General features: G+C 38.4%; 59 protein-coding genes, 9 tRNA genes and 3 pseudogenes. 13 read left to right on the top strand and 58 right to left on the bottom strand.

Annotated elements, in window-relative coordinates; translation table 11 throughout:
• Window positions 1-67: 67 nt before the first annotated feature.
• From JCM9152_RS15795 to JCM9152_RS15770, 6 genes are all read right to left on the bottom strand, one after another.
• Window positions 68-1,705 (bottom strand): RICIN domain-containing protein, encoded by a 1,638-nt coding sequence (locus tag JCM9152_RS15795; protein ID WP_035346213.1) that lies wholly within the window; start codon window positions 1,703-1,705, stop codon window positions 68-70.
• Window positions 1,706-1,972: 267 nt separating this feature from the next.
• Window positions 1,973-2,383: a VOC family protein gene (locus tag JCM9152_RS15790; protein WP_035346211.1), complete on the bottom strand. Its 411-nt coding sequence runs from the start codon at window positions 2,381-2,383 to the stop codon at window positions 1,973-1,975.
• Between the two features lie 222 nt (window positions 2,384-2,605).
• Window positions 2,606-2,947, bottom strand: a complete 342-nt coding sequence (locus tag JCM9152_RS15785) for a winged helix-turn-helix transcriptional regulator (RefSeq protein ID WP_148296528.1) — start codon at window positions 2,945-2,947, stop codon at window positions 2,606-2,608.
• Window positions 2,948-2,970: 23 nt separating this feature from the next.
• Entirely contained in the window at window positions 2,971-3,510 is a 540-nt protein-coding gene (locus tag JCM9152_RS15780) for an NAD(P)H-dependent oxidoreductase (protein WP_035346209.1), read from the bottom strand.
• Window positions 3,511-3,731: 221 nt separating this feature from the next.
• Window positions 3,732-4,586, bottom strand: a complete 855-nt coding sequence (locus JCM9152_RS15775; RefSeq protein WP_081728078.1) for a metallophosphoesterase — start codon at window positions 4,584-4,586, stop codon at window positions 3,732-3,734.
• A 62-nt stretch (window positions 4,587-4,648) separates the two neighbouring features.
• Window positions 4,649-5,239 (bottom strand): CGNR zinc finger domain-containing protein, encoded by a 591-nt coding sequence (locus tag JCM9152_RS15770; protein ID WP_035346207.1) that lies wholly within the window; start codon window positions 5,237-5,239, stop codon window positions 4,649-4,651.
• A gap of 166 nt (window positions 5,240-5,405) precedes the next feature.
• On the opposite strand from JCM9152_RS15770, the gene JCM9152_RS15765 reads away from it, so the two are divergent.
• Together JCM9152_RS15765 and JCM9152_RS15760 are read left to right on the top strand one after the other, a co-directional pair.
• Window positions 5,406-6,314 carry a pyridoxamine 5'-phosphate oxidase family protein gene (locus JCM9152_RS15765; protein WP_035346205.1) on the top strand — a complete coding sequence of 303 codons (909 nt, stop codon included), beginning with the start codon at window positions 5,406-5,408 and terminating at the stop codon, window positions 6,312-6,314.
• Window positions 6,315-6,328: 14 nt separating this feature from the next.
• Window positions 6,329-6,646, top strand: a complete 318-nt coding sequence (locus JCM9152_RS15760; protein ID WP_158318450.1) for an iron-sulfur cluster biosynthesis family protein — start codon at window positions 6,329-6,331, stop codon at window positions 6,644-6,646.
• Window positions 6,647-6,685: 39 nt separating this feature from the next.
• On the opposite strand, the pseudogene JCM9152_RS15755 reads toward JCM9152_RS15760, so the two are convergent.
• Together JCM9152_RS15755 and JCM9152_RS15750 are read right to left on the bottom strand one after the other, a co-directional pair.
• A pseudogene (locus JCM9152_RS15755) lies at window positions 6,686-6,902 on the bottom strand (hypothetical protein); the annotation flags it as partial.
• Between the two features lie 24 nt (window positions 6,903-6,926).
• Window positions 6,927-7,835 carry a helix-turn-helix transcriptional regulator gene (locus tag JCM9152_RS15750; protein ID WP_035346201.1) on the bottom strand — a complete coding sequence of 303 codons (909 nt, stop codon included), beginning with the start codon at window positions 7,833-7,835 and terminating at the stop codon, window positions 6,927-6,929.
• A gap of 76 nt (window positions 7,836-7,911) precedes the next feature.
• On the opposite strand from JCM9152_RS15750, the gene JCM9152_RS15745 reads away from it, so the two are divergent.
• On the top strand, window positions 7,912-8,367 hold the full coding sequence (locus JCM9152_RS15745) for a VOC family protein (protein ID WP_035346199.1): 456 nt from the start codon (window positions 7,912-7,914) through the stop codon (window positions 8,365-8,367).
• Window positions 8,368-8,696: 329 nt separating this feature from the next.
• On the opposite strand, the gene JCM9152_RS15740 is transcribed toward JCM9152_RS15745, so the two are convergent.
• The 3 genes from JCM9152_RS15740 to JCM9152_RS15730 all read right to left on the bottom strand — a co-directional run bounded on the left by JCM9152_RS15740 (window position 8,697) and on the right by JCM9152_RS15730 (window position 10,754).
• Window positions 8,697-9,050, bottom strand: coding sequence for a DUF4260 domain-containing protein (locus JCM9152_RS15740; protein WP_035346197.1), 354 nt, complete (start codon window positions 9,048-9,050; stop codon window positions 8,697-8,699).
• Window positions 9,051-9,101: 51 nt separating this feature from the next.
• The gene (locus JCM9152_RS15735) at window positions 9,102-9,674 is read right to left on the bottom strand and encodes a TetR/AcrR family transcriptional regulator (RefSeq protein WP_035346196.1); all 573 of its coding nucleotides are present in this window, start codon (window positions 9,672-9,674) and stop codon (window positions 9,102-9,104) included.
• Window positions 9,675-9,941: 267 nt separating this feature from the next.
• Window positions 9,942-10,754 (bottom strand): DUF899 domain-containing protein, encoded by an 813-nt coding sequence (locus tag JCM9152_RS15730; RefSeq protein WP_035346194.1) that lies wholly within the window; start codon window positions 10,752-10,754, stop codon window positions 9,942-9,944.
• On the opposite strand from JCM9152_RS15730, the gene JCM9152_RS15725 reads away from it, so the two are divergent.
• On the top strand, window positions 10,734-11,255 hold the full coding sequence (locus JCM9152_RS15725; RefSeq protein WP_148296526.1) for an NAD(P)/FAD-dependent oxidoreductase: 522 nt from the start codon (window positions 10,734-10,736) through the stop codon (window positions 11,253-11,255). The two genes, JCM9152_RS15730 and JCM9152_RS15725, sit on opposite strands and share 21 nt — an antisense overlap.
• 173 nt (window positions 11,256-11,428) lie before the next feature.
• Here the strand turns inward: JCM9152_RS15725 and lpdA are convergent, their stop codons facing one another.
• The 6 genes from lpdA to JCM9152_RS15695 form a co-directional block, all read right to left on the bottom strand.
• Entirely contained in the window at window positions 11,429-12,820 is a 1,392-nt protein-coding gene (lpdA, locus tag JCM9152_RS15720) for a dihydrolipoyl dehydrogenase (RefSeq protein ID WP_035346192.1), read from the bottom strand.
• Window positions 12,807-13,679 carry an alpha/beta hydrolase gene (locus JCM9152_RS21485; RefSeq protein ID WP_052016010.1) on the bottom strand — a complete coding sequence of 291 codons (873 nt, stop codon included), beginning with the start codon at window positions 13,677-13,679 and terminating at the stop codon, window positions 12,807-12,809. Before JCM9152_RS21485 ends, lpdA begins: the two co-directional genes overlap by 14 nt.
• Window positions 13,680-13,747: 68 nt before the next feature.
• Window positions 13,748-14,341: a TetR/AcrR family transcriptional regulator gene (locus JCM9152_RS15710; RefSeq protein WP_035346190.1), complete on the bottom strand. Its 594-nt coding sequence runs from the start codon at window positions 14,339-14,341 to the stop codon at window positions 13,748-13,750.
• Window positions 14,342-14,931: 590 nt separating this feature from the next.
• Window positions 14,932-15,906 carry a tetratricopeptide repeat protein gene (locus JCM9152_RS15705; RefSeq protein ID WP_035346188.1) on the bottom strand — a complete coding sequence of 325 codons (975 nt, stop codon included), beginning with the start codon at window positions 15,904-15,906 and terminating at the stop codon, window positions 14,932-14,934.
• 344 nt (window positions 15,907-16,250) lie between these two features.
• Entirely contained in the window at window positions 16,251-16,634 is a 384-nt protein-coding gene (gene blaI, locus JCM9152_RS15700; protein ID WP_035346186.1) for a penicillinase repressor BlaI, read from the bottom strand.
• A 25-nt stretch (window positions 16,635-16,659) separates the two neighbouring features.
• On the bottom strand, window positions 16,660-18,426 hold the full coding sequence (locus JCM9152_RS15695; protein WP_035346184.1) for a BlaR1 family beta-lactam sensor/signal transducer: 1,767 nt from the start codon (window positions 18,424-18,426) through the stop codon (window positions 16,660-16,662).
• Between the two features lie 219 nt (window positions 18,427-18,645).
• Between JCM9152_RS15695 and bla the strand changes: the two genes are divergently transcribed.
• Complete coding sequence (gene bla, locus JCM9152_RS15690; RefSeq protein WP_035346182.1) at window positions 18,646-19,557, top strand: class A beta-lactamase; 912 nt, start codon at window positions 18,646-18,648, stop codon at window positions 19,555-19,557.
• Between the two features lie 87 nt (window positions 19,558-19,644).
• Here the strand turns inward: bla and JCM9152_RS15685 are convergent, their stop codons facing one another.
• The gene (locus JCM9152_RS15685) at window positions 19,645-20,682 is read right to left on the bottom strand and encodes an oxidoreductase (protein WP_035346180.1); all 1,038 of its coding nucleotides are present in this window, start codon (window positions 20,680-20,682) and stop codon (window positions 19,645-19,647) included.
• Window positions 20,683-20,827: 145 nt separating this feature from the next.
• Here JCM9152_RS15685 and JCM9152_RS15680 point away from each other — a divergent pair, with 145 nt between their 5' ends.
• Window positions 20,828-21,268 (top strand): Lrp/AsnC family transcriptional regulator, encoded by a 441-nt coding sequence (locus JCM9152_RS15680; protein WP_035346178.1) that lies wholly within the window; start codon window positions 20,828-20,830, stop codon window positions 21,266-21,268.
• A gap of 351 nt (window positions 21,269-21,619) precedes the next feature.
• On the opposite strand, the gene JCM9152_RS15675 is transcribed toward JCM9152_RS15680, so the two are convergent.
• From JCM9152_RS15675 to JCM9152_RS15660, 4 genes are all read right to left on the bottom strand, one after another.
• Window positions 21,620-23,470: an FtsX-like permease family protein gene (locus tag JCM9152_RS15675; RefSeq protein WP_035346176.1), complete on the bottom strand. Its 1,851-nt coding sequence runs from the start codon at window positions 23,468-23,470 to the stop codon at window positions 21,620-21,622.
• Window positions 23,460-24,221, bottom strand: coding sequence for an ABC transporter ATP-binding protein (locus JCM9152_RS15670; RefSeq protein ID WP_035346174.1), 762 nt, complete (start codon window positions 24,219-24,221; stop codon window positions 23,460-23,462). The genes JCM9152_RS15675 and JCM9152_RS15670 overlap by 11 nt, the downstream gene beginning before the upstream one ends.
• 115 nt (window positions 24,222-24,336) lie before the next feature.
• On the bottom strand, window positions 24,337-25,332 hold the full coding sequence (locus JCM9152_RS15665; RefSeq protein WP_035346172.1) for a sensor histidine kinase: 996 nt from the start codon (window positions 25,330-25,332) through the stop codon (window positions 24,337-24,339).
• The gene (locus tag JCM9152_RS15660; RefSeq protein WP_035346232.1) at window positions 25,329-26,021 is read right to left on the bottom strand and encodes a response regulator transcription factor; all 693 of its coding nucleotides are present in this window, start codon (window positions 26,019-26,021) and stop codon (window positions 25,329-25,331) included. The genes JCM9152_RS15665 and JCM9152_RS15660 overlap by 4 nt, the downstream gene beginning before the upstream one ends.
• A 456-nt stretch (window positions 26,022-26,477) precedes the next feature.
• Between JCM9152_RS15660 and JCM9152_RS15655 the strand changes: the two genes are divergently transcribed.
• Both JCM9152_RS15655 and JCM9152_RS15650 read left to right on the top strand, forming a co-directional pair.
• The gene (locus tag JCM9152_RS15655; RefSeq protein ID WP_035346170.1) at window positions 26,478-27,053 is read left to right on the top strand and encodes a TetR/AcrR family transcriptional regulator; all 576 of its coding nucleotides are present in this window, start codon (window positions 26,478-26,480) and stop codon (window positions 27,051-27,053) included.
• A 161-nt stretch (window positions 27,054-27,214) separates the two neighbouring features.
• Complete coding sequence (locus JCM9152_RS15650) at window positions 27,215-28,129, top strand: NmrA/HSCARG family protein (RefSeq protein WP_035346168.1); 915 nt, start codon at window positions 27,215-27,217, stop codon at window positions 28,127-28,129.
• A 628-nt stretch (window positions 28,130-28,757) separates the two neighbouring features.
• On the opposite strand, the gene JCM9152_RS22695 is transcribed toward JCM9152_RS15650, so the two are convergent.
• A complete protein-coding gene (locus tag JCM9152_RS22695) occupies window positions 28,758-28,919 on the bottom strand; it encodes a hypothetical protein (RefSeq protein WP_156315002.1) in 162 nt (53 codons plus the stop codon).
• 1,265 nt (window positions 28,920-30,184) lie between these two features.
• On the opposite strand from JCM9152_RS22695, the gene JCM9152_RS15640 reads away from it, so the two are divergent.
• Window positions 30,185-30,463 (top strand): hypothetical protein, encoded by a 279-nt coding sequence (locus JCM9152_RS15640; RefSeq protein ID WP_035346164.1) that lies wholly within the window; start codon window positions 30,185-30,187, stop codon window positions 30,461-30,463.
• A 163-nt stretch (window positions 30,464-30,626) separates the two neighbouring features.
• Here the strand turns inward: JCM9152_RS15640 and JCM9152_RS21480 are convergent.
• The 33 genes and pseudogenes from JCM9152_RS21480 to JCM9152_RS15485 form a co-directional block, all read right to left on the bottom strand.
• Window positions 30,627-30,773: pseudogene (locus JCM9152_RS21480) on the bottom strand (heteromeric transposase endonuclease subunit TnsA); the annotation flags it as partial.
• Between the two features lie 111 nt (window positions 30,774-30,884).
• Window positions 30,885-32,684 (bottom strand): glutamine--fructose-6-phosphate transaminase (isomerizing), encoded by a 1,800-nt coding sequence (gene glmS / locus JCM9152_RS15635; RefSeq protein ID WP_035346162.1) that lies wholly within the window; start codon window positions 32,682-32,684, stop codon window positions 30,885-30,887.
• A 410-nt stretch (window positions 32,685-33,094) separates the two neighbouring features.
• Entirely contained in the window at window positions 33,095-34,441 is a 1,347-nt protein-coding gene (glmM, locus tag JCM9152_RS15630; protein ID WP_035346160.1) for a phosphoglucosamine mutase, read from the bottom strand.
• Window positions 34,442-34,467: 26 nt separating this feature from the next.
• Window positions 34,468-35,703, bottom strand: a complete 1,236-nt coding sequence (locus tag JCM9152_RS15625) for a CdaR family protein (protein ID WP_035346158.1) — start codon at window positions 35,701-35,703, stop codon at window positions 34,468-34,470.
• Window positions 35,696-36,541 carry a diadenylate cyclase CdaA gene (gene cdaA / locus JCM9152_RS15620; protein ID WP_035346156.1) on the bottom strand — a complete coding sequence of 282 codons (846 nt, stop codon included), beginning with the start codon at window positions 36,539-36,541 and terminating at the stop codon, window positions 35,696-35,698. Before cdaA ends, JCM9152_RS15625 begins: the two co-directional genes overlap by 8 nt.
• A 165-nt stretch (window positions 36,542-36,706) precedes the next feature.
• A complete protein-coding gene (locus JCM9152_RS15615) occupies window positions 36,707-37,333 on the bottom strand; it encodes an anti-sigma factor family protein (protein ID WP_035346154.1) in 627 nt (208 codons plus the stop codon).
• Between the two features lie 16 nt (window positions 37,334-37,349).
• Window positions 37,350-37,913, bottom strand: a complete 564-nt coding sequence (gene sigW / locus JCM9152_RS15610; RefSeq protein ID WP_035346152.1) for an RNA polymerase sigma factor SigW — start codon at window positions 37,911-37,913, stop codon at window positions 37,350-37,352.
• A 651-nt stretch (window positions 37,914-38,564) separates the two neighbouring features.
• Window positions 38,565-38,637 (bottom strand) — tRNA-Ala (locus JCM9152_RS15605).
• 11 nt (window positions 38,638-38,648) lie between these two features.
• A tRNA-Gly gene (locus JCM9152_RS15600) sits at window positions 38,649-38,720 on the bottom strand.
• An 11-nt stretch (window positions 38,721-38,731) separates the two neighbouring features.
• Window positions 38,732-38,804: transfer RNA gene (locus JCM9152_RS15595), tRNA-Lys, on the bottom strand.
• A 32-nt stretch (window positions 38,805-38,836) separates the two neighbouring features.
• A tRNA-Gln gene (locus tag JCM9152_RS15590) sits at window positions 38,837-38,911 on the bottom strand.
• A gap of 10 nt (window positions 38,912-38,921) precedes the next feature.
• A tRNA-Tyr gene (locus tag JCM9152_RS15585) sits at window positions 38,922-39,006 on the bottom strand.
• 23 nt (window positions 39,007-39,029) lie between these two features.
• Window positions 39,030-39,105 (bottom strand) — tRNA-Val (locus JCM9152_RS15580).
• A gap of 8 nt (window positions 39,106-39,113) precedes the next feature.
• Window positions 39,114-39,188 (bottom strand) — tRNA-Glu (locus tag JCM9152_RS15575).
• Window positions 39,189-39,429: 241 nt separating this feature from the next.
• Window positions 39,430-40,578 (bottom strand): peptidoglycan-binding protein, encoded by a 1,149-nt coding sequence (locus JCM9152_RS21475; protein ID WP_052016008.1) that lies wholly within the window; start codon window positions 40,576-40,578, stop codon window positions 39,430-39,432.
• A complete protein-coding gene (locus JCM9152_RS22405) occupies window positions 40,578-40,700 on the bottom strand; it encodes a phage holin (protein ID WP_158318448.1) in 123 nt (40 codons plus the stop codon). The genes JCM9152_RS21475 and JCM9152_RS22405 overlap by 1 nt, the downstream gene beginning before the upstream one ends.
• 97 nt (window positions 40,701-40,797) lie before the next feature.
• Window positions 40,798-41,079, bottom strand: coding sequence for a hypothetical protein (locus tag JCM9152_RS15560; RefSeq protein WP_035346150.1), 282 nt, complete (start codon window positions 41,077-41,079; stop codon window positions 40,798-40,800).
• A 179-nt stretch (window positions 41,080-41,258) separates the two neighbouring features.
• Window positions 41,259-41,504 (bottom strand): hypothetical protein, encoded by a 246-nt coding sequence (locus JCM9152_RS15555; RefSeq protein ID WP_035346148.1) that lies wholly within the window; start codon window positions 41,502-41,504, stop codon window positions 41,259-41,261.
• Entirely contained in the window at window positions 41,504-41,938 is a 435-nt protein-coding gene (locus tag JCM9152_RS15550; protein WP_035346146.1) for a hypothetical protein, read from the bottom strand. The genes JCM9152_RS15555 and JCM9152_RS15550 overlap by 1 nt, the downstream gene beginning before the upstream one ends.
• The gene (locus tag JCM9152_RS15545; protein ID WP_148296524.1) at window positions 41,935-43,389 is read right to left on the bottom strand and encodes a gp58-like family protein; all 1,455 of its coding nucleotides are present in this window, start codon (window positions 43,387-43,389) and stop codon (window positions 41,935-41,937) included. The genes JCM9152_RS15550 and JCM9152_RS15545 overlap by 4 nt, the downstream gene beginning before the upstream one ends.
• The gene (locus JCM9152_RS15540) at window positions 43,310-44,998 is read right to left on the bottom strand and encodes a hypothetical protein (RefSeq protein WP_035346142.1); all 1,689 of its coding nucleotides are present in this window, start codon (window positions 44,996-44,998) and stop codon (window positions 43,310-43,312) included. The genes JCM9152_RS15545 and JCM9152_RS15540 overlap by 80 nt, the downstream gene beginning before the upstream one ends.
• Window positions 44,995-47,289 carry a phage tail protein gene (locus tag JCM9152_RS15535; protein ID WP_052016006.1) on the bottom strand — a complete coding sequence of 765 codons (2,295 nt, stop codon included), beginning with the start codon at window positions 47,287-47,289 and terminating at the stop codon, window positions 44,995-44,997. Before JCM9152_RS15535 ends, JCM9152_RS15540 begins: the two co-directional genes overlap by 4 nt.
• A 74-nt stretch (window positions 47,290-47,363) precedes the next feature.
• A complete protein-coding gene (locus JCM9152_RS23430; protein ID WP_156315001.1) occupies window positions 47,364-47,525 on the bottom strand; it encodes a hypothetical protein in 162 nt (53 codons plus the stop codon).
• 34 nt (window positions 47,526-47,559) lie between these two features.
• Entirely contained in the window at window positions 47,560-48,255 is a 696-nt protein-coding gene (locus tag JCM9152_RS15530) for a distal tail protein Dit (protein WP_035346141.1), read from the bottom strand.
• Window positions 48,252-50,669, bottom strand: a complete 2,418-nt coding sequence (locus tag JCM9152_RS15525; RefSeq protein ID WP_035346139.1) for a phage tail protein — start codon at window positions 50,667-50,669, stop codon at window positions 48,252-48,254. Before JCM9152_RS15525 ends, JCM9152_RS15530 begins: the two co-directional genes overlap by 4 nt.
• A gap of 72 nt (window positions 50,670-50,741) precedes the next feature.
• Entirely contained in the window at window positions 50,742-51,278 is a 537-nt protein-coding gene (locus tag JCM9152_RS23425) for an SHOCT domain-containing protein (protein ID WP_035346138.1), read from the bottom strand.
• Between the two features lie 65 nt (window positions 51,279-51,343).
• Window positions 51,344-51,901, bottom strand: coding sequence for a Gp15 family bacteriophage protein (locus JCM9152_RS15515; RefSeq protein WP_035346136.1), 558 nt, complete (start codon window positions 51,899-51,901; stop codon window positions 51,344-51,346).
• Window positions 51,902-51,907: 6 nt separating this feature from the next.
• Window positions 51,908-52,288, bottom strand: a complete 381-nt coding sequence (locus JCM9152_RS15510) for a hypothetical protein (protein WP_035346134.1) — start codon at window positions 52,286-52,288, stop codon at window positions 51,908-51,910.
• 162 nt (window positions 52,289-52,450) lie between these two features.
• Window positions 52,451-52,888 carry a phage tail tube protein gene (locus tag JCM9152_RS15505; protein WP_035346132.1) on the bottom strand — a complete coding sequence of 146 codons (438 nt, stop codon included), beginning with the start codon at window positions 52,886-52,888 and terminating at the stop codon, window positions 52,451-52,453.
• Window positions 52,881-53,273: a hypothetical protein gene (locus JCM9152_RS15500; RefSeq protein ID WP_035346130.1), complete on the bottom strand. Its 393-nt coding sequence runs from the start codon at window positions 53,271-53,273 to the stop codon at window positions 52,881-52,883. The genes JCM9152_RS15505 and JCM9152_RS15500 overlap by 8 nt, the downstream gene beginning before the upstream one ends.
• 1 nt (window position 53,274) lies before the next feature.
• The gene (locus JCM9152_RS15495) at window positions 53,275-53,811 is read right to left on the bottom strand and encodes a DUF4355 domain-containing protein (protein ID WP_035346128.1); all 537 of its coding nucleotides are present in this window, start codon (window positions 53,809-53,811) and stop codon (window positions 53,275-53,277) included.
• Between the two features lie 144 nt (window positions 53,812-53,955).
• Window positions 53,956-54,369 carry an ArpU family phage packaging/lysis transcriptional regulator gene (locus JCM9152_RS15490; protein WP_035346126.1) on the bottom strand — a complete coding sequence of 138 codons (414 nt, stop codon included), beginning with the start codon at window positions 54,367-54,369 and terminating at the stop codon, window positions 53,956-53,958.
• Window positions 54,370-54,678: 309 nt separating this feature from the next.
• Entirely contained in the window at window positions 54,679-54,879 is a 201-nt protein-coding gene (locus JCM9152_RS15485) for an XtrA/YqaO family protein (RefSeq protein WP_035346124.1), read from the bottom strand.
• A 166-nt stretch (window positions 54,880-55,045) separates the two neighbouring features.
• Between JCM9152_RS15485 and JCM9152_RS15480 the strand changes: the two genes are divergently transcribed.
• From JCM9152_RS15480 to JCM9152_RS24165, 4 genes and pseudogenes are all read left to right on the top strand, one after another.
• A complete protein-coding gene (locus tag JCM9152_RS15480; protein ID WP_035346121.1) occupies window positions 55,046-55,399 on the top strand; it encodes a helix-turn-helix domain-containing protein in 354 nt (117 codons plus the stop codon).
• Window positions 55,400-55,554: 155 nt separating this feature from the next.
• Window positions 55,555-56,169, top strand: a complete 615-nt coding sequence (locus tag JCM9152_RS15475) for an ImmA/IrrE family metallo-endopeptidase (RefSeq protein ID WP_035346119.1) — start codon at window positions 55,555-55,557, stop codon at window positions 56,167-56,169.
• Entirely contained in the window at window positions 56,147-56,497 is a 351-nt protein-coding gene (locus tag JCM9152_RS15470; RefSeq protein ID WP_035346117.1) for a hypothetical protein, read from the top strand. The genes JCM9152_RS15475 and JCM9152_RS15470 overlap by 23 nt, the downstream gene beginning before the upstream one ends.
• A 241-nt stretch (window positions 56,498-56,738) precedes the next feature.
• Window positions 56,739-56,867, top strand: a pseudogene (locus JCM9152_RS24165) (hypothetical protein); the annotation flags it as partial.
• A gap of 351 nt (window positions 56,868-57,218) precedes the next feature.
• Here the strand turns inward: JCM9152_RS24165 and JCM9152_RS15460 are convergent.
• Together JCM9152_RS15460 and JCM9152_RS15455 are read right to left on the bottom strand one after the other, a co-directional pair.
• Window positions 57,219-57,294: transfer RNA gene (locus JCM9152_RS15460), tRNA-Thr, on the bottom strand.
• A gap of 6 nt (window positions 57,295-57,300) precedes the next feature.
• Window positions 57,301-57,375: transfer RNA gene (locus tag JCM9152_RS15455), tRNA-Asn, on the bottom strand.
• Between the last annotated feature and the right edge of the window lie 17 nt (window positions 57,376-57,392).

The raw sequence follows: 57,392 nt of genomic DNA, 5'->3' as shown, positions 1-57,392 counted from the left end.
AACCTAGTCCCATGTTGACAAAAAAATAGTATAAAGAAGCAGGTCAGATCGACCTGCTTCTTTATGTTTAATCCACTTTTATGATATTCCATTGTTGATTGAAATCATTATTCAAATCCCATTGAACAATGTTGCCGCCATTAAGTAAAGATCGGTTGTAAGCATCTAAGGCTTTCCCACTATAGCGGTTGACTAGCGTATAATAGCCATCACTCGTTCGTTCAATTGTCCATTGTTGATTATATCCACCCAAGTGAGTCCATTGCACAACATTCCCCCCATTTGATGACGACCAGTCAAATACCTCCAATGCCTGATTGCTATTACGATTGATAATCTCATAATAGCCCTCACTATTTTGAATAATTATCCACCGTTGACAAGGATGAAAATTACGCTCCCATTGTTGAACATTATCCCCTGGGTTCGTCCCCGCGTTTACAACCTCTAATAGCTTGCCACTATTTCGGTTAACAAGCTCATAACTCACCTGTGCATCAAATTGAACAGGGTTTGTTACTCTTGTATTATTCGTGTTTGTATTACCACTGCCCCCTTCAATACTAACAGCCGTCCCAGACGTATCTATTGTATTGCCACTGATCGTATTTTGATTGGATGAACCAGTCAATCGAATACCAGGGTTACTAAAACTTGAAAATGTCTCTATTTTATTCCCTACTATTTGGTTTTGGCTACCGGGTGCTAGACGAATAACCGATTCGATATTTAAGCTTGGGTCTAATTGCTGTATCACATTATCACTTAGAATATTGTGATCCGATTGAATTAATACGCCGTGTATATGTGAGTTAATAACGGTATTGCTCGCAATTGTATTATGATGAGCACCGCTTAAAACAAAAATGCCTCTTGGATAATTCTCTATCACATTATGCTCAACTGTATTATATGCACCGTCATTTGGAATTCTTATCCCTCCATAGCTATCCCCTTGCTGCACATCATTGATCACTTGATTATAAGTGACTGTTGTATATGTCGCACGTGATAAATTAATGCCACTACCACCAATGGAATTTGTAATCTTATTATGTGTAATGAGATTACTGTGAACATCGCCCACAGCGTGGCTTTCACTACCAAAGGCTATCCCATGCCCACTTGATCGATCAATAATACTGTCTCGAATAGTTGAATTTTTCAATCGTCTTAAGAGTAAGCCAATGGTCACGTCGCGAACTTCAACGTTCTCAATTGTTAAATGACTGACATCCGCATCAATATTCATCCCGCCAATTTGCCCTAGACCTTGATTCGCACGATTTTCGCGATCACCATCGATCGTTAAATGAGAAACAGTGACATTAAGCTGATTACCACTTCTCATGATCGGATTACCGACAACATAATTATTCCTAGTACCAGCCTTCTTTAAAACGGTTTCCCCCATACCCTCACCAATCAAATTCACTCCTTGATGGAACCTAACAGCTTCATCTACAGCATACGTCCCAGCTGGAATATAAACCGTTCCTTCCACCCCTCTATCATAAAAATAACGCATAGCTGCATGCAGTGCCTCCGTTTGCGATGTCTCAACACCAGGTGTCATACCAAAATCCCTCGCATTGACCACCTCTTCTGCATAGCTATCTTCTTGAGCTAAGATCATAAAGAAACATGAAAATAATAATGAAGAAAGCAACACCCTTCTAACTAACTGAGCCTGTTTTGAAATCATTTTTATACCTCCTTTTGTTAACGCTTACAATATGGTTTTCAACTTTATAATGGAGATTCCTGCATGAATTTCATTTTTTATGAAAGTGATTAATCCATCCTTTTTTTCCAAAGCGAATGAGAATGAAACACTACCTCGAAACTTTACAGCACACTAAAGGAATGTAACCCTTACCTTTATTGAATACCTTAGAGGTTACATTCCCTTACTTATTTAAGATACTAGCAACAATAGCACGTACGTTTGATATAGAAACATGGTTAACCGTTAGCTATTTGCAAGATTTAATTGCCACGATACACCATACTTATCATCAACCCATCCAAATTTTTCACTAAATCCATAATTAGATAATGGCATGTGAACAACACCACCCTGTGATAACTTATCAAAGAGTCGATCAATTTCTTGTTCAGTTTTACATGCTACAAACAATGATACTCCGGGAGTAAATGTCCATTCATGCTTAACACTACTGTCTATACACATAAACTCTTGTCCATTTATTGAAAATGTAGCATGCTGTACGCTTCCCTCTTTGCCAACTTCATTCGCCCCGTATCGAACAATACTAGTGATTTCTGAATCGTCAAACAACGAAACGTACAAATTCATTGCTTCTTCAGCACTTCCTTCAAAAGTTAAAAATGTCGTTATTTTTTGATTTGCATTTCCCATGATAAACCCACACCCTCCATAAAGATAATTTTCCTCTTCAAATATATCATAGCCCTCTTTGTATCATTTCTTTTCGATTGCTGTTTCAGTAACTTTGATGATTCACTGCACAAAAACACCCCTTCAGACAATTAACCAAGGAGTAAAACGATCAAACGTTATTTCAATGTTTCCTGTGGATATTAAGGTGTGTTGGTTCTTGCCCCAATTCCCGCAGCAGGATCAATTTTCCGTCCTCAGGAATTTCTGCTGTTCGTGTTGCGCTCCCCACTTGCACATCTCATTCAGAATTGTCTCTAGTGATTTCCCATATGAGGTTAGAGAGTACTCCACTTTCGGCGGAACCTCTTTATATATCTCACGATGAATGATCCCATCTTGTTCCAACTCTCGAAGCTGGTTGGTTAGCATCCCCTGTGTAATACCAGCCAGTTGTTTTCTCAGCTCACCAAACCGCTTTGTTCCCTCATCCGAAAGGATAAATAAAATTAAAGGCTTCCATTTTCCACCGATGGTACCAAGTGTTACTTCAATCGGGTATTTTCGACTTTTGATGACCAGCAACTCCTTACTTTTTTCTTTCAGAATTACATAATAAGGTCTTTTTGTAAACTAGAAATATGATCAATATATTGACTTGCTTGGGCAACCAAGTAGTCGTCTGTACCTGCATCTGTGTTGTACGTAATAAACGCTGGTAAATACGTTCCTTTACAACGAAGAATGGTTGCTTGGATGGGACGTAAATATTCACTGATCGTAAACCAATCATCACCACCGGAACGGTAGGCATTCTCGGACCCGCCTGCTGTAATAGCCGCAATAAACTCTTTACCCTTTAGCTGGTTGCCTTCAGTTCCAAATGCCCATCCGTAAGTGAGGACATCGTCAAACCATTTTTTCAATAAGGGTGGGCAGCTGTACCAATAGAACGGAAACTGAAAAACAATGCGGTCATACTGCACCAATAATTCATGCTCTTGTTCAATATCAATTTCCCAGTTCGGATAACTTTGATATAGATCTCTTACTGTAATAGTCTCATGCTTCCTCAGCTGATCAATAAAGGCACGGTTCCCTCTTGATTTTTCCAAATCTGGGTGGGCAACTATAACAAGTATTTTCATCTTCATCATCCTTTTGTATGTTTTATTAATACAGCGATTATTTCATGAATAATCATGACAAAAAAGTACTTATTTTTTTCGTACATAGTACTGTTTATCGTACGAATGCGAGTCAATGGTACTCATTCGTTAAAAAATGTTCATTTCGAGCTATTCAGTGGAATTGGATTTTTGCTTTTCAATGAGAGTATTGCTCGTCCATGCTTAAATGATCCATACCTTTAATCGTGAACTGGGTCAATTTCAATTAAGCTTATTTGACTTTGATTAAGCAATCGCATTGGAGCGCCCGTCGTTCCTAAACCACTATCAATATATAAATACCTGTCATCACCTAATGGGAATATCCCTTTGTCTAATGTAGGGAACAATCCATCATCAGGTGCAATTAACGCTCCGATGAATGGGAAGCGAACCTGTCCCCCGTGTGTATGACCACTGAGGACCAAATCAGCTGAAACGTTGGGGGACCTTTTTGTCACAACTGGGCTATGAGAAAGGAATATCGTATAAAGGTTCTCATCAATGCTCTCGAATGCCGTTACTAGATTTTCATGGTTTGTCGAGGCATCGTCAATTCCTACGATTTGAATATCGACTCCTCGAACAGTGAGTACAGCATGCTCATTATGCAAAATGACCACACCTCGCTCTGCCAAGTCATCCATAAAATGACTGAACAAAGCGTTCTCCCATTCATGATTACCGGTTACATAATAGACATGATCATGGATAGCTTTCATTTGATCGACGAGTCTTAAGGCATTACTCGTGTCTACGGTCTTTCGGTCAATCCAATCTCCTGTAATTACTATGAAATCTGCCTCAGCTTGTTGAATCGCTTCCAATAGCTTTTGATTTCGGTTTGGAAATTCTTTATTATGCAAGTCTGTTAGCTGTACAACATTGAGTTGAAATCCTTCAGGAAGCTTATTACTCCGGAACCGCACTTTATTGACCTTAATGGTATTCGTTTCGAAATAGACTCTTAACGATAAGGACGCGATAAGAGTCAAACCTAGACCCACTCGAAACCAAGTCCTTTTGTAAAAAGGTTTGTTTTGTTTATCTGTCATCTTATTTCTTTCCTTCTTTTTCTTATTTCACTTTTCACTAAATTAAGGTAAGAATGCCACAGCTAATACTGCTGCTCCCGTTCTTTACGGCGTAAATGACGCGTTACTTTTTTCCGATTTCCGCAAATTTTCATTGAACACCATTTACGTCTTCCACTCTTGTCGATGAATAAAAGAGTACAATCCTTATTCGCACATCGATGAATATGACTTAGTTCATTAGTGACAAAAAGATTCATTGCATTAAAAGCTACCAATGCTATAAGGGCATCTGCTGACTTCCCACTCGGCACAGCTAGCAATACTCCATCGACTAAACGATAAGTAAAAGGGGCTTTTTCGATTAAAAGCTCAAGATCGTTCATCCAATCACAAGGAAGTGATTGATTATCAGCCAATTGTTCATACCCTTGTCGAAGATGTAAACGGAGTTTCTTTAAAAGCGGTAATACTTCATCAGCCCATTCATACACTTCTCCCGAGAACTGTCTATCATGTAGAGCTTGTTTCTTTTGCAAAGCAACCACCCACGCAAACACATCCTCTCCAGAAGTAAGCAGATCATGTTTCTTTCCATATCGAATCACTTCCGTATTAACTAAATCTAACGAAATTTCCCCTGTTATAAGCGGGAATTTGTTATCATTACACACATTTATACCCCTTCCACGTTAACAAAATTAATATTAACCCATTATATCACTATTGACAGGTTAATACTAATTGACATATATCATTAACCATAAAACATTTAATATAACGGTTAAAAATTGTGCAGAAACAAATTTCATTAACTATAGGTTTGGAGTGTTACAACATATGGAAGTATTTCATTCAGGAGAACGTAAAGTGCAAGCTAAGCTTGGCGTCATTAATAAAGCAAATTTAGTCGGACAAATGATTCAGCCATTTATTGACGAGCCTTATCAATTTTTTATCGAATCACAATCCTTCATTATCATTGGGTCTACTGATGCAAAGGGAGAGTTATGGAGTTCATTCATTTGTGGTGACCGCGGATTCATTCGAGTAATCAACGATCGAACGATACAGATTCATATGACAGAAAAAAACAATGATGTATTGCTAACAAACCTAAAATCTAATCTTAATGTTGGAATGATTGTCATTGAATTTTCAACAAGGATTCGTATTAGAATCAACGGTGTTGCTTCAATTCTTGATGAAGAAACGATAGAAGTAAAAACAGAGCAGGTATATGGTAACTGTCCTAAATACATCCAATCTAGACATATAAAATTAAATCTTATAAATGAAACAAAACAATTGGAGACATTACACAGTATGCATTTAAATCAAGACCAACGACCATGGATAGAACGGTCAGATACATTTTTTGTCTCAAGTTCAAATTCGTTAGGAAAAACAGATGTTTCTCATAGAGGCGGCCAAGCAGGCTTTATAGAAGTCATTGATGAAACGACACTAATCTACCCTGATTACGTTGGTAATATGATGTTTAACACACTAGGTAATATGATTGAGAATGCCAAAACCGGGTTATTATTTATAAATTTTCAGGAAGGGCATACGTTACAGCTAACTGGGAGCTCGAAAATCATTTGGAATCTAAATGAGGATGACAAACGAAAATACCCTGGAGCAAAAAGGTTAGTAGAATATGTCATATCCAGTGTAATCGAAAAAAAGCATGCTCTAAAGTATCAGTGGGAGTTTTTAGAGTACTCTCCATTCAACCCAAAATGAAAGAGGATGATAAAATGGACATTCAATTTACAGAACAAGCTATTCATAACTTATTAGAAAAATCATACTCGAATTATATATGTATTATGTATGAAGTTGGCGGATGTGGCAGCCCACTTGATGGCACGATTCACTTACAGTTGACTAAGACTATACCCCCTAGCTATGTTACCATATTAACGAATTGGGTTCCTATTTATACAGAACGATCAACTTTAATGTTCTTAGAAGATAAACTAACCATTGATTATCAACCAAGTGGGTATTTAGTTAGAGGTAATAATCAACTATATGGTTATTCATCAAGTATTGAAAATAAACATGATAGCTGAAAAAATGTGTGATTGTCAATTCCACGTCATACAAGGCTTTCAAGACATGAACAGGAAGACCATCTCCAAAATTCGAATTCGTTTGAGGTTGACCACAAATATCGTAGTTGCTCCTTGAATTTCCATTCCAAATAGACCCGAGGAATTGGATTTCCAAGTGTTCACTGGATTTAATCGATACCGAGTAGGTTTTGGATTTGGCTCCTTCTTTGTAACACCCTTCTTTAAAAGGACAGACTTTGCACTTTTCCACATCTTCCTAGAACCACCTATGAACACTTTATTTGTAAAGTTTCACTGCTCCCTCCAAAAAGTTTACATATTTCGCAACAAAACCTTTTGGCTTTATAATCTTAACTTTATTACCAAATCCGGCTAGAAATTGATAGGCATATTGATTCTCAGGCAATTCAATTGTGGCAAGGTAACTTCTAGCAGTTTCTTTTATAACGGCATCTTTCCCGTATCTTTCGATAAATTGATCCCTTACAGCAACATCTATCGATAGATGTACATTAACTAACTTTTTTTGTTCATTGTATTGTTTTTCATGTTGAAATTCCTGATTAGTCCTTGGAACAAAAAAACCGTCTTTTTGGATATTTAATATCCTCGTCACCTTAAATGTTCGATAGTCTTTCCGTTCTAAACTATAACCAAAAAGATACCAATGCATCTCCCTAAAATGTACCTTATAGGGTTCGACGAGTCTATACGTTTTGTTTCCTATTTGATCCACATATTCAAATTTTAATAACCAATTGTTCTCAATTGCTTGCCTGATAAATAAAATTTCTTCGCTGATTTGGCTTCTTCCCGGCCAATCATAGAAAGTTAAATCAAGTATTGGAGAAATATCTGCGCTAGTCATTCCCTTGATTTTTTGAATAGTCGTTTGAATCTCTTGATTGGTAATCAATCCCTCAAAGCCACCTAAAGCTATAAGTATATTTTCAATATCGTTGTGATTTAGTAATCGTTTATCGAATTTATACTCTTCAATTAGCGCATATCCCCCTTCAGCACCATATTCCGCATAAATAGGGATGTTTGCATAACTTAATGTTTCTATATCACGTTGAATCGTTCGCTTCGTCACATGAAAAAGTCGGCTGAATTCTGTTGCCGAAACTACTTCTTTTTGTAACAAAATCATCACTATCGAGATAAGTCGCTCAATTTTTTTCATATTTCCCTCCAATATACGACATACATATGTCGCCTATGCCCTATTATACTTCAAATATGAAAAGGAGGAATAAAATATGAAAGTAATAACTTATCTACAATTTGATGGAAGAGCAGAAGAAGCGTTGGCCTTTTATGAAAAGGCATTATCCGCAACTAGTGTGAAAATGGTGAGATTTGGTGATTTTGGCCAAGATCCAAATGCCCCATTAACGGAAAAGGAACAAAACATGATTATGGAATCTCGTATTGAATTTTCAGGGAATATTTTAATGATCTCTGATGTTCCGCCTTTTATGCAAGCTACGACAGGCGAAATCACAAATGGGAATACCGTCCTGATCAGTATTATTGATACTGATCCAGAAATAAGTAAACAATGTTTTGAAAGGCTTTCAGAAGGTGGTACTGTGATCATGCCGATATCTTCTACGCCATGGTCAGCAAGTTTTGGAATGTTAGTCGATAAATTCGGGATAATGTGGAAGTTTAATAGTGAAGCAAGTAAATTTCTAGATGGCTATGTAGAATAATCTTATATTACATTTTGACGTAACACCCGGACTAAAACAGAATAGACCTATCAAACTCTGAGATTCCTATATCATTGGGGAATTTCAGAGCTTGTTTTATAAGTACGATTGAACCTTGTTCTTTTTAGACTTGTAACGTGATGCTTTGTTCTGTTTTTGGAAAAGTCGATTGCTTCGAAAAATCCACTCATATCAATCTTTTCAAAACAGGCAACGGTTTCGCTCATTGCTTAAAGGGCACCAAAATTTTTCAGTGCCCTTTCAAAAGACTGGTGGGAGACTCCCTTTATGATACTTAGATGACAAGAGAGTCTATTTAATCTACAAGCTCAGATACGGTTCAAATGTGTATCTTGAAACTTTGTCGGATACTTCAATCCATAGCCAAACATTCTATCCATTCCAATATGAGCAACCCAAATCAAGCTTATCATTAATAAAATATGACTATTCATCAGTACACTACAGATTATGATTAACATTGGTATACTATAGGTATGGAATAGGTTGTACCACACCGATCCAACCTTGTTATTTTTTAAATAACCAATCATTGATAAATCAGGTGCTAACAAAAAGATAACAAACACAATCCAACTAAATTGTAGAATGAAAAAGTAAAAATAAACACTCAACACTAGAGCCATAATCCCTTCAATTCGTAAAATTATCGCAGTTTTCATTTTCATATCCTCCCCTTTATTGAACAACGGTCAATTAATAGATAAAAAAAATTACAGTAGCCCTTTCATCAAAAACCTGACATGCGACGCTGCCATTCCTTTCACATCATCATATGTTTGTTCAGGTTGTCCACAGTAATGTACAACAAAACCGTGTAAAGACAAGAACAATGACCAAATAATCATCGGGGTCACTTTACTTCCACACAGTGTGTGAAGGGCCGACGCAAATTTTTCATAAGTCACGTTTGGCTCTTGTTGAAGTTCAGTTTGTAAGTCATCATCTTGTAAAAGGAACATAATTCGATAATGGTTTGGATGTTTGATACCAAATTCAATATAGCCTAACAAAATCCTTTTCAGTTTGGTTTCAACATCCGTATCCTCTTTTATAAATGTATCCAACGTTTCATTAAGAATACCAAAATCTTTCTCAACCAAGCTGTAAAACAATTCAGCTTTATTCTTAAAATGATAATACAATGAACCATGACTGTATCCAAGTAATTGTGCAATATGTCTCATCGTGACATGTTGATATCCTTTTGACACAAATAAATCACGTGCCGTTTCCAAAATCTTCTCCCTTGTTAATTCTTGATCCACCGCTTTTCTCGCTGCCAAATCATTCACTCCAATTTAATTGACCTACGTTCAATTAAAAGTATAAATCCACCTCTTCCGATTGTCAACACTTACTGACGAAACCCATTAAGATCACTAAGAAATTACATTTGTACGTCATCTCCATAGCACAATCTCTGAATAAAAATACCAAACACCCCTTTAGACAAGCCTATCTAAAGGGAAAAAAATGGTTTATTCCTTTAAAGTACCCATTCTAAAATATCGATTTAACTAGTATTCATTCATATTGTTAAACAAACCTGATTACATGCTATCCTTTCCTGAACTGCAACAGGAATCCGAATCTATAGCTTGTTCATATTCATCATGACGACGGAGCCATGTTTTGCCGTTGCCGTCACTGCGTCCAGGTGGCTGCTCCCAATCCTCTTGCCTGCCTAAAGCTGTTAAATCGAGGTAGTTGAAGGTACCAATGATTAGATCAGTTCCACGGGCGTACGTCGTATACGTGTGGTAAATCGTTTGGCCATCACGCAGAAATGTACTCACACCAGGCACTTCCATTGACTGTCCAGAATCTATGGGTACGCCCTTCTGAATAAGCTCGTCCTTGGTCAAGTAGTTGTATTCGATAGGAGCAGCCGATTCGTCCAGCGTAACATGAAAGTCATAGTTAAAGTCGCTTTCGAAGGATGAGTACCAAGGGATGTCCCAACCCATCCGTTCCTTGTAACGTTGGAGCTTCGGAAATGGAGCTCGAGATATGAGTGCCAGTGACGTGTTTCGTGCATACAGATGAGCAAGATGACCGATGTTATCCGCTGCTAATGAACACGCCGGACAACCGGCTTCCCACTCAGGATCAAACATGAAATGATGCACGATAAGCTGAGGACGTCCTTCAAACAAATCAAGTAGACCGGTCTTACCGTTCGGACCTTCTAAGACATAGTTCTTAGTAAGCTCAACCATTGGCATTCTACGGCGCTCGGCATTCAACGCATCTCGTGCTCTAGTGAATTCCTTCTCTTTGTCCAGCAATTCCTTACGAGCCACAAGCCATTCGTCTCGTGATGCGACATTTGGAAATTGAAGATGATTTTGCGTTTGTTTCATATCATCTTCTCCCTTCTTATATTTTCTTTAGCGTATCACACACAAGAGCTAGCGACTTCTTCTCAATTGCTAAAAACATTTCCTTTCATTCTGTTGTATGCAGGCAAAGATACGCTGAAAGGGAAATGGTTCCAAAAACAAAAAGACCCCATTTTCGGAAATGAACTAAAGAATCTTATTAAAAATAATAAAGTTGATGTAAAGCCTAAAGTTACCCAAGTCATTGATCATGAAGTTCAATTTAAAGATAACACTCGGAGGACATTCACTAGTATTATTTGGGCTACTGGCTTCGTTCCTTATTACGATTGGATGGCTATAGAAGGTGTTACTTCTGATGATGAAAAACCCATACACAACAGGGGTATAACGAATATTAAAGGTCTTTATTTCATAGGTTTACCTTGGCAATATCAACGAGGATCAGCTTTGATATGTGGAGTGAGCTTGGATGCGAACTATCTTATCCCGGTCATTATTTCAAATATCTCTAAAGCTTAATAATTTGAAAACTAGTGTGATAGGTTTCACCATACCCTAAACAAAACGCCTTTTAGAAAAAATCCTCAAAGGCGTTTTTACGTTATTTCTCTATTCTCTGTTGGTGACACTGCCACCTCAGGATTTACGAACCCCTTTTTATGGATATTCCTATTACTAAAAAAATAGCTTAATCACTTCACCACATGAATCGGTCTCCCTATCATGACCTCAGCAGCACCCATTGTCATCTCACCTAAAGTTGGATGAGCGTGAATGGTTAGTGCGATATCTTCTGCAGTCATCCCCGCTTCAATTGCAAGGGTCATTTCAGCGATCATATCTGATGAGCCAACACCTACGATTTGCGCACCAATTAATCGGCCATCCTCTTTACGTGCAATAAGTTTCATAAATCCTTCTGTTGCATTTAAAGCTACGGCACGACCGTTTGCTGCGAATGGGAATTGCGTTGCTTTCACTTCGATACCTTCTGCTTTTGCTTGCTCTTCATTGTAGCCAACCGTTGCAAGCTCTGGATCTGTGAAACACACAGCTGGAATTGCTGAATAATCAATGATTGATTTTTCGCCTGCAATTGCTTCAGCAGCTACTTTACCTTCATAAGATGCTTTATGTGCAAGTTGCGGACCAGATACGATATCACCTATTGCATAAATGTTTGGTATTGACGTACGGCATTGTTTGTCTACTTTTAGTAACCCGTGTTCTGCAAATTCAATGCCTACTGCTTCAAGACCCATTTCATCTGTATTTGGACGACGACCTACCGTTACTAATACATAGTTAGCTTCAACTTTTTTTTCTTCCCCACCAGCTTCATACGATACAACTACACCTTTTCCTCTTTCTTCCACTCCCTTAGCTGATGCATCAACAATCACTTCTACGCCTTTTTTCTTTAAACCTTTTTTCACTATTTGTGTCATTGACGTTTCGAAACCAGCTAAGATGTCTTTGTCGCCCTCAATGATTGTTACGTGAGAACCCAAGTTAGCGTAGGCAGATCCTAGCTCAATACCGATGTAACCACCACCGATAACCACTAACTTTCCTGGTATTTCTTGTAGAGAAAGGGCGTCATTTGAGTTGATGACGCGTTCAGTAAATGGAAATGTTGGAATTTCAACCGGACGAGAACCCATTGCAAGGATGGCATTTTTGAATGTGTACGTTTGTATGTTGGAGCCGTCGATTACACGTACAGTGTTTGCATCTATGAAGGATGCATCACCATTCACAATATTTATTTTGTTACTTTTTAATAGACTTTCAACACCTTTTACTAGCTTAGACACAACGCCTTTTTTAAATTGTTGTACCTTTGACCAATTCAGTCGTACTTCTTGCGCAACAACACCCATATCATCTGAGTGCTTCGCTTGCTCAAAACGATGACCTACTGAAATTATTACTTTCGATGGAATACAACCGACATTTGAGCAAACTCCTCCTAAATATTCTCTCTCTACAATCATTACGTTTTGCCCCATTTGAGCAGCGCGAATCGCCGCCACATATCCTCCTGGACCAGCACCAATCACAAGCGTATCAATAAGTTTCATCTACTTCATCTCCCTCATTGCTTGCTATAAAATGAAAAACATAATCCCAAAAATCATTAGCCTTTACACAATTGTGATGACCTTTTGCTTCCACTTTAACGACTTGTTTAAAATTGCTATCATTTAATAGAACATCAACATTTGAAATCGGCACTTTTTGATCGTGAATAGAATGTATGGCAAGAGCAGGCGACTGTTGGTTTTTCATTATTTTTTCTAGACTCCATTCTCTTCTAGCTTTTAAAAAAACACCTCCTCGTAATAAAAACCAACTGATCAATAGCCAACCAAAGGGAATATAAGGTAGTGTTACTTTTCCAGCCATTGATTTGCTAATATTCTCTAATGATGTAGGCATTGAATCGGTAATGAGTGCTTGTATCCTTAAATCAGTGGCATTCACAATACTTGCAGCTACCCCACCCATTGAATGCCCTAAAACATAGATTGCATGACTATTCATATCTGACCTCTCCGACACATAATCAATCATTGATGTGATACTTTGGACAAACGATTCAATACTCACTTGCTTTTGTATTGAATCACTTTGCCCATGACCAAGAACATCAACAATTATTACGTCATAACCGCTAGCTAATAGGGGATCGACATATCGTAACATGTCTGATTTATTAGAGCCCCATCCGTGTACAAGTAGAAAACAACCTCTTGCTCTCTCACTTTTAATAATCCATCCTCGAATTTTCCCAATACCCCGCTCAATTTCAATGTTTTCATAAGCCGCATTTGGGTACTTTTTATCCTCTTTCTGTTTCGGTGTGAAAATATTACGAATGATATAGCTCCTCAAAAGTAAAACAACGACTACGAAAGAAATGAATAATACATATTTCATCATAACCCCTCCAAAAAAGATACCAATCAGTCTCTTTTCAACTATAAAAAAGACGGCTTTAATGCCGCTCAGGTAGCAATCATTGAAATATATTGCTTCAAATTATTTATTATGATCTTCGTTATTTGCCCATCTTGCTTTAATCGGTCTAATACGAGCCCACCTTCAAGTGTTGACACAATATATATCGCAGTGTCATATGGCTGTATGGACTGCTTCAACTCTTGATGCCTAATACCATCCTCTATCATTTTCACCAACCATGTTACCATCATATCCACTGCTTCATTAATCGATGGTAGCAACCCACTTCCTTCTAAATCATCCATTTCGATCGCTGCGTTAAAAATAGGACAACCACCAACTATCGGCTCTCCTTCACTTAATTGTAAAAAAGCCTCTACAAATGCGATTAATTTGTCCGATGCATTGTCGTGTTGTGAAACACTCGTCATTAAATGATTTCGCATGATTTCGATAGAAAAGTGAAAAGACTCAACCATTAGCTGCTCTTTATCCTTAAAATGTCGATAAATCCCCCCTTTTTGAATATTCGTTTCCTGAATAATGTCACTCATTGATGTTGTCATATAACCTTTTTGGTTAAAAACTAGAGCAGATTTCCGAATAATTTTACGCCTTGTTAATTCACCTTTTTTCATTTACACCTCCAAAAGATACCATTCAGTCTCTTTTAATATAAAGGAAGTCAGATGCAAATTCAAGAGCTAATAAATAATAAATAAAAAATTTTGTCAAACCCATTTGATTCAATTCTTCTAGAAGCGTTATACATTTGCAGGTATATCACTCACATATTATCTGCATTTGACTAATACATTCACAGCTTCTTGAATCATTGCTTCTGTTTCCCTTCCTTTTCAATTTGCTCGCGTACACATTGCTCTAAGTTCGAGTTACAGCTATAACAATCGTGTGATCCATTGCATTTCTTGCAATTGATATCTGAACGGCAAGATCCTTGCATATGGCCACTACTGTCTGATTTTTCAAGGGAAGCTTGGTTTGATCACTTACTTATGGAATATTGGCTTTCAACCATTAAAAAGCAGGCTCGAGATAACGAGTAAGCTTTTTTGATATCAAAACCTCCCTCCTCCAAAAGGAACATCAATACCACGGTACCTTTAATCTCTCAAACTCTCACTAGATCATATTGATTAACAAATCATCTTCTGAAAAATCTCTTATCAAGTTTATAGACTTATGATAAATGGGAAAACCTCTTTAATTAATACCCTGTCAACTCAATAAATGTCTCGTTATCATAAATAGTGGATAGAAGTGGGTCATTGAATGCTGTATCCTTTAATGTATCTATTAATTCTATCGCTCTAGCTAACTCTTCCAACCCTTGGTCTATCTCACCCTGTTGTACAAGTGCTACAGATTTTCCGTAATAGCCAATTCCTTCATTTGGATATTGCTCAATAATATAGTTATAGATTTCTTCAGCTTCTTTAAAATGACCCGCATATGTAAGCATGAAGCCTTTATAATCTAAAGCATTTAATTGATGTTCTTCCTCAAATTCAATAATTTTGTTTAAATAAGGAAGAGTATCACTATATTCACCTAATGCTTCATGAACATAGACAAGATACCATAATCCGTCGATATCGTCAGGATATACTTTTATATAATGCTCTAAATAAGGAACAGCTTTTTCATCTTCATATAAGAAATAAAGCGAAACCCCTTTTCCATATAATGCATAGGGCGCATGATCATCAATCGCTAAAGCATGATTATAATATTCGAGAGCTTTCTCATACCTTTCAAGCAAGAAATGAGCATTTCCCATGTTGATAAATTGTTCTGGTTCCTTATCACTAATATCAATCGCTTGTTGTGCAGCAACAATAGCTTGTTCATATTCACCTAATTTATTTAATGACATAGCCTTGTTATTCAATGCACTATCCATTAAATTATCTAGTTCAATTGCTTTGTTTAGTGATTGTAAAGCTTCTTCATATCGACCTAAAACATGTAAAACATACCCTTTCTCATTATGTAGCATCGGATCTTCAGGGAACTTTTCCAATCGTTGTTTCACATCTTCTAGTGCCAATTCATACTGTTCATTTTCATACCACTTTTCATATTTCTCTCTAGAAAATTCAGGGTCTAAATCACTTAGCAGGTAACAACCTGTAAGCATCATTAATGAAAATATGAATAAAGACCACATTATTTTATTCATTCCACCACATCCTTTTTTTTTCGTAAAAAATAACCCTTTGGCTAAATATTAACCAAAGGGCTAGAGCTTCGCAACGTTATTTTAAATGCACAAACTCAAATAATTTTAAAAACGAAATATCTCTATTTCAATTTCGTCTACGAATACTGTCTTGAAGCTGGGCAAACTTAAACTTAGCCACTTTTGAGGTTCGAAGTGTCAAGTGAGTCTGTCACTTTAACTGAATAAGGAGGCAGCATTTTAATGCATTCCAAAATAAAATCAGGGCAATAACGGGATGTGCAGCACCGAGTATATTAATATCAAATGAAAGCGCGGTGTAAGGATTTATTTGCAGCAGTAATTTATTTCTCTTTTCGTTTACGCTCTAAAATGGACCGCAGTTCGTCCAGTTCTTCTTTTGTCAAAGATTCTTCTTCGATAAATTGAACCAGCATCGGTTTGAACGTCCCACCATAGATTCTTTTAATGAAAGACTGTGTCTCTGCACGTTTGCATTCATCTTCCGAGTATAAAGGGAAAAAGATATACACTTTTTGTTCTTTGTTAACCCCTACAACCTGTTTTTTCATTAATCGATCAAGAAGCGTTCGAATTGTTTTTGGTTTCCAATCCGTTTGTTTTTGTATAGCTTGGATCACTTGATGCGCTGTCTGAGACCCATTTTTCCAAAGGACTTTCATGATCTCCCACTCGGCTTCTGAAATACTAGGTAGTCGATTAGACATCTCCTTCCCTCCTTCTGTTCAGTTATTAAAAGATCCCTTTGCTACTTAAGATAGCTCGCGTAATTTCAGCAGCTTTACTTCCATACGCATGATCTTGATGTTGGATATTCGTTGCAAAGAAATACGTATCCGTTTCGGTTTCAAGGAATCCTATAAACCACCCGTTTACAGCTCGCTCATTCACAACCCCTGTACCGGTCTTTCCAAAAAGCGTGCCTTCTTGATTTTCTTCTAACTTTATGACCTCTTTTACTAATTGTACATTTTTTTCTTTAAAATGATATTCATTAAAATAAAATGCTTGAAGGAGCTTTACCTGTTCAATAGGTGAAATCTTTAAAGACGATTCTAACCAATACTCGTCTAACCCCCCCGAAAGATCTTTATTACCATAATCAAACATGTCCAAATAATTTTGAATACGATCTCTTTGCATTTGTCGATCTAACTGTTGAAAGTACCAAGTGACCGAGTAGCTCATTGCGGTTCTTAAGTCGTGATTGGCATTCCATTCAGCATAACCATAATGTACTCCGTCCCACTCTAATAGTGAATCATCTCCTGTAATCACGCCTAGCTCTAACGCCATTAACGCGGTGAATACTTTATATGAAGAGTTAGGAGAGATCCTCATGACACTTTTTTCTCGGTTATAAATTCGATATTCATCGTTGCTCGCACTGTATAATACAAAACTACCTTCATTCTCTCCAAAGTATCCACTCAAATCTTCATATATCGCCCGCTGATCATCAAATAAATAGCGCTCACTAGAAGAAGCAGTTACCGATAAAAGAGGGAATTGAGCAATTACAAACAGCGTGATAACTATAAAAATAAACATACTTTTTAATTTTAATAACTTCGATTCTTCAGTAAAAGAAGCTATATGGATCAGCCGTCTTTTTATATGTTTTTCAGAACCTAATAATGGGTTTGCTAAATTTAAAATAGCTGATTCCTTATTCCTCTCCACAAATCGAATGATCGTCTTTCCATACTTTTCAAAATCGCATCGATCCAATGAATGTAGCACTTCCGTGTCGCAAGCCATTTCTCGATCAAGACGCATTACTTTAAATGCTTTCCAAACAAGAGGATGAAACCAATAGACAATCTGGTATAGGACAAATAAATAATTTGCTTTAATATGCTTGCTTTTACAATGGTACAGTTCATGTAGCAATACATAGTTTATTTCATCATCCGATAAATAGGATGCCATATCCTTTGGCAGTAAAATATATGTGTTAAACAAGCCAAATGTCATCGGGGAACGTACACTCGAAGCCTCTAATATCTTTGGGCTCTTCCTTATCCCCAGCTCCCGTATACAGTCGCTATATAGTTTTTTTACCTTTTCATTTTTTATTTCTGCCGCAGCCGATACTAGACGATGTAAATTTACATAATGATACAATGCCACAAGAAGGAAAAGCACCATACCTATAACCCAAATAGCAATGAGTAATGATTGGACGAATGTTTGGTCAACCCGGCTAACCGAAGTGCCAAAATCATTCATCCAATTTTCCGAGTGATTTGTAAAACTCAAACTATCCTGAGTCGAAGAATACAGCTTTCCTTCACTCTCATCAATAATAGACAAGTTAGGGATCTCTATAAGATGCACGGGTATAAACGGGAAGGTTAAAACAAAAATTAACAAGAACCATAGATGATAGCGCCATTTTGCTGATAATTGTTTATAAAAAAATTTCCTAAGTAGTAGAATCACCGTGATCGTCACCGTTGACAACACAAGAGAAAGTACTATATGTGGGAATGTCATTTTTATTATCTCCATTTTTAATCATTTTTCTTTCTCCTCTTAATATCTCTCACTAAAACACTAAAATTCTAACATTTTAATTTCAGGTTGTAAATTTCTATTGACATTTTAGATTACATACGTAATATTAGATTACAGATGTAGTCAATTAAAAAGTATTGGATCCAACTATTTTTAAAAAAAGACTAATCAAACAAGTAAAGTCAAAAGGAGATTATTATGAAGATCACAAAAATGACATGCTCCATTCTCTTAGGAACCCTTTTATTTTTCGGATGTTCGAGTGATCAGGAACAGGATCAGACCAGTTCTGATCAACCTGAATTTGAAAGACCTACTCCGACGGTAGAAGACACCTTTAGCCAATTAGAGGAAGAATACGATGCACGGTTAGGCATCTATGCATTAGACACTGGTACAGGTAAGACGGTTACATATCGTTCTGATGAACGTTTTATCTATGCATCTGCCCATAAACCACTTGCTGTTGGCGTCCTTCTTCAGCAAAAATCGATGGAGGAATTAGATGAGCACATCACATATTCAAGGGATGATTTAGTCAACTACAATCCGATAACAGAACATCATGTCGATTCAGGATTGACATTAAAAGAGCTTAGTGATGCTTCGATTCGCTACAGTGATAACACAGCTGCCAATTTAATTTTTCATGCAATCGGTGGACCGGAAGGCTTTAAAGAAGGACTTCGAGCCATTGGGGATAATGTAACCGAGCCTGAAAGAATAGAACCTGACTTAAATGATGTTGAGCCTGGAGAAATTCAAGATACGAGTACACCAGAAGCATTGGCAAAAAGCCTGCAACAATTCACTTTAGGAGATGCTTTATCAGAAGATAAACAAGAACTACTAATCGATTGGCTCAAGAGAAACACAACAGGTGACGATCTTATCCGTGCAGGAGTACCAGAAGGTTGGGAAGTTGGAGACAAAACGGGCTCTGGCTCTTATGGGACTCGCAACGATATCGGCATTCTCTGGCCGCCAGGCAGAGACCCGATTATTCTTTCCGTACTAACAAGTAAGGAAGAACAAGATGCAGATCACGATGATACCCTTATCGCAAGAGCCACAGAAGAAGTCATTAACATTCTTTTTGGGACAGAATAAATGGCTCAAAGTTAGTATACGTTTGTTTATCACACTGTAAGTCAAGACAAAAAAGGTCATGTTTGTCTTACATGACCTTTTTGTTACTCACTTAATTTGTTGTAGATGAATTTTAGAATCGTATGGTTTAAGTGGTATTGAGGCTTTTGTTCGATGCATAAAATCGGAATTTGCTAATAAAGGACGTCCAAATGCAGCTAAATCAATCAGTCCATCCTTAAGTGCCTTCTCTGCTGAGGCAGATGTCAGGTTGCCAACACCAATGATAATTTTATCCCAGTATTTACGGACGAGTTCATGCAATGTCAATGAATGGTGAGCTAAAGGCTTTGAGAATTCATTGACAGATGGGTGGAGAAGTTCGATCTTTGTTTTATGAAATACTTCTATTAACATTTGTATTTCTTTCTCAGGGTCTTCCCATGCATATAATGGTGAATCATCTTTATGCTCTGAAAAGCGAACAATAATTTTATTTGTGCCAATCGCCTCACCAACGGCAAGTAAAATTTCTTCTAAAAACAAGTACCGGTTCTGACCGTATCGATCTTTTCTGATGTTCGTCCATGTAGAGTGAAATTGGTCAATTAAATAACCGTGAGCTGCATGTATTTCAACCCCATCAAAACCAGCTTTTATTGCATTGTAAGCAGCATGGACAAATTGCTTAATAACGTTTCGAATATCATAGACTGTCATTTCGTTAGGCATCTCATAGGGAAGGCGAACTCGGTGAGTATGGCCATTTGCTTTGATAGAAGATGGTGCTAACGGTTTCCTGCCATTTGTAAAATATGAATGGCTTAGCCTCCCGACATGCCAAAGTTGAGCAATAATCTTCCCACCTTCCTGATGAACTGAATCTGTAACTTCTTTCCATGCTTCCGTTTGTTCATCGGTATACAGCCCAGGTATTCCTACTGTACCCTTCGCCTCTTCAGCAATTGCTATCCCTTCTGTAACAATCATCCCAATTCCATCTTGGGCGCGCCGCTGATAATACGATACTGTATCGGGATGAATAATCCCTGTCTTAAAATCTGCAAATCCTCTTGTCATTGGCGCCATGACAGCTCTTGATTGTAACTGCCATCCATCTCGTTTGAACGGTGTTAGTAATTCCATGTTCACTCCCCCTTTAATGTAAGTAATTTAATTTTACATATTAAAAAGGGTATAACTACATAAGATACTATAGGTTATATTTGCTGTTCATTTATAAATTATTTTTATATATGCTATTTCACTTATAAAAGAAAGGTAGGTTTATATGGACGATATTGATATTTCGATTTTAATGGCTCTGCAAAGGGAGGGGAAAATTCCCATGACAAAGCTCGGGAAGGAAGTTGCATTATCTCAGCCAGCAGTCACAGAACGGGTGAAAAGACTAGAAGAACAGGGTGTTATTGAAAAATATACTGCCGTGGTTAATGCCAAAAAAATGAATAAACCTGTTTCTGCTTTTCTTCTTTTTCAAGCCCGTCACTGCCAAGACTTTGTGACATATTGTGAGGGCGTGGATAATGTATTGGAAATCCACCGTATTAGTGGTCAATATAATTTCTTAGTCAAAATTATTGCGAAATCATTAGAGACATTAGAGCAAACGATTAATGAATTGGGCCAGCATGGCGAGTCGACTACACTCGTTGTCCTGTCGTCCCCAATGGTGAATCGTCCCATTGTTCCACTTATTGAAAACAGCTAACGAGAATATCGGACGTTCATGCCCTTTGGTCGAACTTAGTCAGTTATTTGTTCAAAACGAAACAATCATATGCAGCTTCCTGCTTCAATTGCTAACGCTCGTTTCCTACTATAAAATTGAAAAAGGACTATCCCAGAGCATCTAGAAACATAAAATCGGGTGAACCATTCGATGCGGTTCTCCCGATTTTTGTAGAACTAGATTATCGCCATAATAATAGTCTGGTCATTTAGATACTGGATTGATTCGTCATACTTAGAAAGGTGGATAAAATTTATCTCATTAAATTGGAATGAATAGTACAATTCTCTTGCTCAGATTTTTGAAATCCAGATTAACGTGTTCTATCACTTACTCTACCAATTTTTTTAAATATGCCTTGCGTATAATAAGAAAGCTCAGAGTAAACAGCAGCAAAATAATTCCTACACCAACCGTAGTCATCTGGGCAAAAGCTGGTGAAAGTGCATCACGAATACTGAATAACACGATAAATAATAAAATCGCAGCCATTGTAAAAGGGGCAAAAATCAGTATTGATAATTCTCTTGTCACAATAACACCCATTTCTTTCATAGATAGTCCGATTTTGCGAATGCCTAAATATTTTCTTTTTTCTCCCGCTAAAGAGGTCTGCAAGTAAAAATAAAGAATACTCATGGCTGCACTTAAAAAAATCAGACTAAGCATAAAACCAATAAAGAACATGATCCTCTTTACAAATAACTCGTCAACATATAATGAAATTTTAGATGAGACATAACGCTCACCTTGTTCTGTCATGATATGTGATTCTATTGTTTCTGCTACTTCCCGTTTCTCTGTCCATTCCTCCAATTCATAGGCAAACACATGATACTCTGAATAATTGAGTGCGTCATAAATCGCATCTGGTACAACATAATATACTGCCCGAAAGCCTGATATAAGAATCATTCGTTCTTCTAATCCTACGTACTGAAGAGGGTCATCCACATAATCCTGAATGGCATCCGTATTTGGAATCATTCCCACACTTCCTGCCACAACATAATATTCATTGTCCCTAAGTGTTATCGCTTGGTGTGTACCAAGTGCATTGAAATGGGAATTCGACATGAAGCCAATCCTGCGGTCTTCGTCTGTTTTGAACGCAGATTGATACGCATCGAAATCTCCCACTGTTTGCTCAAGGGTTGACTCTATAAATTCAATATCTTGCTGTTCTTTTTCTATAGGATTATCTGGATGGGAAATATATTGAAAGCTATACGGATAAACAGCTTCCGTATTTTTTTCGACATTATAATACGAACTGTACAAAACACTCGTCGTAACAAATACGGCAAGCAGTAAAATACTGAGCAAATAAATGACATGAGCATGTGAATTGCCTTTGGCTTGTAAATTCGATACAAATAACATATTCGTTTTTCTGTAATACGAGGAGCTTTTTTGCAATCTCCGAATCGTAAACCAGATTCCCTGGGTTAATACAAGATAAATCGTCATTAACAGACTGATAAACAAAATCATCAAATAAACAATTCCTAAGCTTTCAACGAAATCTGGGCTAACTTTGAGAGGTAGTAATAAAACTGCACTCACTAAGATGGATAAAAGGAGCCTCCATGGAGTTGGACGTATTAATTTTTCCTGTGTGACATCTGCTTTTAACAGTTGTACAGCTTCTTCTTTCTTGATAAATCGTGTCGTTATTTGAGATACAATTAAAAATAAAACACTAAATAAAATGAACGTCATAGCAATGGCTTGTACAGGTACATACATTCCAAAGCTATCTGCCTCTAAGACATTCTTAACGACCATTAAAAACAGAGGAGAAACGATTAACCCAACAACAATTGCTGTCATAATTGCAGCAAAAGCAATCAGCATATTTTCCCGGAATACCATTTTCCGCACTTGCTTCGTCGATGCTCCAGAAATGATAAAGACTCCAAGGCTTTTGGTTTTCTTCTTTAGGAAAGCCAGCATTGAATAAATAATAAAAATAAAAGAAAAAAGATAGACAATCATACTACAAAGAATCATGACGATGCCAATTGAGCTATTCAGATCAATTGCATCCATCATTGGATGAAATGCAGTAATCAAAAAAAAGAAAAAGACTAAAATCGAAAAGACGCTGCTCAGAAAATAGGAAATATAGGTCCATTTATCCCGTAATATATTTTGAATGACAATATGATTAAAGCTCATGATATCCACCGCCCAGAAATGTCAGTGTATCTACAATTTCTTGATAGAATTGCTGCTTGTGGTCACCCTTCTGTATTTCATTGTAGAGCATCCCGTCTTGCATAAAAATCACACGCTCAGCAAAACTGGCAACATACGGATCATGTGTGACCATTAATAAAGAGGTTTGAAACGTTTCGTGAATGGATTGAAATAGCGTCATCACACTATTGGCTGATTTAGAGTCCAGATTCCCAGTCGGCTCATCTGCTAATAATAGACTAGGCTGATGAATAACTGCTCGTGCAATGGCTACACGTTGCTTCTGTCCCCCTGAAATTTCAAAGGTTCTCTTCTTCATTATTTCTTCAATTCCTAAAAACTCAACGACTTCCGCTAAACGGGATGTCATTTCCTTTGCATTCACGGCATCGAGTGTCAATGGTAATAAAATGTTTTCTTCTACAGTTAATGTGTGAACCAAGTTAAAATCTTGAAAAACAAAACCCAATTCACTACGTCGAAACTTTGCAAGACCTTCATCATTCAGTTCGTATGGATTTTGTTGGTTAATTGTAATAGAACCATTTGTCGGACGGTCTATGGTTGATATACAATTTAAAAATGTCGTCTTCCCGCTTCCAGATGGGCCCATTACAGAAACAAATTCATTACGTTTCAATTGAAAGTCAAATCCTTTTAATGCTTTATAGTTCACCTCTCCAACATACTCCTTATGGAGTTGTTGAACATTTAAAATGATATCTGACATATACACCACTCCTGTTTTTTTCATTGTTAACTTTAATATACCGAAGTCGTCCATTCTTTAACATTTAGAAACATGACGGCAAAGTGACAATATTGACACATTCAAAACGGCTACCTCAATCGGCAGCCGTACTAATACTTTTTGAAAGTTCAATGGTGAAAATGGTTTCTTGATGATGAGATGTTAATTCAAACGGATGATCTAGCGTATCCAAAATCCTTTTCACTAAGTATAAACCTATTCCTGTTGCTTCACTTCTTTTCCGTCCTTTTGAACCTGTATAGAACAAATTGAATAAGCGATTGATCTCACTTTTTGGAATGGTTTCCCCCCTGTTATGAATCGATAATTGACCATTCCTATAATAAATATGAACAGTAGAGTGCTTCTCACCATATTTAATCGCATTACTAAGCAGTTGGTAAACAACTACTTTCATCCACTTTCGGTCTGAATAAAGAATAACTTCTTCCGCTATTGTCGCCTTAGGAAATAGTTCTTCCTCAATAAAGTAATCTTTTAAATCATTAATAACCTCTTGTATGATTTTCTTTAGTGGCATCGCTTCAATTTTCAAATCAGATAATAATTGGGTAGAGCGGCTATAAGACAATAGCTGATTTAACGAAAAGTATATTTTATCGCATTCGGCTTTTACTTTCTGCCATTCTCCCAACGATTTGACATCGTTTATTTGATTCGATTGCACAAGCAATTGCATGACAGAAATAGGCGTCTTCATCTGATGCACCGCATGTGAAATAAGTAGCTGCTGTTCCTGTAAGAAATCTTGATACGTGTCCTGTTCTTTTAAGAGTAAGGAGGAAAATTCCTTTAATTGATTGGCATATGCTTTTTCAATTGGAGCATGAGGACGATAGACAAGAAAACCAGCTTGATCCAAATTTTCTTTCTTTAAATGTGTGTACATTTTTTTACGACGAAGATAGCGAATAACAAGCAGAATCATTAATAAAGTGGTGGCTAAAAAACTAAAATAGTAATAATGATTTTCAAAACCATCTAATTGTTCAATGATAAAAGGTAAGCAGATAAAAGTGATCAGATACAAAAGAATAATGCTGAGATGATCCTTTATAAATAACTTCATTTATCTTTCTCCATTAATTGGTAACCAATTCCTCGAATCGTTTTTAGTTCTAAGGAGGATTGGATATGTTCCAATTTTTTTCGCAATCTTTTTATATTCACTGTGAGTGTATTTTCTTCTACAAATCCTTCTTCATCCCATATAACAGAAAGCAGCTGCTGTCTTGTGACAACATTTGGAAAAGACTCAAAAAACATATTACAAAGCTGGAGCTCTTTTACCGTCAATACTTCCTCCTGTCTCGGCGTAGATAAACGTACTGTGTCCAAATTTAAGATGGTATTACCCAATTGTACTATTCGTCGTTCCGCGGTTTTTGCATACTCTCCATACGTACGTCGAATTTGCCCATTGATTTTTGCTAATACGACATCCATTACAAAAGGCTTAGTGATAAAATCATCTGCACCATTTTCAATACCATATATCTGGTCTAGTTCGCTCATTCGAGCAGACAGAATCATAATTGGACATGTGGATATCTGCCTTATTTTTCTTGACCAGTAATAGCCATCAAAGTAAGGAAGGTTTATATCCATAATAACTAAATGAGGTTCTGTTTCTTGAAAAACATCCAGAACTCTTTTAAAATCTTCTATTGTGTGGCACTCATATCCGTATTTTTTAAGTCGATTTTTTAATGTATCAGTAATACTTATTTCATCCTCCACAATTAATATTCTATACATAAAATCCCCCGCCTCTTTATTCTCAAAATTTTTATATAAACATCGTATTTTCTTAAAAGCTAGAGAAGGATTTAAGAAAAAAGGAGCTCCATTTTCGACTTTAGATATTCTTTTTCTTATCACCACAAAAACACCCTTTAGACAATCATATCCAAAGGGGTAAACCATCGCAATTTTTTTATAGACATCGTGACTTTTTTTAAACATCGTATCTTTCTTGCTAACGTCGCAACTTTATTTCAAAGATACAATGTTTGTTGAAAGAAAATAAAGTATTTTCTTAATGCTTAGGTTAACTTGCACGAGCGCGATTGCCACGCTCAGACTTTTCAATCATGATGTTGCCAAGAGCAAACAAATTCAGCACTACATATTTTAAAAACATTACCTGAGTAATGTAATACCATTTCTTTGTTAAATGATTTATAATAGTGGCAAAGGAGTTGGGGGCAAGAGATGAGCTCAAAAGGCACGACAAAAGAAGCTATTTTGACCACAAGCATACATTTATTTAATAAATATGGGTTCGATCAAGTCACGATCAACCAAATTTGCAAAGAGATCAATGTGACCAAAACCGCATTTTATTATCATTTCAAATCCAAGGACGAGTTGATTTCTGAATTTTTTTCGTTTGACAATATGATATCCAATACTGATTTACTGGACATTCTGACCGTCACTGATTATGCCGATCAGGCGATGAAGGCCATGGAGATTTATGTGAAGCACATGGTTCGTTTTGGAGTCGAAATGACTAGGGAAAATTATAGGATCCACCTGCGAAACCAAGTACTTCCTCTCGATAAAGGCAAGTCATCGTTGCTGAACAGCATTATTCCCACGCTGGTTCAACGCGCCAAAGACGCGGGCCATATCAACAATCCTGCGAGTGCCGAAGATTTGCTTGATTCGATGTGCATTATAGCCAATGGAGTCATTCTGAATTGGGCCGTCACGGACGGCAAGTTCGATGTTCTGGAAGAAGTAAGGAAGCGGTTTGAAATTTTGTTGGTCTTGAAAGATGAATAAGTGTTATAAAATGTAACGCTCCGCTCAAATGAGGGAGCGTTTTTTTTGTGTCAGGGATTTTCATTCCGAAACTTTACACAACAAATACTTTACCTAGGTATTGACTTTGCTTTACTTTGGTAATATAATTTGGTTATTCAATAAGATAGGAGAGATCAGATATGGGACACAAACATACAAGAACGATATTGGTAATAGGCGGTACAGGAACACAAGGCGAAAACGTGGCCCGCGAGTTGCTGCAGCACGGTCATCTCGTGAGGATCCTGACCCGAAACCCGGAGTCGGAGGCGTCCCAAGCGATGGCCGCCTTAGGAGCGGAAATGATCCAGGGAGACATGGCCAATCCGGCATCGTTGGAGCCTGCCATGGAAAATGTATCGGCAATTTTTTCGGTGCAGTACGCCGATCCCTATGATCTGACGGTTGAGCCGCGTAACGCCGCAAACATGGTGCAAGCCGCAAGGAAGGCCGGAATCGAACAAGTCGTACACACCTCGGTCGCCGGCAGTAATCTGTTTCCGCGGTGGGACAAACACAAGTATCTCGTTCAGACCTGGGAGAATAAATACGAAATCGAAGAGCTTATCCGCAATGGTGGATTCCGGTTTTGGACGATTCTGCATCCTTGCTGGTTTATGGAAAATTTTGTAGAGCCACATTCGGCCATTATGGCGCCGGAATTAAAAAACAGGGTTTTGTTTGGCACGTTGAAAGGGCATACTCCTTTAAAATTAAATTCCGGGGAGGATACGGCCAAATTTGCACGCGCGGCTTTTGAAAATCCGGAGAAGTTCCGTGAAAAGGATATTAATATCGCAAGCGACGAGCTTTCCATGACGGAGATTGCAGAAACGCTAAGTCGCGTTCTTGATAAAAAGATAGTTTTCGAAACTGTAGACGATGAGGAATCCCGGAAGCGCGGCATGTTAGAGGGAACGGTTTATTTTATGGAGTGGTTGGAAAAAGTACCCGGTTACGGTTTCGATATTGAGGAAACAAGGCAGTATGGAGTTGAGCTTAAGTCATTTGCGGAGTGGGCTCAGGAAAACAAACATAGATTTGTAGTGAATTAACGGGAGTAATAACGCCAAATGTTTCCTTGGAGGGAACGTTTGGAACGCGAGCTTCATTGAGGTGAGTTAGACTGAATTTCGAACAGCAGATCGTGCTGGAATTGTACGAACGGAATAACCTGTGCAGTGACCTCTCAGGGAACAACCGCCCAGAATAGGTTTGGAACCGGCAGGACATCCTCCTGGACTTGTTTAACAGAAATGAGGCGCTCCATGTTTTTGGCGCTGCACATTTTGATTATTCAACCTGTCGAATTGACAGGTTTTTTGCATTTCCGTAGTTAAAACAATCGTTTTCCATGCTGATTTTCAACAATATATTTTGACTATATTCACGCCAATTTTCCATAGAGTCTGTCTCTGTTCTATTAACACCCATAGATGTACACGCGAAATCCGTAAGTAAGTGCCTCCCCAAACTTGAGGGGCTTGTATCTTGTTGCCAACCCTAAATTCATATTTGAATCGTTATAGGTTTTTGAGAAATTCTTAGCATCCTGACTACACATCCAACCAATGCAAATAATAATAAAGATTTCTTAAGTTTATACATTATACCCCCACACCATTTGTTTTGTTATCTCATTCTTCTACCCCTTCAATATCTTTATAGCTCATTAACACTCTCTTATCCGTTATCAATTAACTCTACCTCCATATCAGAAAAATCAACTTCATCTTCAATTAGAATTTCTCTTACTTTGGCATCTTTTTTCGATAAGGAGAAATTTCGATTGTTATATGTGATAAACATATTAATATTCTTTTTATAGGTCATTCTTTTATACATACTTGGATGCTCATCTCAAATACTTTCTTCATCCAAGCTCCTTAATAAAGGTTCGTAAATTTAAAAGAAGCTACCTGAGTTATATTTACAAAGACTCATTCTTCTTGAATATTTTCGGAGTAAATCCTCTGTTTTAAACTTCAGACAAACATACTCTCTATCTGAAGCTTGCATTCTTGGATTGTCAACAGTAAATCAGACAGCTTTTTTAAGGGCTTCTCGGCGATACTGAACAGGTGTCTTAGAGATCGACCGATTTCATATGTTTTCAAAAGCTCATGAGTGAGGCTACAACGTCTGATACGTCTGCCTTTCCCCTTGATCCTTATTCATTTTATCTCTTGTACGATAGATGTTTATTTTAGAAGAGAAACGGAAAAATACCTGCTTCTGCTCCGAATTTGGAAAGTTTTAGTATTTAAGAGTCGGTATTTATTGGTATTTCATTTTGGCCAATATCGTGAGTAATTAACCTCTAGATACCAACTCTGTTGTCAAGGCACTAACTTTGGTGTAAAGAAACCAACTATAATGTCTAGGAAATAACTATAATGTCACCAGACATCACTGTAGATTTAAAAGTAAATTTGATCAAAAACACCTCCCAAACCCATATATTTAAGTCCAATTGGAAAACTCGTTTGAAAAAAAGATTGATCAAAAGGGGGTCTTTATTTGTGAAACGTTGCACATTAGATGAAAGAAAGTTTAATCATTTTCTCAGACCGGTCATCAAACCCTGGATTGAAGAAGAACAATGGCCAATTTAATGACTATCGTCCTTCCTTCTTTCTTGTTGTACAGTATTGTTGTAAGTATACTTGAACTGTTCAGTAAATAGATTTGTTGTTTTCTCACCTTACTCATTCAACAGTCGCGCACGTTTCTAGTATACCGACTTTTTAGAATTTTCGATGGGATTTTCCAAACCACGTTTTTTCAAGAGCTGTTAAAACGGTAAATCATTTTTAGATTGCTCATTCATTTTCTTTTCAATGGATTCCAAGAACTAAATGAGGGCCGAGATATTTTTAAAAATCAGCATGCTCTCGTCATAGTTCAGCAATGGATTGTCATGAGCAAATGATTTATCATTCCTGACAGGATTAAAAGCATCCAAAAGTGAAATGGAAGTTTTTAATATCCTCCGCGTCATTTCCGTTTCGATATAGCCAATGTAGCTACTATGTTAAACTAGTAAACGACTAATGCAAGCCCTTTCAAGGAAAAAAAGTAGCCTTTAAATAGAGGATGGAGGTGTAGAATTGGAAGAATCATATAAAAAAATATTTATGCTTACTGATTTGCTGCTTCTTCTAACTTTAGCGGTTGGATATTTCATTATGTATTTTACTGGCATAGCTCACGGTGAGGTTAATGTCCCATTACTACTAATGTCTGTTTTTGGATTAACATCATTCTTTAGTAAAGCTGCTATTTATACAGTGAAGGGCGAAATCGGGAGATCGGTAGCTATGTATTTCTCGTCGTTTTGCTTCTTAGTTGCATTTTTTGTGACCTTAGTCTTTATGGTGATAAGTTAAAAGCAATATCTTTCATCTATACAATAGAGTTACGTGGTAATTAAATTTAACACAATCGGAGAATCCGATAATTTTCTAGGGTTTCGTCGGACGACGGAACCTTTTTAATATCGCTTCCGATAGTACGCGAATTTATAATTGTGGTTTATTTAAAAAGGTTTGGTGTCTTTATTCCTTTCAAGTGAGTAGATCTACCTAACGAAGATACATCTTGAATTTTTAACCATGGTTTATATTTTGAACCGATACCTAAGCCACGGCCTTCTTTTATCCATTTTTCAATTTTAGATGTTCTGTTTCTTTTTGACATAAAAACACCCCTTTAGACAATTATATCCAAAGGGGTAAAACGGTACATCTTTTTTATAAACGGTACGACTTTATTTCAAACCTACACTCACAACCACCATCCACACATACCCTACTCCACCGTCACACTCTTCGCCAAGTTCCTCGGCTTATCAACATCACAACCACGATGTAGAGCGGCGTAATACGAGATAAGCTGCAACGGAATGACAGTTGCCAGTGCTGAGAGCATTGGGTGTACGCTTGGTAGGACAAAAGCGTCTCCTTCTTGGTCTAAGCCTTCCATGCTAATAATGCAAGGGTTCGCCCCACGTGCAGCGACCTCTTTCACGTTACCACGGATGCTTAAATTGACATGAGCTTGAGTGGCAACGGCGACAACTGGTGTGCCGTCTTCAATAAGAGCAATCGTTCCGTGCTTTAACTCTCCACCGGCGAAGCCTTCTGCTTGGATGTACGAGATTTCTTTTAGCTTCAGTGCTCCTTCTAGGCAGACAAAGTAGTCAGCTGCGCGTCCGATGAAGAAGCAGTTTGGCGTTGTGAGCAAGTAATCGCGTGCGATTTGCTCAAGCTGATCTTTTTGACCGCATAATGTTTCCATAGCATTGGCGACAATCGCAAGCTCCTGCAATGGATCAAATGGAAGCTCGATGCCTCTTGCCCGTGCCGTATCGACGGCAAGAAGCGTAAGAACAGCCATTTGTGCTGTATAAGCCTTCGTTGATGCAACGGCAATTTCTGGACCGGCATACGTATGAAGGGTGAAGTCCGCTTCACGCGAGAGCGTTGAGCCTGGTACATTCGTAATCGTTAGGGCTTGATAGCCTTTTTCTTTGATTTCAACAAGCACACCTCGTAGGTCTGCTGTTTCTCCACTTTGTGAAATAAAAATAAAGAGTGGGTTCTCGGAAAGAAGTGGCATGTTATAAAGAAATTCACTGGCAATATGAACTTCTACTGGACGTTCTGCAATGCGTTCGATTAACTGCTTTCCTACTAATCCAGCATGATAACTCGTTCCAGCTGCAATAATATAAATACGATCGGCTTCACTCATCGCTTGACGAATGTTGTCATCAAGTCGAACGGTGCCATCTTCATTTTGATATTTTTGGATAATATTCCGAATGACAAAGGGCTGCTCGTCAATTTCCTTCAACATGAAGTGAGGGTACGTCCCTTTTTCAATGTCACTCGCATCTAATTCCGCTGTATACGGAGAACGAGCCACTACTGTGCCATCTAATGTCTTAATTGTCACCTCATCACGTCGAACGAGAACAATTTCTTCATCCATAATCTCAACGAATTGATTGGTTACTTGTAGCATCGCCATCGCATCTGATGCAATCACATTCGCAGTATCACTGACACCAATAAGGAGCGGACTCTTATTCTTTCCAACATAGACAACGTCTGCATCCTCTTTATCTAACAAGGCAATCGCATATGATCCCTTTAATAGAGATAATGTCGTACGGAACGCTTCCTCAACTTGTTGATTCTGAGCGACAAAGTGTTCAACGAGCTGAACGATCACCTCTGTATCCGTGTCACTTTGCAGTTCAACCTCTACATAGTCTCGCTTAAGCTCTTCGTAATTCTCGATCACACCATTATGCACAAGAGTAAAACGTGACGTTGTACTCTGATGTGGGTGAGCATTCAACTTGCTCGGTACACCGTGAGTTGCCCAACGTGTATGACCAATCCCTACCGTTCCTTGAGCTGATTCGTCAACCGCATCACGTAGCGTTGCAATGCGACCCTTTTCCTTATAGACTTGCACATCTTCGTTGTTGCGCAAAGCAATCCCAGCTGAATCATACCCGCGATACTCCAGTTTCTCTAAGCCACGTAATAAAATTTCCTTCGCTTCTTCATTTCCGATATAACCAACAATTCCACACATGTTGTAGCTACCTCCTATTGTGAAGGCAAGCTGCACTTGAGGGCACACTTGCCCCCACTCTCTTTTTATTTTTTTAGAAGGCATGTTGCTTCTGACTTTGTCCATAGAGTTGCCTCTATGTTTTTTACAAAAGCTTGGCGGCTGTCATGCTACAACCGGAGGGCATCCGCCGAACAATCGATAAACCCTCTCCTCGTCAACTACACATTCACTCGTGTAGTCCTGGCGCTTTTCGTTGCAAACCTTACGATCCACCTTTCTATTCTTGACTCACGGAACATCATACCTTATTGCCTTCTATACGTCAATAATCAATCAGCCCCCTCTAACGATATTCTCTCTTCCAAATGCTTCTCTATATAAAATATGCATAAGCTCCCCAATTGGTGCAGCTTATGCATCATATCAAACTATTCTTCTAGTCCAAGCTCTTCTTTTACCACTTCAGCGATTTGATTCACATAGCTTGTGCAAAGTTCTTCTGTCTTCGCTTCTACCATGACACGAACAAGTGGCTCCGTTCCAGATGGACGAACGAGCACTCGACCTTCACCACCCATTTCTTCTTCTACTTGTTCAATTACTTTACGTACTTCTTCATTATCCATTAATCCATTTTTGTCAGATACTCGAATATTAACGAGCTCTTGTGGGAAGGTTTCCATTTCTCCTGCTAATTCCGATAGCTTTCTTCCAGTTGCTTTCATAATATTCACTAGCTGCACAGCTGTTAACAACCCATCACCTGTCGTAATATGATCTAAGAAGATAATATGTCCTGATTGCTCTCCACCGAGATTATAGCCACCTTTACGCATTTCTTCCATTACGTAACGATCGCCAACAGCCGTTTGCTTCGCTTCAATTCCGATCTCCTCTAATCCTTTATAGAAGCCAAGGTTACTCATTACTGTAGAGACAACCGTCCCATGATTTAACCAGCCTTGGGCCTTCATATATTTTGCGCATATGTACATAATTTTATCACCATCGACGATCTGACCTTTTTCATCAACAGCAATGAGGCGATCCGCATCACCATCAAAGGCAAGTCCAATGTGAGCTTCCTTCTCTAAGACAAATTGGGCTAATGCTTCTGGATGAGTTGATCCACAGCCTTCATTAATGTTAATGCCATTTGGACTTGCTCCCATTGTCGAAAGATCCGCTTCTAAGTCAGCGAATAAATGCGAGGCTAATGAAGAAGCCGCACCATTCGCACAATCAAGCGCAACATGGATTCCAGTGAAATCCTCTTGAACCGTCTGCTTTAAGAATTGTAAATATTTCTGGCTTCCTTCAAAATAATCAGTCGTTTGACCAAGACTTCCACCAACAGGACGAGGCAAGTCATCCTCTTGATCGAGTAATTGCTCAATCTCCTCCTCTTGCTGATCCAAAAGCTTGAAGCCATCTGGTCCAAAGAACTTAATCCCATTATCAGGAACAGGGTTGTGCGAAGCAGAAATCATCACCCCTGCACTCGCACTTAGTGCCTTCGTTAAATATGCAACACCAGGAGTCGAAATGACTCCTAAGCGCATCACTTCAGCACCAATGGAAAGGAGGCCAGCGACTAGTGCACTTTCCAACATTTCCCCAGAAATACGTGTGTCGCGTCCAATGATCACACGAGGCTTATCCTCTGCTTTTGTTAACACATATCCACCCATACGCCCTAATTTAAAAGCAAGCTCCGGTGTTAACTCACTATTCGCTACACCTCTTACACCATCTGTACCAAAATATTTACCCATGAATTATTCTCTCCTTCAAAAAATCATCACTCAGATTTGAGTTGTATTTGAACTGGAATTGTTTCATCCCTTAACTGAAAACGAATATGTGGCGGTCCATTAATTTGAACATCAACATCATGCTCACCTCTAGATAATTGACTAACGTCGACAAACGCTTGTATATCGTCAGCCGTCATTCTCGCCAACAAATCAGCTGCCCCTTGCGCGATGACTGTTGTCGAAGGTTCAATACCATCCATAAAGGTCACCTCATCCTCATCGCTATCACCGATTAAATCAATCGGAATGTTCTCAAATTCCTCGGTTTCCTCTTCAGCAATACTCACTTGGACCGTGGCAATCTCTGGCGATACACTTTCCACTCCATTCGGTAATGGGATCGTCATCTCAATCGTTTGACTTTCGTCTAAATCACTTAAATCTAGCTCACCGACACTAATAACGTTAATGTTATCAATAATCTCTAGTGGACCGTAGATCGTCACTTCCTCAGGTTCAATCTCTAGCTCATCAATACTCATTCCTTCAGGCAAATCACCAACCCGAGTGACCCGTGTCGGCACGGTTCGATTTGGACTCGTAACTGGCACGGTAATATCCACAACAGCTGGCTCTACTTCTAAGTCAAGCTCGTTACCATTCTCATCATACAATTGGACAGGAGCTGCATCTTCTATCGTTTGATCCGCCCCACTCACATCAATAAACGCTCGTGCATGCTTCACTTGGGAAACTTGATCCCTTGCAGCTGTCACTTCGACATTCACAGGAGAAACAATAGGCGTTCCTAAGGAATATCCTTCTACCACTTCATCCTCATTCATAAATTCCACTTGAACAGGTAAGGATACGGTTTGCTTTTCCTGTAATTCTACCCGAACATATTGAGGCTCAACCGAAACCGATAAATCACTTGGGAACCCTCTGTGCTCTACACTTACAGTATGAGCTCCTTCACCACGATCTGATACATCAGCAACGACTTCATACGAGCCTCTTGCTAACTGAAATAATGTAATCGATGTTTGCGGTCCCTTTAACGTCACTTGTACATGTTCAGGGTAATCGATCAATTCATAAACCTCTTCATTGTATAAGACAGATAATTCAACCTCTTCCAATGTATACGTTGCTTGATTCGTTGGAAGTAACCCGGTCTGATTTGTCATATCATCAATGTTAACCATCGTGAACAGCATTAACGCGATAAAGAAAGCAATCATTTTGACAAACCAATGATTATTAAATAGCTTATCCATCTTTCTTCCCTCCCCACTGCCAGCGTGAAGCGGTTGTAGGTTTCCCTTCTTCCAATAATTCCTGCTCTAATAACTCTCGCATTTGCGACTCATCGATATCACGATGAAGCTCACCATTCTTCGTCAATGATATCGATCCTGTTTCCTCGGACACAATAATCGTAATACAATCTGTTACTTCACTGACACCTAATGCCGCACGATGGCGTGTGCCAAGCTCCTTTGAAATAAATGGATTCTCAGACAGTGGCAAATAACAAGCTGCCGCTAAAATAGCATCTCCTTTTAACACAACGGCTCCATCATGTAATGGCGTATTCGGAATGAACGTGTTAATTAGTAGCTCTGAAGATAAATGCGCGTTCATTTTTATACCGGTTTCAACATAGTCATTCATCCCCGTCTCACGTTCAATCGACATAAGTGCTCCGATACGACGTTTCGCCATATATACCGTCGCCTTCACAATCGCATCAATCGATTGCTTCGTCACATCATGCTCTGGAATCGTACGACTTGAGAAGAAACGGCCACGCCCTAACTGCTCAAGCGCACGCCTCAATTCAGGCTGAAATATAATAATGATCGCTAACAGACCATAAATGACCGTTTGATTCATAATAAATTCTAGCGTACGAAGACCAAAGAAACGGCTTAGGAACCATACGAGTAAAATAACCGTGATCCCTTTCAATAATTGCACAGCCTTCGTCCCACGTATAAGCATTATTAATTTATAAACAACAAATGTCACAAGTAATATATCTACAATTTGACCAACATAGTTGAGCAAACGAATATCCCCTAATGCAGAAAACACGGCTCGGCCTCCAAACATACGTGAAATCAACTGCTGTCCATTATATCACAAAACCTTCTGACTTCGCCTCCTAATTACAATTGCTGTTCAAAATAACTTAGATACGTCTTCTAAAGCTTCAAAAGACCACTGTAAAAGTGAAAATCGTACTTTTTCAGTGGCCTCCTTTATTGTAGGGTGAGTTTATTTTTCACCATTCGTAACAGCTATAACATCTTTAAAGAACTTCTTCGTGTGATACCAAATCCATTCAAGTGCTTGGTCGACCTCATGTATGTCCCCCGACACATGCCCGGCCGAAGCGTAGTACGTCTCACTATTAATGAGGAGAACATTACCTTGAATTTCGCCATCTATTTGCAACTTTCCATTTTGAATCGTTAAATCTCCTTCTATGACTTCTCCCTCAGGTACAATCACAACACCATTTTCCTGATTAATGGAGAGCTGTGAAGAACCTCGAACGACTAATTCACTCTCATCGTTCCACATCGTTGATAAGCTCATCGCCATGAGCAAAAGAAATACAGCAGCCGCAACGATGATAGGATGCCTTCGTGTCCACTGCTTCCACTTTGATGTCTGCTTTCGTTCTGGTAACTGGTTCATAACCGCGCTTGTAAAGTTAGACGGTGCCGCAATATGCGATGAACTTTGGACAAAAGCAATCGTCTTTTTCAACTCTTGAACCCGTTTTCTACATTCTTCACACTCAGCCAAATGTTCATTCAGTCTCTTTCGTTCTTCACTCGTTATTTCTTCATCAAGGTACGCTTGTATCAACTTGTCATATTGCTTTTCGCATGTCATCCAAAGGCCCCCCTTTCTACATGTGGCGCATTCTCTTACGTAACGCCTCTCTCCCTCTATGAACTCTTGTTTTCACAGTGGCAGGTGGCATATCTAATATTTCGCTTATCTCATTTATAGAGAGGTCTTCAATGTACTTCAATATGATAGCGGTTCGGTATTTGATTGGTAATTGATTAATTTCATTTTGAACCCAATCCTGCAGCTCTCTTGTCACGACTTGATCTTCAGGCAGCTCCTCATCTGCAGCCAACTGAGATTCAAACGTCACGCCATCCGTTCCTTTCACTTCATCCTGCAAGTAAAAGTCTGGCTTCTTTTTCCGCAAGCGATCAATCGATACATTCGTCGCAATTCGAAAAAGCCATGTCGAGAACTTTCTATTTATATCATAGCGATCAATATTTGTATAGGCACGCAAAAATGCCTCTTGAGCGACATCTTGCGCTTCATGAACATTGCCAAGCATGCGATAACAGATTTGATAGACTTTATCTTTATATAGCTCAACAATCTCAGCAAACGCCTCTTGATCGCCTTTTCTCACTTCCCCAATTAATCGTTTAATCGTACTCTCCATCTCTCATATCCCTACCTAAACGGTTCTGACATCATATACGCATCCACCTTCATCAAGGTTTCAACCTTTTTAATAATATCATAAAATAACAGTATTTAGGCTAGGAATTTCCTTCTTTTTTCCTGTCACATGACCTTGACTAAACCGTTCTATATTCTGATACCATAAGAAATGACTTCCGATTTTTCCATTTTTGAGTACCATCTTTTACTATTTACATAACCAGAGCTTAAACTAATTTCGAAACGAAGAGATCTGCAAAAATAACAGAACTGCATACAGAGCAGCCCTATCTCCTCCATTATCCATCGGAAAGACAAATGCTGCGCAAAAAAGACAAAGGGAATTCTCATGCCGCTATATAGGGGCAATGCCGTTTCTTGAGAAGCATGAGGAATCCTCATTCCGCTATATGAGCAAATGAGGCCAACAGGAGCAATAAAAGACGAACTAGAGGAATGAGAGAGCCGTAACAACATAAAAAAATGATATAGAGGAAAAATAGAGGAAAGAGGGACCTCATACAGTGCGCGATCTATCTATACACTCCGACTCCTCCGTCCATCCTTCTGCATTCCTTTAATACCACAACAAAGAAGGTGTTTAAAAGGACTCAAAGCCTTTTAAACACCTTCTATATGAATATGTAAGTGGAGCCTAGCGGGATCGAACCGCTGACCTCCTGCGTGCAAAGCAGGCGCTCTCCCAGCTGAGCTAAGGCCCCGTTATATAAAAAGCGGAAGACGAGATTCGAACTCGCGACCCCCACCTTGGCAAGGTGGTGTTCTACCACTGAACTACTTCCGCATGTTTGGAAATGAGCCATGAAGGACTCGAACCTTCGACCCTCTGATTAAAAGTCAGATGCTCTACCAACTGAGCTAATGGCTCGAAAGGCAATCATCTTGCCTAAAAGATAATCATGGCTGGGCTAGCAGGATTCGAACCTGCGCATGACGGAATCAAAATCCGTTGCCTTACCGCTTGGCGATAGCCCAATAACAAGCATGGTGGAGGGGGACGGATTCGAACCGCCGAACCCGGAGGGAGCGGATTTACAGTCCGCCGCGTTTAGCCACTTCGCTACCCCTCCACTTATTTATCTTGTCCATTATATGGTGGAGGATGACGGGATCGAACCGCCGACCCCCTGCTTGTAAGGCAGGTGCTCTCCCAGCTGAGCTAATCCTCCGATATGTATGGTGACCCGTACGGGATTCGAACCCGTGTTACCGCCGTGAAAGGGCGGTGTCTTAACCGCTTGACCAACGGGCCAACTTGTTCTTTCGTACTGACAAAAAATATTATAGCTAAATCGGGCATTGAAGGCAAGAGATTTTTATAAAATTTATGCAAAACCAAGATGAATCGTTAAAATTCTTAATCTCATATAAACTCCTGAATAAACATAATAGACATTCTTTCTATTAGTATACTAATAATAGCTCCCATTAAGAAAAACCGGTTCATAAAAACCTCGTGTCTTAATGGGAGCATCCCTTTACTCTAAAACATCTTAATCAAACAACTGCCCCCACGTTTGTTCGCCTACACTGCCATCTATTTGAATACGTTCCGTTTGTTGGTACCTCGTTACAGCAGAACGTGTCCTATTACCATAAATTCCATCAATAGAACCCGGATCAAACCCAAGTACTTTAAGACGACCTTGTACATATCGAACATCGCCTCCTCTCAATAGTGGAGATACTACACGTAATAATCGTCGGTAATGAATCGCTTGGTGATACTTAACATATGGTGCATTAGCAGAGCACCAATCAAGGCTGCCAATATGATACATTTGTCCTTGCTTGGCGTAAACTTTCACAATCATTCCGCGTGTAAGTTGTCCAGTTATCGCCGCTGTAAACGATGACTCTTTACGCCTATTTAATGTCGATGATAAAACTTCAACGAATCCGTTTTTCTTATTTCCTTTAGTAGGAGATTTAGAACGATTAGAAACATTAAAATTGATCACTTGACCGACACGTAATTGAGTAGGGTCGACATCAGGATTCGCACGTATGAGATCGTCTACTGTCACACCAGCAGCGCTTTCTTTGTGTGCAATACTCCAATAAGTATCACCCTCTTGAATCATATAGGTTGATGGTACCTCACTTTTTGGAGGTGTGGATACGTTTGTTGTATTAATAACGTTTTGATAATCAAATCGACAGCACTGCTTCCAAGAGTACCCTGGAAACTCATGGTGAGATTTATCTACCTGACCAATCCCATCATCCACAAGTGCTTGCTGTAATTCTGCAATAGACATGATTGTAGAATCGTCTAACTCTTCTGTTCGATAGTCACCAGCCACACAAATGCCCAGTGCAAATTGATTACTATTACCGACATGATACGTGCGACGATCAATGTCATGACAATACACAATACGAGCACGCCTCCCGTAAGACGTGTTAACGACATTTCGTGGTTCAATTACAAATGTGTAACCCACCCCTGGCCACCCTAATGACTCTACATGATACCTCGCAAAACCGGCAGCTGTAGAGCCTGCTAAATCCTTTTTCGTTAACGAATGATGCCATGCACGATCGGTAATGACACGTGTCCGTTTAGAATATAGCCCCTTTCTCGGTAATGTTTTACGTTGATCAGATAGTTGAGGAAGTCTTTCAAATTGATAGTCCATTAAGCACTCTCACCTTTTTTTACTTTTTCAATGGCCATCTTTTGCTCATGCCCTTTTTTCGTAATGTAGTTATTCTTCCATGCAGCATAAACGGCTAATGCAGCAATAGCTAAGCTCGCCACCGCCTCGGTAATATCCTCTGGAACATGAATTCCAAAGTAGCTAACAATGCCACAATTAAACCGAAAAAACGTGTAATACTCCCCGTATCAAACATCATCACTGATCTCCCCCTTTTAACTGATCAATTCTCCTATGCGCTTGCTTTGTCGACTCCTCTACCCTCGTTATCCGTTCACCCATTTGCGATATTTGCTTCTCATTTGCCCTAAGGTCTATCTTGATATCGTCCACTCCTCTACGAATATAGCCTAACTCTGCCTTAACCTCCGCATTTTCCTGACTGTCCGTTTTCACCTCTTTTATATGAGTAAGTTGGTAAGCTAGATAACTGATGACTAATCCAGCTATCGCAACTAATACTCCCAATTCAATTGACAAATTCTCACCTCATTTAAAAAGGGGCTAGGACAGAAGTTTTTTTATGCATGCGAATCCGAACATAGCTATGCAAAAAGCCACTCATGAAATCTACTTCGCTACGTTCTCTACATGTTCGGATTCTCAGCTAAACACTTTTGTTATGTCCTAGCCTCCTCTTTTAACCAAAATAAAAAAGCCTACTCAGCTTCTAGTTCAACCTCTGTATCTTCTTCTCCTCGCAAACCTTTCATTAGCTTGTCTACGACTAGTTCAGTAAGTGCAGCTAAAGCCTCATTACCTTGATATTCCTTTGCCGTTAATGGAATGTAACCAGTGACGCTATACGTGTGTCGAGCATTTCTCCCATGAAAGTAGACATCCACCCTTGAAATGTCACCATCTTGATATCGAATATTGGTTGAATTAATTTGAACGTTCGTCATTATTCATCACTCTCCTTTTTTTCAACATTTTCAAATGATTCGACTAATAAAAAATGAGCCTCTGCATCTTTATCAGAAAGCTCTTCGTTATAATCATTCACAATCTCTTCCACTGTCTTCAAAGCCGTTTCTAAATTCTTATCACCTACTGTGAAATACTCTTGATACAATTCCTCTTGTTGCTTTTTGAACTCTCTCTTGTCTTTGTCCTCCTTAATCTTGAAACCACCTCCTTGAGCCTGTACTAATTCACCTTGATCATCAATTTCAGCGAAGGTCTTAACAAGCTCTAGTTCTTCTTCTAAAAACTGTTGATTTTGTTCTTCTAACACTTTCACTACTCGCATACGGTGTATCGACTGCTTTCCTTTTAGTGACATTCTCTTCAAAAATTCAGCTGTACCTTTTAAATCTTTATATTGTAATTTCATCATGCTATCTTCTCCTCTAATTCTTTTATTTTTCCTTTTAGATATTGATTTTCGATCTTAATCCAATTCATTTCATCTTCAAAGTTAGCTTTTAGCTTTCTTATTGTAGGGATAAGAAGTACCCATAATCGGTCATACTCAATTCCTTCAATTTCTGCTCCGTCCTCACCATACTCTACAAATTGATCAAGCCCAACGTCTCTTACATCTTCAGCAATTAATCCGAAATTTCGTCTAAGCTGGATATCTTCTTGCTTTGTATCGTACCCCTCGCTCAAGCATGTTGCATAAACTTCACAACTACCTTTGTCATACCAACTCTTTACCGTTAAATCTAAGATTCTTTCATAGTCAAACCCTTTTGTCTCTTCATCTTCTATCAGTAATTTATATTTACTGGCAGATGTTGACCGAAGCAAGTTGCCCGAATCTGCTACACGAACATTGGCTGAGTTAGATGATGTACGGTTCCAAATATCTACACTTCGAACATAGTTTCCAGAAGGAGATGTTGCACCCACTTGAATATACGCATTTCCACTATTCATTAACACACCAATTGAAGTCCCTAGAGCTACCTTTGCACCTGAAGAGCCTCTTCTCAGCGCCAGCATTGCAGTACCGTTCCAAGTATAGTTTTGCAGGTCTAAGTGACGATTTCCATCGCTGTACCCGTGAGAAGAAAGTCCAGATATATATAATCTGTAACTACTGTAGATGTTATCGCTTATCGTAAATCCAGCGTTCGTAACAGTGTCATCCTTGTGCCAAGCTAGTTTCTGTGTGTAAATACCATTATTATTATCATCATGAGACCATGACATGTAACCACAAGCATTGGTCATATTGAATGATAGTCCTCTGTGTGAAGCATTGGTTGTCCAATGAGAGGCACCTATATTTCCTATATGATTATTATCACGATAAAAACTATGCCCATTGCCGTTTAACAGCGATGTACGATTATTGTTTGACAGCGTTTCAAGTCCCAAGCCCGTAATCTGTACTTGCGATGTGGTATTATTCCAGTTATTACGAACAAATGAAGCTGTACTTCCTATAAGCTTATCTACGCTAAGGTTTGCAATTTTAGCATTTGTGACTGAACCGTCTGCGATGTTTGCTGTGTCAACGACTAATGTACTTAAATTTAATCGATTAGCATTTAATGTATTGACTTGTATTCGATTGCCGTGCATTGTCCCAAATGTCACCTTATCAGCTGACAAATTAGCGATATGAGCATTTTGGATAACCCCGTTATCAATTAAAGTAAGTCCGTTCAAATGTATAAGATTACTCCTTATTCTTACACCCTCTTGCGACAAGTTAATGGCCGATACGATACCGTCTACATCGACTTTAAGGTTTATCTCATTGGCTAATTGCGTAATTTGTGATTCTGCTCTTAAATAAGCTACTGACGCCACCAACGGAATTAAACGTTTGTACATTAGTTAAATTACTAGTCTCTACTGGTAAAAGCATTTCACTGCTAGAGCCTATTTGACCATAAAAACGACAATCAGTATTCCATAAACCAAAGTCATTACCTGTGTTATGCCTCAATCCAACATAACTTTGACCATTATAAGTACATGTTACCATCGACCAAGAATCTGTATAGTGTACGTCTATCGCTTCATGATAACCGGACGCTCTGCTCCCATCACTACTATTATTAAACACAACTTTTACCTCACCAGAACTATAATGACCGCTTACTCTTCTACCTGTTAATGTTCCTACCGCAAAATTACTTGCACCTGTCAAATTTGAACGGCATAAAAGAATAACGTAATCTCTGGACGAGCTAAAAGGAAAATTAATTCTATATTCTCTCGCTCTCTGGTTAATATCTGTTTCTAAATTATTGATTACATTACCGAAATGTTCTTCTGTTACTCTTAATTGTATAGCATCTGCATTTTGTGTTATTAATGATTCTGCCACGTTAATTCTGTTTGAAGCTACATAACCTCTGCTATCACCAAAATCAACTGTACCATCTTTAATATTAAAGGTAATATCTAGCCATCCCCCATAAGTATCTGAACTTCGTGCTTTACGGAAATGTTCTAAACCTGCACCTTCTCCCATATTAGGGATACCAATTAAGATATAACTAGCGCTTCCACCCCAACCATCACTCATATAGACAGACTCAGACCCACCACATCTATAAATTTGCTCCGGTAATCCTCCCGTATTTTTATTTTGCTCTGGTGAATGACATGCTATCAATACAATTAAATAATTTTCATCATAACTTGATAAATCGTCTGCTAAATTACTTGCTTCATCAGAAGAACTCCATACATCATATCTCTTAGCAAAAATCCATTCTTCTTTGGATCTATTCATCACATATAATATAAAAGAACGGTCATTCCCACTAGGTTCATAAGGTATTAAATCCCCCTCTTCATCATACAAACCGGAAGGAGTAGGATAGCGATTACTTCCTCCACCATTCCATGCTCTTGCTACTGCTCTATACACATTTCCTTTTCTCGCTAAGCCATCAGTAAATTGTGTCACTGTAACTCTTGACTCAATACTGTCAGCGTTTTGTGTTATTGACGTTTCTGCTGAATCTAAACGACTAATAATATTATTTTGATCTGTTGTATAATCTGTAATAGAGACACGACTTTCTATTGCTTCGGCGTTTTGTGTTATTGATGATTCTGCTGACACTAAACGACTATCAATATTATTAATATTGCTATCTAAATCTTCTGGTGCTTCCGTCCAGTCTGTTGTCGCTTTTGTACCTTTTATAATTTTAATTGCACCTATTAGTGTCTCTCCATCTAAATGCTCTGGCGGGCTAGATTGAGCATATCTTAAATGATAAAACTGTGAAGTGTACCCCTCTGGAATTGTAAAGGTTACATCAACTCTTTGCCATCCCTCACCTTCAATAAAGGGTGTTACAACTGAACCCCCTTCAATATTTATATCACTATGTTTAAATAAATAAGGTAAATCACCGCTTAAATGTTTATACCATATAGTAGCTGTATAAGTTCCACTCTCATAAACTATTGTGCTATTCATATGGCGTGATCCAGTAGGTGAGCAACAAATAAAGCCGAATGATCACTAAAAGTCCCTTCATCAGCAATTGAGAAAAAACCACTCCAATAATCACCTGAACCACCTTTAAAGGCACTATTTAAAACTAAGTTTCTACCGCTAATTTGCAACCCCTCAAACTCTGTAACTGTTACACGTTGTAAAATTTCATCAGCATTTTGCTGTATTAAACTTTCTGCCGATCCTATACGCTGATTTAAAGTATCTTGGTCTGTTTCGTACTCCGATAAAGATACTTTTTGTTCAATGGCTTCTGCATTTATTTCAATGCTTGATTTATTAGCTGTAACTCTCTCATCTAATGATTCTGTCTTTGTTGCTATTAAGCTAATTGCCTCTGCACTTTGTGTTATCGCTGTTTCTGCATCTGACAAACGTGTAGAGATACCACCTACATTATCTTCTAGTTCCTCAAATTCTGTCCTAGTTGCTCTTTGCTCAATTTGTTCTGCATTTTGTATTATTGCTGTCTCATTATCTTCAAAACGTATAATAAATCCATCTTTATCTACGTCATATTCGGTTAACGAAACTTTTGCATTTAACGCATTATCAACCTGTTCTATTGTATACGTATTGTCTTTATCTGCTTTTGTTAATAAACGACCATCAACCCATTCAGCATCAACTTTATTTGCTATATCTATCTCTATGTCATTTATTGTGCTGTTTAAGTCAATAACTGTATTTTGTAAATTATCAAAATCTGCTTGATCTACTTTTAGCTGAAGCTGCCCATCGACATATTCAAGGCCTGCTTTTTTAGCAATTTCTTGCATAAGCTCTTGACGCTTTTCTTCGATTTCCTCATCGGTATACGTGCGAGCTTCCTGTTGTATGATGTTTTTCGCCACTTCACTAATCTGGTCAAAGTCAACTCCATTTTCTCCGATAATCCGACTAACCTCATTAAGCTCTCTTAAACGAGCTGCCAGATCTTCACCAAATAAGAGATCATCCGTTATGACTCTCACCGTAGATGCTGTTACTTCATGCGTAAAATCAGAAGCTGTACCATGTGTATTCACTGCTCGTATACGGTAGTACCATTGCTGATCCGTCTCTACATTATGAGCAAACGCACCAACTTTTCCTCGCCACAACAAATGCTGACGATCAGGTACAAAATCTTTAACCTGGCTACCATACACCTCGTAGTAGTGTACGTACACCTCATTGGAATAATCCCAATAGAGTTGAATGACCTGAAAGCCGCCTTCTGCTCTCGCATTTGCCGGTGTTTGTGGCTTAATATTAGGGTAACGCTCATTCGTAATAGGCTGTGCTTCTGAATCCCACTTTCCACGGTTTCGATCAATATCCGCTTCGATTCTGTCAATCCGATCATCTTCCTCATGAACAGACAGAAATTGCCCCATCTCCACCATCGCCGTTCCCTCGATATCGGTAAGGTCGTATTCAACAGCAATAATGCGTGTTTGAATTTCAATAGGCTTGCTAAACTGTCGATCAATGGCTCTAGCTGTATCACCAAGACTTACTTTTTCATGATCATAACCAGCCATATGCTCAAGTAAATGAACAGACAAACGATAATGGACTTCCGGTACACTTACTTTCGGAAGGTGCTCCCACGTTTTTTGTAAAAGTAACTCTGGATCTTCGATGTCTTGATCCTGCCAAATTCCTTCTCGATGCAATAGCTCTCCTTCGTATTGTCGACCATACTTCTGTAATGCTTGAGGATCACCTACCCAAGCTTGTCCTAGTGGCTTATTTGTTGGATCTCCACTAGCCGTACTCCATTCAACAGCGGCAAAATCAAGATACTGAGTTTCACCTCCTTCATCACCCTCTGTAGTCAAAGAGGCACCTCGCCCGTACAATGCAGTAACGGGATATGATAAAATGGTCCGTTGTATTTCAGTAATATCATGATCAATCTCAAACCGCTTACCGTTATCTGCACCAAGCCTCTGCAAAAGCTTTACGTTACGAGCAACAATATGATTTTGCTCGTCAAATACAACAACGTCCTTTACATCACCTCCCCATACTTCAAGAACATTCCAAACCGCAACCGCTGAGGAAATGTAATGAAATTGAGTCGATGCTTGACCAAACTCCCCTTCAACAACACCAGTCCATCGCGTTCCGACAAGAGCTGCATCTAGCGCAACCTGCGCCGATTGACTAATAATGTTTTGCTCTACGACAATATGCTCTTGCAATTCTTCCGCAAATGCAGGCATACAAATAGCTGTCGTTTGTGGACCATCTGCATCATCCAATTCATCTAACTCTTTAATAATAAATAAACGAAGGTCGCCTTCCTTATCGCGAAAGGCAACCTGATTTTCTTCTACTATATAAGACGCTTCTTCCCTGTCTGCTTCAACAGTAAATGAGAAGGCTGATTTGAAATACGATTCAGCTCTTCTCGAAATGGCGCTTCTATTAGTCCTGTTTCTTCAGTGATCACCGTTAACAAACGATCATCCTGATCTAGAATGTATAATTCAGCCAATTAGAGCTCCTCCTTTCTATACTTAAATTCATCATTAATAAAATCGCTCCGTATACGTGACGGTGGTTGGTTGGTTCGTTCTTAACGTATTTTCACCTGGCTTAAGCAAAAACCATTTTGACTGTAACGATAGGGCAACTGCTAAATTCTCACCATTTAACCGAATTTCTCGTTTTGTATAGTCTATTTCTAATACGTCATTTTCTATAAAACCATAATTTAAACGAATCATACCTCCCTGGCCATTTTCAAGTGTAAAACTAGACTCATTATTCATAAAGACCGTCCGACTTTTCCACGGCATTTCGAGCTGACCTGTAATAAGGAAGCTTGTAAATGTTGAATGAATATCGATTTGCTTATCCTCACCAAATCGGCAAGCGATTGGCAAATAGAAACGAATATGCCCCTTGGCAAACGTATAATTCTCCTCGAGCTCCATATCGTGATACAAAGCAAGATAATAGCGCTGTGGTGAATCTTTAAATAGTAGCTTTTTCGGTTGGTCATGAACTAACCAAGTAGACAAATCCTCTTTTCTTTCCTCAATTCTCTTATTCCCTGTTATTGTAATCGGAACCGTTAATTCGGCACTAGTAAAGCTCTTTTTCCTCACCCGATCACCACCGGTTAACTTAGGGGTTGTTAAGAATTCAACAGGAGGTGTTGGAGGTCGAAATAGCTCGCTTGTCACGCGAATGTATTCTTTGTCAATTCCATTAAAGATCATACAAAAGCCCCCCTTTGACTTGGCACTCGTTGCTGTCTGGATTTATTTCTTTCTTGTAACTTAGTAATGTCATCAATAATTTCACTCGCTATTTTTTTACTTCCGACATTAACGTTAATTACAGCTGGCTGCTTTTCATAGGCACTACTCGTATTCATTTCATTCTGCGTCGCCCCATTTGCTACTAGATTCAAAGATGATAACCCTGTCAAGCGACCTAATGGAATCGCTAATCCTCTTAAGTGATTTTTAAAGTCATTAATGTCTGGCTTCATCCACTCAGCAGCTTCTGCTGATTTTCGAATGACACTACCTTTTTCTTTTTCGACTCCTACTTCGAAGCCCTTCATCAAGTTAACACCTATTACATCGCGCATCCATCGAGATGGAGAGAATATAGACAATGCACTTTTAATCTTTCCCTTTATCCCCTCAGCAATTTCGTTCACTTTACTAAATACATTCGATGCCATCCCACCAATACCATTAATGAGTCCTTGAATCATCTCTTCTCCTATATCTTTTAAGTCGACATTCGTTAAGAAGGAAACCGCATCATCCCATATGTCTCTTATCGTATTTTTAACATCCTCCATTCTCTCTTTTACAGCATCTTTCACATCACTAAACTTCTTCTTAACTTCATCCCATATATCCGCTAATTTTCTAAAAATATTTAGGACAATGGCGTCCCAAATCTCTCGTAGTAGTAGCTGTATGGCTTGTGTACGTTCATTAATATTGGATTTAATCTTTTCCCAAATATTCGATGCTACCGAAAGGACGGAATCCCATAATCCTATCAAATAAGACTTTAGTCCATCCCATAAAATACTAACTTGATCAATGACTAATTGAACATATAACAATATTTGCTCTTTTATCGTCTCCCAGATCGTTGTAGCAGCATCTTTAATATTTTCCCAAATGGCAAACAGATTTTCAGCAAACTCATCCAAATCCCCTTGTAACAAATTAATTAATAAAAGGATCGGCCCTAGAATAACATTCTTTATCAGTTCCCATGCAGCACTCGCAATGGTTTTAATATTTTCCCAGGTCTCACTAAAGTATTCCATAATATTTTCCCAAATTTGACTAGTACCATCGAAAATACTCTCCCATAGTTGCATATAGAAATCGATTAATGGATCAAAAATTGAGTAAATCGATTCAATCACTTCATTCCACGTTTCAACTATACGATCCCAGATGCCTATTGCGACCTCCACAATCGAATTCCATAAATCAATGAAAAATTGACTAATTGGTTCCCAATAAATATAAACTAAAACTGCTGCGGCAATAATAGCAGCTACTAGCCAGGTAATAGGGTTTAACCAAATGGTTCCGTTTAATAAAGCAAAGGCTTTTTGGATATTTTTTATATATCCAGCTACAGAATTAAATGCACCTATACCTACCACTACAGATCCTACCCCAACAGCTATACTTCCTAGCAATGGCAGCCACGGCTCTAAAGCCGTATATATTTGTTTCAAGCGTTCAATTAAAGGAGGCAATGCTTCAGATACAGAATTAAGCGTATTTTCAAAGGCTAAGCCGAATTCAACCATCATCGTGCGCATATCTGGTAACCCATTAGATGTAAGCATTTCATCAATCGATTGAATAATTTCAGTTGCGCCACGAGTGACTGAATCTCGTATGATATCAAAGACATTTTCCCACGTTACCCCTACTTCTTTCGCAGCCCCTTCGATCGAAACAAAGCTATCACTTCCTTCCTTCATGCTTTTAGAAATAACCTCTACAAACTCCTCTGCCGAAATCGTTCCATCTTCTAATTCCTTCTTAACCTGCTCAACACTTTTCCCTGTAGCGTCCGCATACATTTCAGGAGCATTTATCCCCACATCATAAAGACGATTTATTTGGTCCATGGAAGCTTCATTGGTAGAAAGCATGCTCACTAATGAATCTGTCACTTCAGAAAATTGCTCCCGACTACCATTACCGTAAAATGCAACTGCGTCTCCCCATATCTCAATGTAATCAGTTGCTTTATGAATATCTGTACCGTGTGTAACAAGGCTTTGTACCGCTTTAGTTGCTGTATCAAATCCAAAAGCTGTACCTGAAACAGCTTGCTTCGTTTTATCTAAAGCCACAGCTGCTGCTTCACTACTGCCTGTTATGGCCGTCATTGTACGATCAAATGATTCAATGACATCAACATAATCAAAGCCCTCTATAAACGATTGTTTTAATTGTTCAATTCCTTTTCCTGCAAATACATCGAGATTCAAAGTGCGTACAATGTCTTCTAAGCTATAAGCTAGCTTTTCGGTTTGCTCTTCTTGCTCATTGACTTGTTTACTTACATGATCTAACACAGATGAAACCAGCTTATCGTTAATTTTTATCTTTAAAACAAGTTGACCATCTTCCATCTTCTTCACCTACCTTTTTAATAGCATAAAAAATAGCCACCCCATGTGAGTGACTAGTCATACAAATTCAATTTACGATAATAACTGCTGCTTTTTCTTTTCGAATTCTTCTTCTGAAATAATCCCATCATCAAGAAGTTGTTTAAATTCTCTTATTTGTTCGGCAGTTGTTATTTGTGCCTCATTATTATTATCATCTAGCTTATTTTCTTCTAACTTGTATATATCTAATTTGTCTAAACGATGAATTTGTTCCGGTTTCATAACAATTTCAATCGTATAAACTTCCCCTGTCTCAATATCTTTAAACCCTAAAGTACAGTTTATCTTTTTTTTCTTTTTTGCTCCAATCGCGCCACCAACTAAAGCAGCTCTTGCACTAAATAAACTACCTACAGCTGCACCTGCTAATGCTTTAGAGTTACTTGTTTCCTCATAACTACGCTCTGTAAACCCCAAGAAATAGTACTTTTTCTTATTAACAGTTACTACACCCTCTTCTTCTCCATAATAAATCGAGTATACCATTTCCCTTTTATCTCCTATTTTACCTTGAACAACCTCAACAGCAATAACCTTTTTAGGCTTTAACCATCCCTTCAAACCCATAAAACATTCACCCTCCCACCTATAGTTATATAACTATTATAGCGGATATTTCTCAAAAATGGTGATTATTCTTTTAACTGGTACGCCTTCTTAGCTTTGTTAATCTTTTCTCTTTGCTTTGCGTTCCCTTTTCCAGTTGGTAATTCCATTGTTCTAATATTCACTACTTCTTTGAAACGAGTATCACCTTTCAATCCATCAAGTAAAGCTAAAAATTTTCGCCAATCTAGCTTTCCTTGTTGTTCAAATAAGTCGATCCCATAGTCCTGCATAAAGGAAGCATAAATAAATTCAGCATCTTGTTTTATGGAATATGGTGGCTTATTATCGTTCGCCACTTCTGGCATTGGATTACCTTGTATGTCAACAGCCTGTTCCAATTGCTTTCCTGAGATTAATTGAGTATAAATTTGTTGTAGAACTTCCGATTTCCCCTGAATAGTTAATTCCAGTTCCACTCCTAATAGCATTAATAATGCCGTTTCCACTTGAGTTACATCATCTATTTCATCATCGTTAAATAAATCATATAACTTCAAAATGTTGTCAAAGCTCATATCCACTTCATACAATGTCCCATCTATTTCAATGATCTTCTCAAGCGAATAAGCAAGATTAAACACTCGCTATCACCTATTCTGCTTAAGATATTTCTTAGCTTTGTCAGCTTGAGATTGATTAAATCCAGCTTTATTGAATTCGTCATTCAGACTTTCAACTACAACCATTAAATACTTTGCTAGCAATGTAATTGAAGGAGTTTGGTCATACAACGCTTCAAACGCTTCATCGCCTAGTATTAGATTATAAGATTGCTTTAACACCTCTTTTGTTCGATTAAAGTCTTCTTCATAATCCTCTTGCTCCTGCATAGCTTCCACTTCTTCTTTAATACGTAAGTACCCTTCTTTTACCTTTTTAACTGCTTCATCAGCAACATCAACTGAAAACTCCAGTTCACCGATTTGGACTGGTATGACCGTCTTCTGCGTCGCAATTTTAATAGCCATCCTATCACTCCTTATTTGAATAGACACTGAAAAAAGTTGATTTTTGAGGCCACTGAAAAAGTGAAAATCACACTTTTTCAGTGGCCTCTGATTTTTAACTTTTCCAGTGTCTTTATAGTTATTCTTCTTCCTCTAATCCCCCATCAGACTCTTGAGGATTCATCAGGGTGCAGCTGTAATGGTTGGCTTCCGGTCAAATCCAATCGTGCAGCTAAAGGTAGCAAACTCGGTTGCTTCTCCACCACTTGTAATCGGTACTGTTACCGTAGCTGGACCTTCAATTTCTGTCCCATCTGAATCTACTTTCTTAAACATAATTTTCCGGCCTTCTCCTACTTCACGCTTAATACTATTAATAAACGCCATTGCCGGATCATCCTTGTCATACATCCCTTCAAATGAGTACTGTTCAAGGCGAGCTGTTACATCCGTTGTTGGATTTCCATCCCCATCATAATAGCCTGTAGCCTCACTCGTTTCATCTGTATCGTCCGTAACAGATGAAATCCACTTTGCCAGCTGCATGTATTCTGGCTCTTCACCATTTGATGGCATAGAAGCCACAAAATATCCTGTTAATGCGTTCTTTTGTCTAGTCATTATTTACCACTCCTCTAATGTATAAATCGGCACTGAATTGTGCCCCAAAAATATAATATTCATCTGCTTGTACAATCTTCTTAGGATCTTCTGTAATTGTTATCTTCTTAAAATCATACGAATCGCTATTTGAAGCACCTTCTGTTCTCAGCAAATCATTTACTATTTGTAGTAACGTTCGATATGCTTCAAACTGTACATCATGTCTTACTAACACTTGAAATAGGAAGGATTGCTCTTTTGCCCCATCATAATAATGACGATACTCATTCGTAGTCATTCCCATGACTGCAATGCTATTTTCTTCGAGAAGAATTGGTGATACGACAGGTACATCATAGCTCTGTTCATTTAATACATCTAAGACCAGTTGCTCTACATTCATCTTAAGCACCTTCTTCCCTACGTTGGGTAACATGGCTTTCTTTAACCGCCTCTTCTACTGCACGATTGAACGCTATTTGAAATTGATCGATATGTCTCTCTATCTTTTTGACATTCTGATCTAACAAAAAGTCTACAAATGTAATCGGCAGCTTTCTTTCGTTTAGTAGATAGATTGTTTTAAGCTTTAGTTCAGTTTGATTTAAAACCTTTTCTAAAGTAGCCATGTCCTTTTCAGCTTTTTCACGTATCGCTTTCTCTCTAGCTTCCACAGAAACTTGGGCAGCTTGTATAGCCTCTGATCTTTCTTTATAAAGCTTTTGCTTATATTCCTCTTCCCATTTTGCTTTAGCCGTTTGTAGAGCCATCGTTACGCGTTTATCTCCTTCAGACTGGAGTGCCTTGCGATATTCTTCAATCGTCTTTGGAAGTGTACATTGCCACTTCTCTCTCTTTCTACTTACATTAGCATCGCTATCAGTTGCGAAGCGCTGAAGATGCATGATCATAGGATGCTGATTCTTAAACGAAACATTCATGCTCAGTTCCTCCTTTTTGCCCCTAGAAGTAACACCGCCTACTAGTTGCAAGTTCATTTTGTTTTTTTATGAAAACTTAACTTACTATCATCTTAATCGTTTTTTCACGTTATGCTCTGCCTTCATTCTGCCAAATGTCTGCCATCATAACTGTAAGATAAATGCTAGCTTATGAATAGCTTTGCTTTTTATGCGATAATACTGCCGCTCACTTAAGCTCAGCTCATTATATACTTGATAATCAAAGGTATCTCCTTCTGTTAAATACCTTTGAATAATAATGGCTCTTTCTTGCTCTGATAGTTTATTAATCGCTTTTCTCATCTGCTCAATATATTCACCATATTGCTTTTTCTTTTCAATATTTTCTACTGCTGCATGCTCTGTGCTTGAATAGAATTCATTTGTCTTAGTTGGTGGAATTAAAGAGAAGGATTGTGTTACTTTTGGCATTACGTCTTCATCCAACAATAAGACGTATAATTGATACCTTTCTAGCGCCGATTCCACGGCCTCCTTTACACTGTTTCGATTTTCTTGTGTTAATGGCTTTGTCATATTGCTACAACTCCTTTATTTTTTATTTCAGATATTTTAAATAAGAGAGGCTGTCCCTTTTTGAATAACCAAAGTAATGAATGGAGTCGCTACATCTTTTAATAGTTTTTGTGATAAGTGCTTTTCTCTCCACAAGGTGTAGCGATCGGATCCATTGCCATTTTTTTTGCTTTTTTGAACAGACTATATAAGAAAAATTTCCTAGCAGCGTTTTCATTTCATCATCTAAAAAAGACACTAACGGATATGGTTACACCATCATCCATTAGTGTCCTCCAGCTGACTGGTAGAACGGTTATTCCGTAATCATTAAAAATCTTCTCCTTCATCAAATTTAACTCGTTTCACTTTATTCTGATGCGTAACAATACTCGTTACACCAAAGGCAGGTAGCTCCGTTGTCTTCACACGTCCATCTGAAACTACTACAACAAAAGGCATGTCACAGTTGCCAATTTCAATTTCTATCTTTCCTGATGTAGGATTTGCATTTATATGTTTAAGCCGCATGTTCTTCTCCTTTCTTAAAACTATTAAACTTTGCATATTGCGTTGTTAATGACATAATACAACTCATATCGCACCGAAGTCAATGCGTTATGTGAATTATCTTAATAATTCTTTTCAATATGCGAAGTTAACGATATAATATTATAAAGAGAGAGGCGGTGATCAAATGGATAAAAAAGAATTCGGAAAGAGATTACGTCATTTAAGAAAAACCCAAACTTCATACACCGTTAAGGAATTCGGTTCAAAGTTCAACCTTGCTGAATCTACTATTTCTGGATATGAAAACGGAGCAAGAATGCCGGATGCCAGTATGATTAATAAATTTGCTGATTTCTTTGAAGTTGATACCGACTACCTTCTCTGCCGCTCAAATGAACCTCGAAGTAAAATCAATATTGCCTATGATGGTGGAGTGGTCGATGTTGAAGATGAGGAAGAAAGAGACTATTTAATGCGACAACGCGAGGAATTTCGCAAGCTAAAAAAAAGAATGCAACAAAGAATGCATGAGTCATAAAAATAAATGTCATTTTTGACTGTTTTTGTCGAATGTATAGAACAAATGGTCGCTTTACGTTTAAAATAGTAAATGTGACTAACTTGAAGTCCTTCTTTAGGGCTTTTCTTCACAAGAAAAAGCGAACATATATTCCTGTACAAGGGTGAATACATATGAAATATGCTACTTTGAAAGAAAGCCAAGTGACGAATATGATGAAAGAGAAGAACATTAATACGATAGAGGAATTATCGTTAGAAAACGTAAGTGAAGTATTTAAAGTTGACATACTCTACCATGAAAGAAAGAGCAATTGTTTGTATGATGAAGATTACGCAGTCATTTACCTTGATAGCAGACTTCCTTATTATGAACAGCGATTGATGTTTTTTCATGAACTGGCTCATGTTATTTCCCATGAGGGTTCACAAAATAAGCTAGAAAAAGAATTTATTGACTTACAGGAAGCCCAAGCAAACCGGCTCGCTCTTTATTTATCAATGCCTAGATATTTATTTGAACCATTGGCAATGAAATATCAATCCGTCGAAAAATTACACGATCTATTTGAATTACCTCAAAATGCGATTATCGAGCGAATGGCTTCTATAAAGAGAGAACAGGAAAGAACCGAGTTCCATTTGAAACTGCAAACCATTGAAAATCAAAGAACACGAAAGTCCCTTCAACCTGGGCAAATATACAGTTCAACGAAGAGCATTCTCCATCAATTGAAAGACCAAGTCGGAGAGGAGAAGTTAAGCTATGACGTTAAGCGTTTATTATAATGAAATAGACGGACATTTATATCCACAGTGGCTTTTACTTAATGCGACTATGAAAAAAGAATTTGTGAGTTATTCCATTAACCCACCTTTTGAACGATTTCACTCAGAGGACTTCCATGATTCCATGTCTATCTTATCTGTTTCACAAGGCGCACTATTGCGTGATCCCGTTGATCGCACCCGTTTTTCCATACACATTCCTACCGTCGTTAACGATGCTATCAATAATGGAAGTAACATAAACTCTATATACAATGCCAGTCATTTCTTAATACAAATTGAAGAGCTTGAAGAGTTTCTTCAGATGAATGTACGTGAGCAGTTGTAGTGCAGTGGTGAAGGTATAAAAAGGTGGAAAACGACATGATAAAGTTCGTTTATATGATCAAGCGGATTGAGGGGATGAGTATCGATAAGTTCGTAGAATATCATCGATTTAACCACGCTCCTCTATTCTCCTCGATCCCAGAGGCCAAGATGTATGTCCGAAAATATGTGGTGTCCCACCCGGTTGCCGCTAAAAGCTACCCACGTATGATGGGCTTACCGAAATATAGTTCGACAGTTGGGCCGACCATGATGCGTTCTTCACCTCGGACAACTACCTGCAAAAAGTTAATCCCGACGAAAAGAAGTTCATTGACTTAAACTCTGTCGGCGTTGGTCACAGAAGAAAAGACAATGATCTAACTTTATGAATCCATAACAACAGCTCTAATGGCATGAGGAGAATCAACTGCCCTCTAGCGCGATGGTATTTTGACAGAAAAGTCCTGAGAGAGTAGGTCACCGTCAAGCAACGAAAGAGTACTGTCGACAATTCGGCAGTGCTCTTTACTATAAACATGTCTCTTATGCTTCGAACGTTGATTCAATCAATTATTTTTTAGTAAGTATAGATAACTTGGATGAATTACTTCAATTCAAATTAAACATGAAAAATCGTTCAAAATCCATTTTCGTCGGCACAATGTCGACACGCGCGGAATTCCAAACAAATTAAAAACGCCTTTCAGTCGCTGAAAGGCGTGTCATGTATAGGATTCATCTGGAGCTTCCAAGCGGACTTGAACCGCTGACCCCTACCTTACCATGGTAGTGCTCTACCGGCTGAGCTATGGAAGCATAAAATGGCTCCACAGGTAGGATTCGAACCTACGACCGATCGGTTAACAGCCGATAGCTCTACCACTGAGCTACTGTGGAACGATAAATTTATGTAA

This window comes from Halalkalibacter hemicellulosilyticusJCM 9152 (assembly GCF_000513115.1).
GTDB lineage: Bacteria > Bacillota > Bacilli > Bacillales > Bacillaceae_D > Halalkalibacter > Halalkalibacter hemicellulosilyticus.
Note: the sequence above shows the minus strand (reverse complement) of the source record. Positions and strands in the feature narration are given on the sequence as shown.

What these genes read in the sequence shown, in the direction of transcription:
- JCM9152_RS15665 (WP_035346172.1), bottom strand. Translation starts at nt 25,332, where the DNA reads ATGAAGTTATTTATAAAGGATCATCTCAGCATTATTCTTTTGTATCTG.
- blaI (WP_035346186.1), bottom strand. Translation starts at nt 16,634, where the DNA reads ATGTCTAATCGACTACCTAGTATTTCAGAAGCCGAGTGGGAGATCATG.
- JCM9152_RS15650 (WP_035346168.1), top strand. Translation starts at nt 27,215, where the DNA reads ATGGGACACAAACATACAAGAACGATATTGGTAATAGGCGGTACAGGA.
- JCM9152_RS15705 (WP_035346188.1), bottom strand. Translation starts at nt 15,906, where the DNA reads ATGAATAAAATAATGTGGTCTTTATTCATATTTTCATTAATGATGCTT.
- bla (WP_035346182.1), top strand. Translation starts at nt 18,646, where the DNA reads ATGAAGATCACAAAAATGACATGCTCCATTCTCTTAGGAACCCTTTTA.
- JCM9152_RS15540 (WP_035346142.1), bottom strand. Translation starts at nt 44,998, where the DNA reads ATGAATAGCACAATAGTTTATGAGAGTGGAACTTATACAGCTACTATA.
- JCM9152_RS15670 (WP_035346174.1), bottom strand. Translation starts at nt 24,221, where the DNA reads ATGTCAGATATCATTTTAAATGTTCAACAACTCCATAAGGAGTATGTT.
- JCM9152_RS15765 (WP_035346205.1), top strand. Translation starts at nt 5,406, where the DNA reads ATGGAAGTATTTCATTCAGGAGAACGTAAAGTGCAAGCTAAGCTTGGC.
- glmS (WP_035346162.1), bottom strand. Translation starts at nt 32,684, where the DNA reads ATGTGTGGAATTGTTGGTTATATCGGAAATGAAGAAGCGAAGGAAATT.
- glmM (WP_035346160.1), bottom strand. Translation starts at nt 34,441, where the DNA reads ATGGGTAAATATTTTGGTACAGATGGTGTAAGAGGTGTAGCGAATAGT.
- JCM9152_RS15555 (WP_035346148.1), bottom strand. Translation starts at nt 41,504, where the DNA reads ATGACGAACGTTCAAATTAATTCAACCAATATTCGATATCAAGATGGT.
- JCM9152_RS15725 (WP_148296526.1), top strand. Translation starts at nt 10,734, where the DNA reads ATGATTTTGCGTTTGTTTCATATCATCTTCTCCCTTCTTATATTTTCT.
- JCM9152_RS23425 (WP_035346138.1), bottom strand. Translation starts at nt 51,278, where the DNA reads ATGGGTTTGAAGGGATGGTTAAAGCCTAAAAAGGTTATTGCTGTTGAG.
- JCM9152_RS15510 (WP_035346134.1), bottom strand. Translation starts at nt 52,288, where the DNA reads ATGGCTATTAAAATTGCGACGCAGAAGACGGTCATACCAGTCCAAATC.
- JCM9152_RS15730 (WP_035346194.1), bottom strand. Translation starts at nt 10,754, where the DNA reads ATGAAACAAACGCAAAATCATCTTCAATTTCCAAATGTCGCATCACGA.
- JCM9152_RS21475 (WP_052016008.1), bottom strand. Translation starts at nt 40,578, where the DNA reads ATGGACTATCAATTTGAAAGACTTCCTCAACTATCTGATCAACGTAAA.
- sigW (WP_035346152.1), bottom strand. Translation starts at nt 37,913, where the DNA reads ATGGAGAGTACGATTAAACGATTAATTGGGGAAGTGAGAAAAGGCGAT.
- JCM9152_RS15660 (WP_035346232.1), bottom strand. Translation starts at nt 26,021, where the DNA reads ATGTATAGAATATTAATTGTGGAGGATGAAATAAGTATTACTGATACA.
- JCM9152_RS22695 (WP_156315002.1), bottom strand. Translation starts at nt 28,919, where the DNA reads ATGTATAAAAGAATGACCTATAAAAAGAATATTAATATGTTTATCACA.
- JCM9152_RS15470 (WP_035346117.1), top strand. Translation starts at nt 56,147, where the DNA reads ATGACGTTAAGCGTTTATTATAATGAAATAGACGGACATTTATATCCA.
- lpdA (WP_035346192.1), bottom strand. Translation starts at nt 12,820, where the DNA reads ATGAAACTTATTGATACGCTTGTGATTGGTGCTGGTCCAGGAGGATAT.
- JCM9152_RS15675 (WP_035346176.1), bottom strand. Translation starts at nt 23,470, where the DNA reads ATGAGCTTTAATCATATTGTCATTCAAAATATATTACGGGATAAATGG.
- JCM9152_RS15685 (WP_035346180.1), bottom strand. Translation starts at nt 20,682, where the DNA reads ATGGAATTACTAACACCGTTCAAACGAGATGGATGGCAGTTACAATCA.
- JCM9152_RS15500 (WP_035346130.1), bottom strand. Translation starts at nt 53,273, where the DNA reads ATGAATGTAGAGCAACTGGTCTTAGATGTATTAAATGAACAGAGCTAT.
- JCM9152_RS15625 (WP_035346158.1), bottom strand. Translation starts at nt 35,703, where the DNA reads ATGGATAAGCTATTTAATAATCATTGGTTTGTCAAAATGATTGCTTTC.
- JCM9152_RS15740 (WP_035346197.1), bottom strand. Translation starts at nt 9,050, where the DNA reads ATGAAAACTGCGATAATTTTACGAATTGAAGGGATTATGGCTCTAGTG.
- JCM9152_RS15795 (WP_035346213.1), bottom strand. Translation starts at nt 1,705, where the DNA reads ATGATTTCAAAACAGGCTCAGTTAGTTAGAAGGGTGTTGCTTTCTTCA.
- JCM9152_RS15680 (WP_035346178.1), top strand. Translation starts at nt 20,828, where the DNA reads ATGGACGATATTGATATTTCGATTTTAATGGCTCTGCAAAGGGAGGGG.
- JCM9152_RS15530 (WP_035346141.1), bottom strand. Translation starts at nt 48,255, where the DNA reads ATGATCTTTAATGGAATTGACAAAGAATACATTCGCGTGACAAGCGAG.
- JCM9152_RS15485 (WP_035346124.1), bottom strand. Translation starts at nt 54,879, where the DNA reads ATGCGGCTTAAACATATAAATGCAAATCCTACATCAGGAAAGATAGAA.
- JCM9152_RS15615 (WP_035346154.1), bottom strand. Translation starts at nt 37,333, where the DNA reads ATGACATGCGAAAAGCAATATGACAAGTTGATACAAGCGTACCTTGAT.
- JCM9152_RS15775 (WP_081728078.1), bottom strand. Translation starts at nt 4,586, where the DNA reads ATGACAGATAAACAAAACAAACCTTTTTACAAAAGGACTTGGTTTCGA.
- JCM9152_RS15490 (WP_035346126.1), bottom strand. Translation starts at nt 54,369, where the DNA reads ATGACAAAGCCATTAACACAAGAAAATCGAAACAGTGTAAAGGAGGCC.
- JCM9152_RS15710 (WP_035346190.1), bottom strand. Translation starts at nt 14,341, where the DNA reads ATGAAAAAAGGTGAATTAACAAGGCGTAAAATTATTCGGAAATCTGCT.
- JCM9152_RS15505 (WP_035346132.1), bottom strand. Translation starts at nt 52,888, where the DNA reads ATGACTAGACAAAAGAACGCATTAACAGGATATTTTGTGGCTTCTATG.
- JCM9152_RS15495 (WP_035346128.1), bottom strand. Translation starts at nt 53,811, where the DNA reads ATGAATGTTTCGTTTAAGAATCAGCATCCTATGATCATGCATCTTCAG.
- JCM9152_RS15545 (WP_148296524.1), bottom strand. Translation starts at nt 43,389, where the DNA reads ATGTACAAACGTTTAATTCCGTTGGTGGCGTCAGTAGCTTATTTAAGA.
- JCM9152_RS15550 (WP_035346146.1), bottom strand. Translation starts at nt 41,938, where the DNA reads ATGATGAAATTACAATATAAAGATTTAAAAGGTACAGCTGAATTTTTG.
- JCM9152_RS15525 (WP_035346139.1), bottom strand. Translation starts at nt 50,669, where the DNA reads ATGGAAGATGGTCAACTTGTTTTAAAGATAAAAATTAACGATAAGCTG.
- JCM9152_RS15475 (WP_035346119.1), top strand. Translation starts at nt 55,555, where the DNA reads ATGAAATATGCTACTTTGAAAGAAAGCCAAGTGACGAATATGATGAAA.
- JCM9152_RS21485 (WP_052016010.1), bottom strand. Translation starts at nt 13,679, where the DNA reads ATGAAATATGTATTATTCATTTCTTTCGTAGTCGTTGTTTTACTTTTG.
- JCM9152_RS15790 (WP_035346211.1), bottom strand. Translation starts at nt 2,383, where the DNA reads ATGGGAAATGCAAATCAAAAAATAACGACATTTTTAACTTTTGAAGGA.
- JCM9152_RS15745 (WP_035346199.1), top strand. Translation starts at nt 7,912, where the DNA reads ATGAAAGTAATAACTTATCTACAATTTGATGGAAGAGCAGAAGAAGCG.
- JCM9152_RS15760 (WP_158318450.1), top strand. Translation starts at nt 6,329, where the DNA reads ATGGACATTCAATTTACAGAACAAGCTATTCATAACTTATTAGAAAAA.
- JCM9152_RS15480 (WP_035346121.1), top strand. Translation starts at nt 55,046, where the DNA reads ATGGATAAAAAAGAATTCGGAAAGAGATTACGTCATTTAAGAAAAACC.
- cdaA (WP_035346156.1), bottom strand. Translation starts at nt 36,541, where the DNA reads ATGTTTGGAGGCCGAGCCGTGTTTTCTGCATTAGGGGATATTCGTTTG.
- JCM9152_RS15695 (WP_035346184.1), bottom strand. Translation starts at nt 18,426, where the DNA reads ATGACATTCCCACATATAGTACTTTCTCTTGTGTTGTCAACGGTGACG.
- JCM9152_RS15655 (WP_035346170.1), top strand. Translation starts at nt 26,478, where the DNA reads ATGAGCTCAAAAGGCACGACAAAAGAAGCTATTTTGACCACAAGCATA.
- JCM9152_RS15750 (WP_035346201.1), bottom strand. Translation starts at nt 7,835, where the DNA reads ATGAAAAAAATTGAGCGACTTATCTCGATAGTGATGATTTTGTTACAA.
- JCM9152_RS15780 (WP_035346209.1), bottom strand. Translation starts at nt 3,510, where the DNA reads ATGAAAATACTTGTTATAGTTGCCCACCCAGATTTGGAAAAATCAAGA.